The following is a 57,671-nucleotide window of genomic DNA, read 5'->3' on the forward strand; positions in this document are numbered from 1 at the left end:
CGCCGGGTATGGGCATCCAGTAGTTTGCTTTGGTGATGTTACCGGCCGGCAGCAGGTCGCCCGCCGCCTTGTTGGCATTGGCAGCTTCCACCTGCTCCAGTCTCACCAGGTCAAACCAGCGGTTCCATTCTCCGGCAAACTCCCAGGCGCGTTCATTTACCACGGCGGCGACAAAATCAGCACCTGCCATGCCGCCTGGCAGATCAGGCAAACCCGCCCGTTGCCGCACGGCATTAATAGCCGTGTAGGCATCTCCGTTAGGCGTGCCGGTGGCACGGGCCTGCGCCTCGGCATAGATCAGCAGCACATGGGCATAACGCATCATGATGACAGGGTTATTTGACATGTACACGGCTTTCTGCCCCGACTGTATCGTGAACTTTTTATAATAGGGATGTTTGGTAGTGGTTTGTTGCCACGGGACCACCGTGCCGTTGCTCAGCGTGAACTGGGTGCTGAAAGTTGCATCTTTCCGGGGGCCGGCAGGAAAGTTGTTGAAGAAATTCAGCTCCGGGAAAAAATCGCTCCACCCGCCTTCGTCTTCCGGCATGGTAGACAGCCCGTAAAATGAATTGTAGGTCACCCAGTTGCCACGCGTGAAAAGCGTGAACACGTCTTCCACAGTCCCGCCCACAAATATCTTCAGGTAGCCACCGGTATAAAGATCAAAACCATAAACTGTTTTATTGTCTATCACCTCTTTCGCCTTTGCCGCCGCCAGCGCGTATTTCGACTGGTCTTTCAGCGGCCACCCTGCTTCGGTGAGATATACGTCCGCCAACAAGGCTTTGGCAGAACCTTTGTTGGGCCGTCCGGAGCTTCGCCTGGTATTGGGTATCCATTCTTCCGCCCTTTTCAGGTCGGCTTCTATCAGTGGATAGATGTCCGCGGGTTTGCTCTTTTTCAGGTTCAGGTATTCCGGGGTATATTTTTCGGAAGGGATGACCGGCACTTCGCCCCACAGCCGTGTGAGCCAGTAGTAGGACAACGCCCGCAGATAACTGGCTTCGCCCACCATCGCGCGGATGGTGTCCTGATTGCCGTCCAGCACCTTGTTATAGTTGTTGATGATATTGGTAGTGGCCTGGATAGTTTTGTAACAGCCCAGCCAGATGGGGTTCATCCTGCTGTTCAGCGATGATACATTGAAGCGGTCAAACTCGCGGAACTCTTCCTTGTTGGAGCCGGGATGCGTGGTGAGGTCATCACTGCCCATGGTCATCGCAATCTGTGATACCGTGGTAAAACCGCTGGTCCATGGCACCAGCAGGCTGCCATAGGCCCCGGAAAGCACCGTCTCCAGGCCCGTCTGGCTGCTCATGGCGTCATCTCCGGCCACCAGCCCTTTGGGGCTTTCTGTCAGCTCCTTGCTGCATCCTGCTGCCAGCACAAGGAAAGACAACAGATATATCACGTATTTCATGTAAAATCGTCTAATCATAACAGTTAGATTTAAAAGCTCAGCGTTACTCCGCCGGTAATGGTCTTTGCGTTCGGATAAGTACCAAAGTCGATACCCTGACGGATATCTCCTGCAGAGGAGCTGCTTTCCGGATCTATACCGGAGTAGTTGGTGATCGTGAAAAGATTGGTGGCGCTCACGAAGACCTTCACGCCCAACGTATTTTTCAGTGCCGTTTTAGGTATATCATAAGCCAGGCTGACATTTTTCAGGCGCAGAAAATCTCCTTTCTCCAGGAAACGGCTGCTCTGTGTGAAGTTGCGGTTGGTGGTGCTGAAGGCCGGTATATCGGATGTTTCATTCACACCGGGAATGTAGCGGTCTTTAATTTCCTGCAGGGTAGCTTCACGGGCGTCGCCACCGTAATACATGGCCGCCGCCTTGTTGTAGTTCAGCCGGTCGAAGCCAAAGAGGCCCTGGAACAGCAGGTTCAGCGTAAAACGTTTATACGTCACCGTATTGTTCCAGCCGATGGAGGTAGTGGGTATACCAGTGCCGATCACGTGGTAATCGCTGGCATCGATGGTACCGTTGTTGTCTACATCGAGGTAACGGGAATCGCCTGCTTTGGCGCCGTATAGCGCGGCCTTGTCATCGCCGGGCTTCCAGGTGCCGAGATAAGTGAGGCCCCATATGGCGCCGAGGGACTGGCCGGGCATTACCACAAATTCTGATTGCGGCGACATGCCGCCACCGATTTTGCGGTTGTTGGGATCAAAGATGCGGGTTTTGCCTTCGCCGAGCGAGATCACTTTGTTTTTCACGAAAGAGACGTTGAACCCTGCGTTCCAGTTCACTGCTCCACTGTTGATCACATCGCCTTCCACGGCAAACTCCCAGCCTTTGTTCTGCACGGCGCCCACGTTACGGGTAATGGAATTACCGCCAAGGTACATAGGCAGGTTTTCCTGCAAGAGCAGGTCGCGCGTGTCTTTTACAAAATAATCCACGGTAACGGCTACCCGTCCTTTCAGCAGCCCGATGTCGAGGCCGATGTCCTTTTGTTCGGTGGTTTCCCACTTAAGGCCTGGATTGCCGATGTTACCCATCACAAGCCCTACCACATGCGTGCTGTTGTTGAAAGATGCCGGTATATTAGAATAGGATGAAAGGGTGCTGTAAGGGCTGATGGCCTGATTGCCCGTGAGCCCCCAGCTGCCACGCAGTTTCAGGTTGCTGATGCCCCGCGCCTGCTGCATAAATGGTTCATTGCTGACTACCCATCCTGCGGAAACAGAAGGGAAATAGCTGTATTTATTACTGCCCTGGAATTTGGAAGAGCCATCCCGCCGCAGGGCTGCGGAGAGGAGGTATTTATCGTTGTACGCGTAGTTCGCGCGGCCTACCAGCGAGAACAATGCCCATTTCGAGTAGCCGGAACCGGGAGAACCGGGAGTTCCGAGAGCGAGGTTGTTCCACTGGAAATTTTCATAAGTGAGATTGGTAGCGCCGGCGGATGAATAATTGTAGGTTGACTGCTGGTATTCCGCTACTGCAGTGATGTCCAGGCTGTGTACCTTGTTAAACACCTTTCTGTAATTCAGCATATTGGTGTTCTGCAAAACAATTTCCTTGTTGGACCTGATAGCTGCGCTGGACACGTTATTATTAGTGATCTTTCCCCCGAAGTTTTTGTCTTCGTACTGGAGATAGTTGGCGCCGTATTGCACGTTGAAGGTCAGTCCGGGCAGGATGTCGAACTTAAACCCGCCGATCATGTTGGCCAGCATCCTGTCCCTGATATTGATCCTGTTGACGGTGAGTGCTACCGGGTTATAAAACAGGGAGCCAACGGGATCGCTGACCACGAAAGTGCCGTCCGGATTGTATACCGGTGTGGTGGGCGCCCAGGTGAGCGCCTGTGCCAGCGGGCTGCTGGGACCATCGGGCGGTATGTCCGCATTCTGTGCCGTGCTATAGGAACCGGTGATGTTCAGAAATGTGGAAACGACATTGGAGAGCCGGGCGTTGATATTGGAACGCAGGGTGTACCGTTTGTAAAAAGAGTTATTGATCACACCGTCCTGGTTGAGATAGTTACCGGAGATGAAATAACCGCTCTTGTCTGTTCCTCCGGAGAGACTGAGCAGGTACTCCTGCGCCGGCGCTGTCCGGAATATTTCATTCTGCCAGTTGGTACCACCTTTAGCGCGGAAGTCCGCGATCTGCGCGTCGGTGAATTTGGGCGTGGTACCTACTGCTACCGCGTGAGCGTTGGCCGTTTCCGCAAAGTCGGCCGCATTCAGCAGGTCCAGTTTTTTGATGACGGTGGAGGAAGACAGGCGTGTTGTGAAGTTCAGCTTCAGCCCACCTTTACCGCCTTTTTTGGTGGTGATGAGGATAACGCCGTTGGCGCCACGGCTACCGTAAATGGCTGTAGCGGCGGCATCTTTCAGCACCTGGATGGACGCAATGTCGTCCGGGTTGATAGCGAAAAACTCTGCACCGACAAAGCCGTCCACCACATAGAGCGGGTCATTGCTGCCGTTGATGGAATTGGAGCCACGGATGCGGATACGCACGCCGCCACCGGGCGATCCGGCGGAATTGGTCACCTGCACGCCGGTAGCACGCCCCTGCAATACCTGGTCGAGCCGGTTCACAGGCGCATCTTTAAAATCTTTGGACGTAATGGAAGAGATGGCATTGGTCAGCGTTCCTTTCTTTTGCTCACCATAACCTACCACCACCAGCTCGTTGATATTGGAAGCGGATGGTTGCAGGGCGACAGACAGCTCTTTTTTACCGTTGACAGGTATCTCCATTTTGTTATAGCCCAGGGAAGATACCACCAGCACGGCGTTGCCGTCAGGCACCGTGATCGCATACTCGCCTTTTACGTTGGTCACCACGCCTTTGGCCGTGCCTTTCACCTGTATGGTGACACCGGGCAGCGGCACGCCTTTTTCATCGGTGATGGTCCCTCTTACCTCCTGTTCAACCGGAGCAACCATCTCAGTGGTGACGGGCTTGCGTTTGACGATGACCACCTTATCGGCGATGCTATAGGTAAAGGGTTGCCCGCTAAAACAGGCTTCCAGCGCGCTTTTCAGCGAAGCATTTTTCAATTGCAGGTCCACCCTCCGCTCCTGCAGCATTTGTTCATCGGTATACAGGAAAGTATAGCCCGTCTGTTTCCGGATCTCCTGGAAGACCTTGTCCAGTGGCACATTACGTTGGGAGAGGGTAACTGTTTGAGAATACCCGGCCGCATGTACCTGCAGCAGGGCAACGGTCATTAGCAGCACCGTTAATTTCATCATCAGTAACGTTTTTTTCGATAATCGTGGAAATTTTTTGTCCCACGCGGCAGCACGACGCCGCCTGCTTTGGGAAAAAAGCATCAATTGCATACATTTGTATGGTTAGGGTAAGTAATGAATAATTGCCGTAAGCGATTGTACATACAGGACCTGACGTGACCGGGAGCGGTACCAGCGCTTCCGGTTTTTTTATGTCCTGTATGGGTAAAGGGATTGGTGGAAAGTTAAGGACCCATAAGTGTATCAGTTTTAGTGGAATATCAGGGCGATACGATAATCTGCCTGTCTTTGACCTCAAAATGTACCTCTCCGGTCATCTCCAGTATTTTCAGCACCTGTGACACCGGTACGTTCCGGGGTATGATACCGCGGAAGTGTGCAGGCACCGGCGCGGTGAACACCACGTCCACATTGTACCAGCGGGCTATCATACGCATCACCGAAGCCGCGTCGTTGCCTTCCAGCTGGATGTAGCCGTTTTTCCAGGCCACTGCTTCTTCTGTATTGACATGTTGCTGAAGCGACAGCTGGTCATGTTGTTTATCCAGCTGTGCTCCCTGTCCCGGCGCCAGCTGTTTGCTGTTGCCGTTGCGGCTTACTTTCACTGCGCCTTCCAGGAGCGTTGTTTTTACCACTGATTCATCGGCGTAGGCCATAATATTGAACTGTGTGCCCAGTACCGCCACTTCCATGCTGTCGTTATGCTGACCGGTGCGCACCGTTACCTTAAAAGGCCTGGTGTTGCGGGCCACTTCAAAGTAGGCTTCCCCGTTCAGTTCCACCTGTCGGGCGGCGCCTTTGAAGGCCACCGGATATTTCAGGGAGCTGGCAGCGTTGAGCCATACTTTGGTGCCGTCCGGAAGAGTTACCTGGAACTGGCCGCCGCGGGGCGTGCGCAGGGTGTTGAATTGTAAGATGTCCGGTTGGCCTGACGTAGCTGCGTACAGGAGCTGTCCGCCTGCCGGCTGACTGATTTTGGTGTTGCCTTGTTGTGTGAGCGTTCCGCTGGCGGCGCTATCGAGCGGCAGTTCCGTGCCGTCTGCCAGGATGAGCATGGCTTTATTGCCTCCGGGCGCCACGTCCCGCTTCACCGGCGAAGAGGCCACTATGGCTGGTGAATGCACCTTCGGCCGCAGGAGCCAGTACAAGCCGGCTGAGAGCAGCAACAATACCGCGGCGGCGGCTGGTATCCAGCGCAGGCGGCGCTGCGGACGCAGCGGCACAACGTTGTCTGTATGTTCCGGCTTATCGGCCGCCAGGATACGGCTGGCAACATCGTCCCAGTAGTCCTTGTCATAACCGGCGATGGCGCCGTCCGGCAGTTGCTCCAACAGCAGCGCTTCCACCTGGCGTGTCAGCACGCCGCTGTCATCTTCCCTGATCAGCACGGACAGTTCCTGCAGCTCCGCCGCAGTGGCATTTTGTTGCAAAGCCTGCCCCAGCAGGTAGGTAAGGCGGTCTTGTGTAGACAAATGGCAATCGTTTTTGACAGTTTAAACGTGGTTGATTTTGGTATGTTCTTCAAACGTGAAATACCCCCTCTGATAAAACAGACGCGCGAGCGGACATTTAGGACCTATCGAAAGAAAAAAAATTTTCACACCCGTAAAAGCCAGAGGACGAGGACGGGGAAAAGCATGCCGGATTGCTCCAGATGCTTGCGGATGGCGTGTAAAGAGCGCACAAGCGAATTTTTTACGGTATTGGGCGACAAAGACAGCTGCGCGGCGATTTCCGGTATTTTCAGTCCCTGCTCGCGGCTCAACAGGTAAATACGCCTGGCCTGCGGTGGTAGTTGCTGTACCGCCACGCCCACCTGCTCTTTCATAAAAGCATAGGCGATGTCTTCTTCCGGGCTAAAGACCGGCTCATCCGGCATCATCGTGGCCATGGCCTTGTGGTGTACCGCCTTTTTCCGCAGGTAAGTGAAGCACTGGTAAAAAACGATGCGCATCAGCCAGGAACGGGGCTGTTCTATCTCTTTCAGCTTGTCACGGCTGATCCATAAACGAAGAAATGTTTCCTGGAGAATGTCTTCCGTTACCGAAGCGGTTTTGGTGATATGCTGCGCCATGGCTCGAAACTGGGGCGCATACAGGTGAAAGAGCTCCCGGAAGGCCATTTCATCGCCTTCGGAGATCAGTTGAAAAAGTTCCTTGTTATCATGTGAGTTCGCCTGCATGCGGGACTGCCTTCCTGCTAAAGTAGCAAAATAATTGAAAGTTCTGTCCCGCGGTACACACTCCCGCAATTTAAAATCTTTTTATATTTTCCCGCCCGATATAAGAAAGATAATTTTATGAAAAGATATTCCACGTTATTGTTCGGCAGTATCGCCACCGTTTTCACTGCCTGTTCCGGCAGCAAACATATCTCCCGCCATGCTGACCCTTCCGTTATTGAGGCCTTTGTCACCAGCAGTGACCAGCAATACCTGTTAAAAGAACAAACCGGCCTCCGTTTTTCCGGAGCTAACGCCAACGGCTATACTACAATAACGATAGACCCGTCACAAACGTTCCAGCCGGTGGAAGGTTTCGGTTATACCCTCACCGGTGGCAGCGCGCAGCTGATCAACGCCATGAGCACCACGGCCAGGCGACAACTGCTGCAGGAAATTTTCGGCACCGGCAGTCTTCAACTTGGCGTCAGCTACCTGCGGATCAGTATCGGCGCTTCCGACCTGAACGCGACCGTTTTTTCCTATGACGACAGGCCCGCCGGGGAGACAGACGTTCCGCTGGCGCATTTCTCCCTTGCTCCCGATATGGCCGGCGGCACCGGATTGATACCGCTGCTGAAAGAGATACTGCGCATCAACCCCAAACTGAAAATCATGGCCGCTCCCTGGAGCCCGCCTGCATGGATGAAAGACAACGGTTCCTCCAAAGGAGGTTCGCTTCTTCCTAAATATTATGAAACGTATAGCCGGTACTTCATAAAGTATATACAGGCCATGGAAGCCGCGGGCATCCGCATAGACGCAATTACGCCGCAAAATGAACCGTTGCATCCCGGTAATAATCCCAGCCTGAAAATGCTGGCGGAAGAACAACGCGATTTCATTAAGGACCATCTGGGGCCGGCATTCGCCTCCGCCAACATCCGCACCAACATCGTGGTGTATGATCATAACTGCGACCGTCCGGATTATCCGCTGACCATCCTGGCAGATACCGCAGCAGCCAGGTACGTGCATGGCAGCGCCTTCCACCTGTACGCCGGAGATATCAGCGCGCTGACGACCGTACACAACGCGGCTCCCGATAAAGCCATCTATTTCACCGAACAGTGGACCGGCTCCAAAGAAACATTCGACAACAACCTCCGCTGGCATATTAAAAACGTGATCATCGGCGCCATGCGTAACTACAGCCGCACGGCGCTGGAATGGAACCTCGCCAATGACACCGCCTACAAACCACATACGCCCGGCGGCTGCACCCAATGCAAGGGCGCACTCACCATCAACGGCGACCATGTTGCCCGCAACGTGGCTTATTATATTATCGCACATGCGTCCCGGTATGTGCCGGCCGACGCTGTCAGGATCGGCAGCAACAACGAAGGCAGTTTCCACAGCGTGGCCTTCAAAAGACCTGATGGCAAAAAAGTGCTGATCGTATTCAATGACAATAACGCCGAAGCGTCGTTTAACCTTCGTTATCAGGACCAGCAGGCAGTAGTGGTTTTACCGGCAGCCAGCGTAGGCACTTATATTTTTTAGGAAGATCATAAAATAGTGGTTACCTCCGGGTATCCACTATCTACTCAACGGTCTCTTTTAGAAACCGCCTCGTCTTAATTTTGTACTCACAAACCAAAACAAGTTTATGAGAAACAACAGACGATGGAAATTCACCCTTGGCATGGGCATATGGTTACTGGGCACTTCTTTTTATTCAATGGCCCAATCCGCCCACTATGCCGTTAAAGTAGGCGATATGTCCGTCACCGCTTTGCTGGACGGCACCATACCCATTGATGCGACAAAACTTTTTGCCGGCGCAGCACCGGAAAAGATAACGCAGCTGCTGGACAATTCATTCCTGAAAAACCCTGTAGAACTTAGCATTAATGCGTACCTGATACAAGATGGCGGGAAAAAGATTTTAATAGATGCCGGCTCGGGAGAGCTCATGGGCAAGTACGGCGGTAAACTGACAGAAAGCCTGCAACAAGCCGGTATCCAACCGGAAGAGATCACTGATATCCTCATCACCCATGTGCATGCCGATCATTCCGGCGGCCTGGTGGTGGCCGGAAAAAAAATGTTCCCGAATGCTGTCATCCATGTACACCAGACAGAAGTGGATTTTTGGCTCAATGCTAAAAACAAGGCGGCAGCAGACCCCAAACATATGGGCGCTGACCCGCAAACCTTTACCAATGCAAAAAATGTACTGACGCCTTACCTGCAAAACAACCAGGTAAAAACATTCAGCAAAGAAACGGAGGTACTGCCGCATATCGTGGCCATACCTTATCCCGGCCATACACCGGGGCATACCGTTTATGTGTTGAGCAGTAAAAATGAAAAGCTGTATTTCTGGGGCGATATGATCCATATGTCTGCGGTACAACTTCCGGCCCCTGCCCTGCCCGATCATTTTGACGTGGACGTGGCCGCACAGCAGAAAAACCGTAAAACGTTCTACAATAAGGCTGCGCAGGAAAAACACCTGATTGCTGCCGCCCACATCTCTTTCCCGGGTATCGGGCACCTTCAGAAAAACGGGGATAGTTTTCTCTGGATACCTGTTCCTTTTAGTCTCGAGGGAAGAACAAAATAACACACAACCCGCCTGATGACATCATACGGCGGGTTTGCTTTTTTTAGGGCGTTTGTGGTATTTCAGGTCCCACAACGTCAGCTGGTTGAGTATTTTCAGGAGGTCAACGCCTTTTTCCGTTAAGGTGTATTCTACGCGCACCGGTGTTTCATTAAACGCTTCACGCAACACAATGCCATCTTCCACCAGCTCTTTCAGCTGCTCCGTCAGTACTTTCTTCGATATGATTTCAATCCGCGCGAATATCTCTCCGAAGCGGAGTTTCTTTAAACCGATCGTATAGATCACGATCGGTTTCCACTTTGTACCGATGGTGGCCATGGTACGGGTCATCGGGCAATTGTGGCAGATAAATATCTCATTCTTCATGAGGCTAAAGATACGGCAAGTAACGATGGTAGCGTATAGAGCGATATTATACTGTTATCTATTTAATCTATCGAAAGCATCCATAAATCTGAAAGCGCTGGTGACCGTCTCGCCTTCGCAACGCCAGTTTTCACATCTAAAGGAAATATTGCATTTTTTCTCCGTTATAAAACTGAAATCCCGGATGCCACCTGTCAGTACTCCGATGACAGAATCTTTAGCAAACACAGGCGAACCGGAATCTCCCGTATAGACGTCCAGGTTACACAAGAAACCACCGTATGACAACAGCGAACGCACCGCCGCTCTGGAAGCCACCTTCACGGGAAGCCCCAATCCGTAGCCAATAGAATAAATAGAATCTTCCTCCGCGGGAATTCTCCTGGAAACACGCATTATCTTTTCCTTTGACAACGGCTTGTCCACTTCCACAATCGAAAAATCCAATATTGAATCCCTGCTCATCACGCGCCTGATCTTTAATACATCTTCTCCCTTTATCAATACATTGGCTTTCAGGGAATCCTGCATAGAAAAGCCAAATACTATACAATAACGTCTATAATTGCTATTGTCTACGCAATGGCCGGCTGTTATCATCACTCTTTCCCCGATGGCAAAACCGGTACAATGGCTGTCTACCACCGGCTGAAAGGCAAAGTGTTCATTATCGCAGACCGTATGCCATGATTGCAGGCTTCCGCTTTCCCGCAATGTATAATTGCCATGCGGCGCTTTTGTCAACATGTTGGTGTCAATGATAAGGCCTACCCTGCCTGCCAGTTGTTTTATATCAGCAGACATCCTATAAGGGTCCACCCGGTCATCCTCTCCATATGTTCCATAGACCTTCAGCTTTTCCCGTTGTATCTGGTCTATAGAGATGAGCAGCTGCCGCTCCGTTAACCTGCGCAGCCCTTTCCTCTTCAGCAGAAACGGCGGTAAGGTATCCAGGCCGGGAATTTCCTGTCCCCGGTTGTTTCTCCTGAGCAACAGTTCCGTATATAGCTCTTCATAGGAATACTGCTGCCGTATAAACGCAGGGGAGGTCAGCTCCAGCATGGGGCTCATATCCAAATCGCCCGGACGCATCAACGCAGTATCGTTCCCGGGCACTAAGGCGACAGAATCTACAGCAGGAGGAGTTGGAGTGGCTTCGTGATTATTACAGGAAACAAATAGCCATACAGTAAAAAATACAACGATAGTTCGTTTCATGGTATTGGGGGGTTAATTAAAAATACACTATTTTAGTTACAAAATAACCGTCGACCTATTTCTGATATTCCTACAACATAAATCACATTTATAGACACCCAAAACCACTCCGATGAAAGGTATTTTTCCCCTATGCCTTTGGATGGCTGCTATGGTCATGCCCTGTCATGTGTCCGCACAATGGCCGCCGAAGAGCACATCCCGGCTAATTAACATCGAAATCAACAGCAAGGGGGCACTTATCAGTCCACTTCCTGTTACGCTTAATCCAACGGATAAAATTCAGTTTACTGTTCTCGGTTCAGACGCGGGGGATGTGGGACATATAAATGCATACCAACAAGCTTTGGTCGAATTTAAGAAATTGCTAAATAGTACAGCTGAGTACCTTCCGGCGTACAAGGCCTGGTTCAGTGATCCCACACAAACTGACGACGTGCAGGTACAGGAAATTGATAAAACGATCGCGTACTTGAATACACCGGACGAAGTACACCTGATAGCGCTGGCATCCAACCAACTGTTGCCGGTGCCCCGCAGCGATTTCGCATTCCCCGCAAGCCGGATCACTATCAATTATCCGGGTAAAAACCCAATCAACCTTCGACTATACCCGACAGACACCGGCGTTATTTCTGCCCCCTTTGCGGTAGATACGCTGGGGTACTTTAAGGCTGGCCAAACATTTACTTTTGAGATAACGCTAGTTGACAAATATAAAGAACTGGTCCTCGATCATTTCAACAAAACGCATGGCTATTTCCAGCGGGACGGAGAAAAAAACTGGCACCAGTTAATGAAAACGCTTCTCCTCCATAGGCTCTTAATGGACAGTGTAACAGCTATCATGCAGGATCACGCCGATGGAAAAATTAATGATGCCGCCTATAAAGACAGCATACAGAAACGGTGTACCCAGATTAATCAGGTCGACAAACTGTTAACTCAACTGAAGGATTCAGACAACAACCGTTGGTTAGCCAGCTGGCTCTGGTATACCGGCGGCAGGCCGAGGTTTAATCCGTTTGACTTTTCTGATGGCCAACCGCTTAAGTCTTATGCCGCTATAAATCTTAAAGCTGACACCTCTCAATACTTTGACAGTTTTATCACTGCGGTCAACAACGCGATAGAACAGCAACGCCTGCATCCCGGGCCTGGTAGTCCGGACACCATTTTGATGCTGATTGAAAAGAAAAAACAGGGAGAGGTAAAATTAGTCGATAAGAGCGCCAGCCTTTCATTTATTGAAAAACAAAATAATAAGGCAGATGCGTTCAGCCAATCCGAAAAAGTCCTCTATAAAGGCGTCTTGTTAATCAGCACAAAAGATCAACTAAGATATACAAGGTACCATGACAGGCAGAAAGGGTATATACTCTCTCAAAAATCGCCCAGGGACTATCCAGAGGACTATGCCATGCATATTGGTTTGGTAAATATTCCGGGAAACAAAATAGTCACGCTGGAGCAGCGCCTATCCGACTTCACGGAGAAGGCAGAGTTTTCAACGCAGCTACAGGAGAGCCTTGGCGCCCTATCCACCGGAAAATCCACGGTAACTGATGCTGCTAAGGTCATTACCGCATTCCTTGCCACCGCTGAAAATACTGCCGCGTTGCACGCAGTCATTAAAAAAGCGGCAGCAATGGGAGGTGCCGCGCCTTGTATTTATGCAGCCCAGCATACCTGGGAGTTGTATCATTTTGTCAAGACTAAATACAACGGAGACTTACCCGTACCAGAAAAGCTCACTCCCCAAACAGACAGCAGCCAATACCAATACACCACCATCCTTGCCGGTCAGGACGACAAAGCCGCTCCTTTCACCAACGAATACAGCATTATAGAACGTCTCGCATCAGACACCAGCAAAAAACAGATCGCCAAAGGGTTCCGCTACAACGTAGGCAAGCTCCGTTCCTTCGCCATCGGCGCCGGACTGGCCTTCGGCTTCTCACAGGTAAGACAGGTCAACGTGGATTCCGTGGGCGCGCTCTCTACCACTACCGATGCCGCCAGGGCTAAGTTTATTGTGGGACTGAAATATTACCCTTTCAAAACTTTCCTGAGAGACAATGGCATCTGCCCCAGGTGGCCGGAGCGCCGCTTTTCCCTGTTCGGTGGCTTTGAAGTACTGGACCCGCTCAACAATCTCTATCTCGGCATAGGCTATGATATTGTTCCGGGCCTGAACGTGAACGCGGGCGCCAACTTCTACCGCCAAAACTACTACCGCATACAAAACGACAGAATCCTCGACAAGTCCGCCCGGATGCCAGCTGTCGGCTATCTGGCCGTCACACTGGATCCGGAAGTTGTAGTGGACCTCATCAAATTAATGGCAAAGTAAAACAGCAACCCGACATGAAAACAATTCTCTCCATACTTACTGTCATTGCTTTTGTTTATCTGCTGTCCAACTGCGGAAAGAAGGAATTTGACGATATCAGCGGCAACAAAAAATTGTCCGGCCGCGTATACCTCATTGATACGCTTGGAACGGTGCAGGAACCACAGCTGCTCAAAAGTAAAAAGGTCTATATCCGTTACGATGGCACCGCTGCCAGTGACTACCTGTATTCGGTCGTCAGCGGTGCAGATGGTTATTTCACCTTCACCAACCTGTCTGCCCGGTCCTATACGGTATTTACAGAAGAAGTGCGCGCAGGTATTAAATATACAGACGCCCAACCCGTTGATCCCGGGCAAAAGGACTCCATCATATTGCGGTTAAAACCTGACACCTTGCAGCAACGGCTGTTAAACCTGATCGTGACGGACAAAAACAAAGAACGGGTCTCGGGCTCCATTGTCTACATATACGGCAGCCAGCTGGTGGCCGACAATGATACCGCCATTACAGGCGCCGGTGCTATCGTTACAGACACCACCGGCATTTATGGCAACAAATTACGTATAGGCCTCGGCGATGGCAAATACTACTTTAAAGCGAAACGGGTATTGTCAGACACCATACTGCGGTCTCCTACCCTGGTGAGCATGACCATCGCCGGCAACGGTCTCCGGGACATCAGCATCCCGGTCCAATAAACCGCTGCTGCTGAACGGAGCAGGAAGCAGCTAGTTTGTCCTGTTCCGTTCATCTTCATTACCAAAATCACGCTGTTTAAACTGAATATTGCTTTTGCCGAATTTATAACTCAGCGAAACCCTGAACCCTCTGGTATCACCATAACTGCGAACGGTGTTTTTAATGCCGTTGGAATAATACGTGATGAGCGGCCGTTGGGCGTTCAACAGGTCCTCACCGGTAACGGTCAGTGATAACTTCTTGTTGGCCATCAGGAACTTCACTGATACATCCAGGATATTCATCGTGGAAATATGGAAGATCTGGTAACGGCCCGGCAGCTGCAACGCATAATTGACACTGAAGAAGAGCGTCTTCGGCTTGTTCAGGGTAAAGTCATTGTTCGTATAACAGTAACCGTTATATCCGTCTGTTGAGGCGATAAATGCCGAGCTGGATTTAACATGCTGATAGTTCACGTTAAAACCGGTGAAGCTGCTCCACCACGGCCACGGGCTCACGTTATAATAAGTGGAAAATCCCAGCTGATACGTATTGCCATAATTCACGGGCGTCTGCCGGGTGATATTGGTCACGCTGTCCACAATAGAAAGCTCCTGCCCGAAATCAGTCACCTTTGAATAGTAGACGGCACTTACCCACTGCTGGTTTCTCACATAAGACAGTTCCAGGTTATCGATATACGAAGGCTTTAAGAACGGATTCCCTTCGGAGTAGAAATAAGGACTGGTACGGACAACAAACGGGTTCAGGTAATCAAAGTCCGGCCGGCGGATTCTGCGGCTGTAGTTGAGCGAGAAAGAATTTTTCTCATCAGGCACATACGTTACATATGCGGTGGGAAACAACTGCATATACCTGTTGGTGTTAGTCTGGTCCAGGTTTTTGGAATAACCTTTGGTTTGCGTGGCTTCTGCCCGTAAACCCAGCTGTGTTTCCCATTTCACGCCCAGCTTCCTGTTGGCAGAAAAATACAACGCCTCATTATATTCCTGGTAGTTAAAAACATTGGACTGATTGGTATTGAACACCGGGCTTCCGGTGTGATGGTCATATACCACCAGGTCGTTGTTGGTATTGGTATAGGAGACTTTGCCACCAAAGCTGACGTTCGCCCAGGCGTAAGGCAGGGACACATCCAGCTTGCCGGAGTAGTTATTGATTTTGTTGGCATTGGTGTTGGTGGAAGAGAAAAATGTGCCAGGCACAATGCTTTTGTCTGCGGCCAGTTCATTGCCGCTAAAGAAACGGCCGTCTTTTTTACGATAGCTGAAAAAGTCAACGTCCACGGTAATACGTTTTCCCTGCGAATCCAGTGCGAAAGCGTGGTACCAGTTAAGGGCGTTCATATTGGGTTGGTTATTGGCGTCAGCATTTGAGGCGATGTAGCCATTCACTGCTTTTTCTGTATTTCCGAAGCGGGTGGTCAGCGGGCTGTTCTCCGATGTTTTATCGGTAAAGCTGCCGAGGTATTTAATGCCGGTGGTCCATTTGGCCGTTAATTTATAGTCGATGCCCAAACCGGCGCTGAGCACATTTGTTTTGGACCGGTTGCTGATATCCTGCTGCCATTGTTCGTGCGGGTAAAATATCTGTCCTTCGGAAGTAGTCAGCAGTTGCTGTGTGCTTTTGCTGAGAGAAGCCTGCAAGGCGATTTTCCCGTGATTGTAGTTAAACAGTCCCTGGAGGCTTGCACCACCGTAGGTTTTCTGCGTATAGGCGGCGCCGATACTGGCGTCCCATGAATTAGCCCTGGCTTTTTTCAGTTTGATGTTGATCAACCCGCTGTTGCCTTCGGCATCATATTTTGCCGGTGGGGCAGTGATCACTTCTATGCTTTTAATGTTATCTGCCGGAATGGATTTCAGGAAAACGGCCAGGTCTTCGGCAGACATGCGCTGCAGATGGTCTTCCACCATCACCAGCACTTCCCCTTTTCCCACTATAGACACATTGTCCTGCTGCACCCTTACGCCCGGTGTGGCTTTCAGCGCGTCCAGGGCGGTGCCGCCGGTAGGCATGACCGCCTTCTCCACATTGAAGACCAGCCGGTCCACCTTTTGCTCCACCAGTTTCTTCGCAGAAGTGATGGTAACGCCCTGTAACTCCGTTCCCTCGTGGATTTCAATCGTTCCCAGGTCCATATCCCTGTCCAGCACCATCTCCCTGTCGAGGCCCGTATTCCCGAACTGCCTGATGACCAACCGGTAGGCGCCCTTCGGCGCTTTGAGGGAGAAACGGCCCAAACTGTCTGCCATGGCCTGTGCCGCCGGCACCGAATCCTGCTTTAGCAACCCCGCATATACGAAACCTACGGCTTCCTTACGTTGGTTGACAACCTTGCCGCTGACAGAAAATTGCTGGCATAATGCCTGGGAACCATATAAAACCGCTACCAGTAAAAAGAGTATTTGCTTCATGTGCTGTGATTAAATGTGGCACAAAACTGCGTGGTTTAGCTGCTTTCAGCTACTTTTATCGACAAACCCCTGCCGTTTTCCGACGAACCCGGTTTTGTATCTTTTGGGAAATGGATAGCTTTGTAAAAAACAGGCTAATGCTATATCGGGGCACATTATCGGGAAAAAGGGAATTATTGGTCCATGTTGTATTCTGGATACTGACCGCTTATTTCACGTTCGTTAAAAATCCTTTCTACGCCAAAATACTCGTGCCCGATCTGTTTTACACCACCTACGTGATCGTATTTGTGCTTACTTTCTACTTCCACTACTTTATTGTGATGAAGCAGGTGTTCAAATCATTCCGGTGGACAAAGCTGCTGGCAGGCCTGTTTATCTCCTATCTGTTCTTTACCGGCGCGAGATGGTTAACAGAGCAGGTGATCACCGGGGTACTGTTTAACCAGACAAACTACACCGATCCCACGTTTCTCAATTATATGCTGGACAACCTGCACTACAGCAGCATGCCCATTATCTTCAGTTCCTTTCTCTGGCTGGGCATCTATTTCATCCGGTTGCTGGAGTATAACAATACCATCCTGGAAGAAAATAAAAACACGGAGATCAAGTTCCTGAAGGCCCAGATCAACCCTCATTTTATCTTCAATACGCTGAATAATATCTACTCCATGGTTTATTTTCAATCGGACAAGTCTCTGACGGCGATTGAAAAGCTCAGCCAGGTAATGCGGTTCACCACATACGAATCGCAAAAAGAAAAAATCCGGCTGGCAGATGAGATCAGCTACATCCAGGCATATATCGAACTGGAACAACTACGGCACCAGGAAACCGGTTTTATACATTTTACCAGCCAGGTGGAGAATGAGCGTATTGAAATCCCTCCCTATATCCTGTCACCGCTGGTGGAAAATGCGCTGAAACACGGGGCCACGTCTGGCGAAACGCCCATTGAGATAACCCTCACCGCCAATTATCAACAGCTCATTTTTAAAACGTTTAACGAGATCGGCACCCAACAAAAAGACAAGCTGGGCGGCATAGGACTTGATAATCTGAAAAAACGGTTGCAAATTCATTATCCCGGCGCGCATCAGTTACACCTGACCCGCGACAACAACCGGTTCACCGCCGAACTGCAAATTCAACTTCCATGAAGAAAAAGATAAACTGTATCATATTAGACGACGAGCCGTTTGCCGTGAAACTGATTGCGGACTACGCCTCCAAAGTACCGCAGCTGAACGTGCTGTACGCCGACAGTGACGTGTACAAGGCCATTGAAGTGCTGAACAGGGAAACGGTGGACCTGATTTTCCTGGATATCCAAATGCCACAACTGACGGGCATCGAACTCATGCAGCTGTTCAATCAAAAACATAATTTCATCATCATCTCCGCCTATGCTGAATATGCACTGGACGCATTTCAGTTTCATGTAGTGGATTTTCTGCTGAAGCCGGTCACCTTTAACCGGTTTTACCAGAGCGTGGAGAAGTACTTCCGCTGGCAGGAAACCTTCCAGCCTGCGGAGGGCACCGATAATTCCCTGTTTGTAAAAGCTGACCGCAAACATTATAAAATCGCCACTGACGATATTCTGTACATCGAAGGGCTCAAAGATTATATCCGGATACATACCACGGAGGAAAAGATCATGGTATTGGAAACGATGAAAGACATCCTTGAAAAGCTGCCACCGAAGCTGTTTGTCCGTATTCACCGCTCCTACATCATCCCGCTGAACAAAATCAGGGTCATTGAAGGAAATCAAATTCAGATGGTTGACGGCACTTTTCTGCCTATCGGAGAAACCTACCGCAAACTGGTGGGAGAATGGACCACCAGATAAGATGACGCCTTCTCCCGATTTTGATGAAGGTCAATGCTTTTGAGTATTATTTATCAGAAATTTGGCACCGTAATTCATTCACCATGATGACAGTACTTGCGGACCTGATACAGGCAAAAGCAAAGCTGGACGAAGTTCAGCTGGAAGCGGCGATGGCCTGCTTTAAGCCGGTCACTGCCAAAAAGAACGACCTGTTACTCAGCGAAAACCAGGTCGCCGATAAGTTATATTTTATTAGTAAAGGGTGTCTCCGCCTGTATTACCACAACGAAAACCACGGCCTCTCCACCCGGTTTATGGCCTTTGAGCATACCTTTCTCACCTCTATCGTCAGCTTTATTTCGGGAAAACCCGCCCCGGAGTATATCCAGGCAGTGGAGACATCGGAACTGCTGGCCATCTCCCACCATGACTTCTTCCGGCTTCGGGAAACTATTCCGGCATGGGACAAAGTCTATATCTATATTCTCGAGTATGGGTTGACGGTAGTCACCTCCAAACTCAGCAGCCTACTGACACAGAATGCCTCAGAGCGGTACCGCAGCCTGTTACAGAACAACCCGGAACTGGTGCAGCGGCTATCCAATGCCAACCTGGCCTCCTATCTGAACATATCCCCTGAAACCCTCAGCAGGCTGAAGTCACATTAGTCATCAACCTATTATTTCAAAAAATATTTATGAGAAGCGATGAAGTAAAAAAAGGTCATCAGCGAACGCCTCACCGTTCCCTGTTGCGGGCCACAGGCCTCAAAGACGAGGATTTTTCCAAACCATTTATCGGAGTGGCCAATTCTTTCATAGAAATCATTCCCGGCCATTTCTTCCTGGATAAGGTGGCAGACATCATCAAAGATGAGATCAGGGCAAACGGCTGCGTCCCATTCGAGTTCAACACCATCGGCATCGACGACGGCATCGCTATGGGACATGACGGGATGCTCTATTCCCTTCCCAGCAGGGAGCTGATCGCCAGTTCAGTGGAGAGCGTGATGAATGCACATAAGCTTGATGCCATGATTGCCATCCCCAACTGCGACAAAATAGTTCCGGGCATGATCATGGGCGCGCTGCGGGTGGACGTGCCTACCGTTTTCGTTAGCGGCGGCCCCATGGCCAAAGGCTATACGAAATCGGGCACTCCGATCGATCTGGCCACTGCATTTGAAGCAGTCGGACAACACGAGGCCGGCAAAATAACAGCCGAACAGCTGTTGGACATTGAATGCAATGCCTGTCCCGGCGCCGGCAGCTGTTCCGGCATGTTCACCGCCAATTCCATGAACACCCTGATGGAAGCGATGGGCATCGCACTGCCGGGCAACGGCACCATACCGGCGCAGACAAAAGAGCGCGAAGCCCTTTACAGGGCGGCTGCCCGGCGGATTTGCGAGATCGCGAAAGATTCCGCGGCACGCGAACAGTTCAAACTAAAAAATATCCTGAACGCAAAAGCCGTCAGAAACGCTTTTGCCGTAGACATGGCGATGGGCGGAAGCACCAACACCGTGTTGCATATGCTCGCCATCGCCCATGAAGCCGGGGTTGATTTCCAGCTGAAAGACATCAATACGATTTCCCACAACGTTTCGCATATCGCCAAAATATCTCCCAGCCTGACGACCGTCCACATGGAAGATATCAACAGGGCGGGCGGCGTAAATGCGGTAATGAAAGAAATCAGCAAACGCGGCACTGAAGTGCTGGCAGACAATCTGACCATTACCGGGGAAACACTGCTGGAAAGAATTGCCAACGCGGAGATCGCAGATGAAAACATCATTCACCCTATTCACAATCCCTACAGCGCTGTGGGCGGCCTGGCCATCCTTTATGGCAACCTGGCCACCGAGGGGGCAGTCGTTAAAACAGCCGGCATTACCGGCTCCCGTGTTTTCACCGGTAAGGCCGTATGTTTCGACGGACAGGCAGATGCGGTAGCTGGCATCATGATGGGAAAAGTTCAGGCAGGTGACGTGGTAGTGGTCCGGTATGAAGGCCCCAAAGGCGGACCGGGTATGCAGGAGATGCTGACGCCGACGAGCCTGCTAATGGGCATGGGCCTGGGAAGCACCGTAGCGCTGGTAACAGACGGGCGGTTTAGCGGCGCCACACGCGGCGCGGCCATCGGACACGTATCGCCGGAAGCTGCGGAAGGCGGTATGATAGGGCTGCTGCAGGACGGCGATGAAATACATATCGACGTGGACAAGTACATACTGTCCGTCAACCTGTCTGATGAGGAGATCACCAACAGAAAAGCTGCATTTGTGCCGGTCAGGAAACCCTTGTCGTCCAGGTGGCTGGGCCAATACCGGGCGTTGGTGACAAATGCGGCCAATGGCGCTGTTCTGCGGACGGACTTATAGTGCTGAAGTTGTAACACCATACTTCTGCCTGAACGCAAAATAAAAGTGGGACAGGTTTTCAAAGCCCAGGTCCAGGTAGAAGTCCGCCGGCCTTTGTTGTTTATGCCTGATGAGGTAATGTGCTTCCTCCAGCCGTCTTTCTTTCAGCCATATTTTAGGGGTGGTGCCGAATGTTTTCGCGAAATCACGTTTAAAGCCGGAGAGGCTTCGCCCGGTCAGTCTGGCCAGGGTGGCCACCGGAACGTTGAACATATAGTTCTGTTGCATAAACTCCTGCAGGTCTATTTTGTGCGGCTCCGAAAAATCAAACAGCAGGTTTTTGAAATCCGGATTGCTTTGCAGCAGCAGTTCTATGGCCTCTCTGATTTTCAGGTCTGCCAGTTTGGGAGTAGCTTGTTTAGTGCGGTTAACATAAGGGGACAGCGACAGAAAATAACTCTTGAAAAACTCGTCCGGTTTGAAGAACAGTTTTTGATTGTTCCTGTATCCCTTACTGACGCTGATTTTGTTTTCCGCCGCGTAGCGCCGCAATGCCTCTGTATCGAGTGTGATAGCCAGGAACTGATAGTTTCCTTCTTTGGAGGGATATTTAATGGTGCGGATGAGCTGATTTTTAGGGACAAACACCACGGTATTTTCCCGGATGATGGCCTGACCATCAGCATGGAACGCATGTGTCTCCCCTGCGAGTTGAAACCCCAAAAAATGTTCGGGTATAAACTCTTCATGTCCTCTGTACTTTTCAAAAGCGCAGGAATAGACAAACCTGTCAAATATGATTTCAGATGTTGCTTCCATAATACGAATATCGCGGAAATCCTAAAGATTTCCGCATGCCCCGGCCATGGCAATTTCTTTGTCCTGTTCCGGTGTGCCACCGGACGAGGCTATGGCGCCAATGATATTTCCTGTTTTGTCTTTTATGGTGACACCGCCTGCAATGGTCAGCAGGCCGTCATTGGCATTGATCATGCCGTATCCGTTCATACCGGCGCCGGCAATGATGGCGCCCATGACATCGGTGTCCACGCCAAACATGACCGCCGTTTTAGCTTTTTTCACAGCGAAGTCTGCCACGCCATATACGCTGTTCCAACGCCCGAAAGCCACCAGGTGGCCGCCGGCGTCCACCACGGCGATGCTTACCGGCGTGTTCAGTTCTTTTGCTTTTTCTATGGCGGCCGACAAAGCATTTACCGCACTGTCATATGTAATATTCATCTTTTGTTTTTTTATGGTGGATGATAAAAGAAATGCACAGGCAAATGCCTGTGCATTGCCCTAACTTTTTACTGACCAGGCGTCACTTTGCAGTTGTTTCACAAAATCTTCTGTTTCTTTCGGATGCACGTTTCTAAAGTTAGGGGTTTCGTCAAGCGCCACATTTACAATGACGTCTGCCATGGATTCGGGGTTTAATTGATGTGCGAGGGAGTCAGCAACTCCATCGAATGCGCTTGCCGGCGTGAAATTAACGGCCGGATCATACCAGCGGCCAATGGAATCCGCTCCCCGGTCGTTAAAGCCTGTCCCGAAAACACCGGGATTACAGGTGGCAATTTTAATATTAAACGGGGCCAGTTCTGTTTTCAGTCCCTCTGCAATAGCTTCCAGCGCGTGTTTGGAAGCACAGTATGCCGCCACGTAAGGCACGGTCCACAGACCTCCCATAGAGGACGTGAATACTATCTTTCCTTTCTTCTGTTGGATGAATTTTTTAATGAACCCCTGTGCCAGTTCCAGGGCGCCGAAAAAATTCACATCGAACATGGAGCGTACCAGTTCCAGCGGTTGTTCCGCTATAGGACCGCCTTCCATAATACCTGCGTTGCTGATTAAAATATCGATGTCATATTTTTTAAGCACATAGGCGATATCGCGGGAGTTGGTCACGTCCAGTTTGTCTACCGTGAGTTCTATGCCTTTTTCCGCCGCTTCGCGGATCAGGTCGCTCATTTGCGGATATACCTGCGTTGTGGCAATGACGTTATTTCCTTTTTCCGCCAGTTTAAACGCGGCAATTTTGCCAAACCCGCTGGCTGCACCTGTTATTAAAATGGTTTTGCTCATATACCGAGAGAATTAGTACACCACAAAGTTGAACAAACCAGTTACAAAATAGCTTGGTGAAACGTCCAAAGATATATTGCTGAGAAGACCGGGCGGGGGTGTTTTCGAAAGAATTGACTTTTTTGCCTATTTTTAGGGTTATGAGGATGACACCAACACTTTAATACTTCTTCTTTTGTACTGTAGCGCGCCTGATCACAGGTGTGATATAATTCTATTTGTTCATGCTCATCATTTTTTTATGGAAGAAGTATTCAATGCAACCCAGATAAAACAGTTTATTGAAAAAGGTTTTATTCGTATAGACGATGCCTTTAGTACCGCCCTTGCTGCTGAGGTACGGGATATTTTGTGGAACGACCTTGGCGTTGGTCCTGACCCGTCTGCCTGGAAGCAGCCCGTTATCCGGCTGGGCATGTATTCCCAGCCCCCTTTTGTACAATCAGCCAATACACCGGTATTGCATACCGCTTTTGACCAGCTGGTGGGAAAAGACAGGTGGCTGCCTTGCAGGAGCATGGGTACTTTCCCGGTTCGTTTTCCATCCGTGGAAGATCCGGGAGACACTGGCTGGCATGTAGATGCCAGCTTTGGCGATAATCAGGTGAATTATCTTGAGTGGCGGGTCAACTGGCATTCCAGGAACAGGGGGCTGCTCATGTTGTTCCTGTATTCCGATATCGGAGAGGACGATGCGCCGACAAGGCTTCGTGTGGGGTCGCACCTGGACATTGCCCGGCTGCTGCAACCGGCCGGAGAACAAGGGATGACTGTTCTAGAGATAGCGGCACAGCTTCCGTCGTTGCCGCTAAGGGAAGAAATAATCGCTGTCGGTAACGCCGGTACAGTATACCTCTGCCATCCTTTTCTGGTACACGCGGCGCAGGCACACCGGGGAAAAACGCCAAGGTTTCTGGCGCAGCCGCCGCTGCTGTTGAAAGACAGGCTGATGAAAATGGAACGGGCATGCCCCTACGCTCCTGTAGAAGAAGCTATCAGACTGGCATTGGGCAGCTAATACAGATGCGCATTTTTTCTTTAACACACAAAAGCCATGTAACTGAAGCCACTCAATCAAAAAGCCGTTCAAACTTTTGGATTCTCTTCAGGTTGCATGGCTTTTTGTATAACAATATACCTGAAAAATAAGCGTCGTTTTAACACTAGCACACTACGACCAGTCCCGTACATCGCCCATCCACAGCCATTTTGAATACTAATTGAGCAATTGCTGGTATTATTTTACCGGTAGAAGGAATTTGCTGCCGGCGATAGTATTTATTTTATAATTTTCTGTCAACGTCCCTGAAAAAAACAATCGATTGATGTATCAACCAATACGTTCCGCGTTCAGAAACTATATCTGGTTCACCGGATTGATGTTTGCCACTACCACAGCCACTGCGCAAGCGCAGACGGGCATCATGCCTGCTGCCGAAAGGACTGCCAGCATCACCGCCCGTTGGGACGACAGGGCGCAATGCAGCGGTCAGGCCGGCAAGCCCGACGGGCCTGTATTGTGGTACCGCCGTCCCGCACGCGTATGGGAAGAGGCTCTGCCGGTAGGCAACGGCCGCATGGGCGCCATGATATTCGGCGGTGTAGCGGACGAACGGATACAGCTAAACGAAAGTACATTATGGGACGGCTACCCGAGGGACGCAGACAATCCCGAGGCCTTAAAAGCATTGCCGGAAGTAAGACGGCTGCTGTTTGAAAACAAAAACAACGAAGCCGTAAAACTCGCCAGCAAAACCATGCTGGGCGTGCCCGAAAGGATAAAACCATACCAGTCGCTCGGTGAGCTGTGGCTCGATCAACCGACTACCAGCGCAGAGAACTACAGTCGCAGCCTCGATGTTTCCACCGCCGTGGCCACCGTAAAATACACTGCTGACGGCGTAACCTATACCCGGGAAAGTTTCGCCTCTTTCGTTGATAACGCCGTCGTAGTAAGATTTACCGCCAGCGCGCGTGACAAAATAAACTTCCGCTTTACGCTTAAACGGCAGCAGGACGCACAATGCGTTCCCGATCCGAAAGATGCTACCGCGCTTCTGCTGGAAGGCCGGCTACCCATTAAAGACACCACCGGAAATCCCCGTGGGATAAGGTTTGCAGCCCGCGCGAAAGTCGTGAACAATGGCGGCCGTGTTTACATCAACAACGGCATCCTGTATGTGGAAAATGCCACCGATGTCACTTTATATATAACCGGTGCCACCAATTACCCCGGGTTGAAAAACCTGGCCAAAGGTGTTACCACCGTTAGCACCGACCCGGTACAACAAAGCAGAACTTATGCTGCCGCAGCAGCTGCCAGGACATATACCGCTTTAAAATCAGCGCACATCGCAGCTTATAAAAAGTATGCCGACAGGATGACGCTGGATTTTCATACAGGCGACACCGTAGCCGCCGCGTTGCCTACCGACGAACGGCTGGAATATGCACGCCGCACGGGCAGTCCCGATGCCGGCCTCGTAGCCTTGTATTTTCAGTTTGGCCGCTACCTCCTTATCTCCAGTTCCCAACCGGGGCATATGCCTGCCAACCTGCAGGGACTCTGGGCCTGGCAGATGACGCCGCCATGGAATGCAGACTACCATACCAATATCAACGTACAGATGAACTACTGGCCGGCTGAAATCACCAACCTGAGTGAACTGCACCAGCCGCTGTTTGATCTGGAAGAAGCGCTCGTCAAACCCGGCGCACGCACCGCGCGGCAAACCTACGGCGCCAAAGGCTGGGTGGTACATCACCTGACCGACGCCTGGGGATTCACCGCACCCGCCGACGGTCCCCAGGGTATATGGCCTATGGGCGCGGCATGGCTGGCACAGCATCTTTGGGAACATTACTGTTATACCGGCGATAAAACATTCCTGTCACAACGGGGTTACCCGCTCATGAAAGGCGCAGCGGAATTTATGCTCGACTTCCTCGTGGAAGCGCCGGCAGGCACTGTATGCCCGGGCAAACTGGTCACCAACCCCTCCTACTCTCCCGAGAATGCGTTCCTGCTGCCCGATGGCACCAGCTCTGTATTTACCTATGGCGCCACCATGGACATAGAAATCATTCACGACCTGCTGAGCAACTGCATCGCTGCGTCCTCCACACTGGGCATAGATGCTGCTTTCCGGGAACAATGCGCTGCCACGTTAAAGCGGCTGGCACCGGTGCGTATCAGTCCCGCTACCGGCCGTATTATGGAATGGGCGGAAGATTACCCCGAAAAAGAGCCGCATCACCGGCATACCTCCCATCTTTTTGGCTTATATCCCGGCAACCAGATCACCATGGAGGGCACGCCTGAACTGGCCGCAGCAGCACGCAAAACACTGGAAGGCCGCGGCGATGACGGCACAGGCTGGAGCCTCGCCTGGAAAATCAATATGTGGAACCGCCTCCATGACGGCAACCACGCCTTCCGGCTGCTGTCCGGACTGCTCACCAAAAAAACACTGCCCAACCTGTTCGATAATCATCCGCCCTTTCAGATCGATGGCAACTTCGGTGCCACCGCCGCTATCGCAGAAATGCTGCTGCAAAGCCAGCACAGGAAAAGCGATGGCACCTTTGAGATCGCGCTGCTGCCCTCCCTGCCTGATGCGCTGGCATCCGGCCGTGTGACCGGCCTATGCGCACGCGGCGGATTCGTGATCGACATGGAATGGCAAAACGGAAAACTGCTGCATGCTACCGTCACCTCGAGGCTCGGCGGAAACCTGCATATTAAAACAAATGATTCGTCCGCCAGTTACATCACCCGGAAAAACGAAGTCATCAAACTCAACAGCCAATTATCTAAAGTCATGTAAAACCAAAACAATAATTTTTTCATCGTTTATGCAAACCTTTGCATAAATAAAACCAACAAACCAAACCAACATCGCCAGTATTCCAAACACGTTAGGAAAAAACTTTTAAACCTACAGAATGTACAACATGAGTAGCCTGACAGGCTATTCCGGGTATTGCTTTATCACCAGACATCTATCATTCAAAAAATCGTTTTATGGGAGGAATAGTAAAAACAACTATTGCCACAATGCTCTCCATTTGTGCTATGTTTATGCAAACGTATGCTCAACAAAACACCGGCCATGTAAGCGGAACAGTTAAAGACGCGGGCGGTTCACCACTTCCCGGCGCATCTGTGGAAGCGGTGTCCAACGGCCACCGCGTGAAAGTCGCCATCTCCGACAGCGTCGGTAAATTCACCTTCACCAACTTACCGGCAGGCAACTACACCTTCAGCTCCCGCATGATCGGCTACGACGCCAAATCATTTGCAGGATATAAAATCATCCAGGGCAAAAACCCGGAACTATCGCTGGTACTAACGTCTACCGTCAGTGAACTGACCAGCGTGGTGGTAGTGGGCTATGGCACCCGGAAAAGACAGGACGTTACCGGCGCAGTAGCCAAGGCCGACCTGCAGGTGCAGAAACAATCCCCCAACGCCAACGTGATGTCTTCTTTAAGAGGCACAGTGCCCGGTCTCACCGTCGGACAGGTGAACAGGGCCGGCAGCGACCCTACCCTGATGGTACGCGGCAGAAACTCCATCTCCGGCACTACCTCCCCGCTGATCGTAGTGGACGGCCTGATATACCGGGGATCGCTCACCTCCATCAACCCGTCAGATATCGCCAGCATCGACCTGTTGAAAGATGCCAGCGCTGCTGCCGTGTATGGCTCCCAGGCGTCCAACGGGGTGGTGCTGATCACCACCAAAAGCGGCGCCAGCGGGATAGACAAGCTCACGGTAGACTACAGCGGGTCCTACTCTATGCAGGAGATGACCAAAAAAGACATGAGACCTGCCTCCGGCGCCCAGTATATACAGAAGCTCGGCGACTGGTACCTTACCGAAAGCCGTGATCCCAACGATCCCACTAAAATGAACCCTAACTGGGACCCCACTACGAAAATGCCCGGCATAGAAGGCGACAACTATAAAAACGGTTATGAAGCCAACTGGTGGGACTTAATGACCAACTCCCGCCCCAGGATACACAACCATAACATCGGCTTGAGCGGAAGGTCAAAGAAGATCCGTTTCTATTTAGGTTATGGTTATTTTGATCAGGTGAACCTGGTTAAAAATGACGACTACCGGAGAAACAGCATCCGGCTCAACCTCGAAGCCAAACCCGCAGAATGGCTGACAGTAGGCGCACAGACAGGTTTGTCCATCAACGATTACAGCGGCGTGTCGCCCACATTCTCCGATATCATGTTCCTGAAACCGTACAACCTCCCCTTCGATCCTAAAACAGGCCAGATGCTGGAGTTCTACGCGCAAACCACTACGCCCACCGCGCTGGAAGTACTCAGGCGTTCCAGGGACCTGGACCGAAACATGAACATGATCGGTAACTTCTTCGTCAGCGTGGACATCCCGCAGGTCAAAGGACTGAACTACCGCGTGAACTTCGGTAACAACTACATCTATACGAACAGGTTCAACTACAATGCGCCTAACGTAGAAGCTACCGCCTACAAAACATACATGACCAATTATTTCCTGACGATAGACAACATCCTGACCTATAAAAGGGACTTCGGGAAACACGGTGTAGACCTCACTTTGCTGTATGGCGCGGAAAAAAACAAACATGACGGCAGCAGCACGTCCGCCGGCGGCATCACCAACGGCGTACTGTCCTACAACAGGCTGGACGTGGGCGATCCGGCACGGCTCACCGTTTCCAACGACATGGACATACTCCCCTGGCAGGAAACAGCGCTGTACCAAATGGCCAGGCTCTCATATTCGTTCGATAAAAAATATATCCTGACCGGTACGGTAAGAAGAGACGGTTTCTCCGGCTTCTCCGCCACCAACAAGTGGGCTACTTTCCCATCCCTTGCATTCGCCTGGCGCCTGAAAGAAGAAAACTTCCTGAAGTCTGCCAACGCTGTCAACGACCTGAAACTGAGACTGTCTTACGGCGCTACCGGCAACAGGACCGTCGGCCGCTACCAGACCCTTTCCCAGATGACCGTAGGATTGTCCAGCGGTTACCTCTACGGCACCTCCGGCGGCGCACAACTCGGCTCCTTCCTGAGCCAGTTGCCTAACTCCGGCCTGCGCTGGGAAACCACCAAATCGTTTAACACCGGCGTAGACTTTTCCTTCTTCGACAACCGGCTGTTTGGCTCACTGGACCTGTACTTCTCCAATTCCACCAACCTGCTGAACTCCAGGGCCACGCCTACCATCACCGGTTTCAACAGCTTCCTGATCAACATCGGTAAAATCCAGAACAGGGGACAAGAACTGAACATCACCGGCGTACCCGTGTCCAACAAAAACTTCAAATGGGAAGTGACCGCCAACTTCTTCCGGAACCGCAACAAAGTGCTGGACATCGACGGTACCAAAAATGACCTGATCAACGGCAGCGATCCGATATTAAGCTACTTTATCGGTCAGCCTTACGGCGTCGTATACGACTATAAGATCACCGGCATGTACCAGCTGGGCGAGCAAATCCCCGCCGGCCTCGCCGCACAAGGCTTTAAAGCCGGGCAATACCGCGTGGAAGATGTGAACGGCGATGGAAAGATCACCCCGGAGGACAAACAGATATTAGGCAAACTCGATCCGTCCTACAGCCTGGGCATCTCCAACAGCTTCCAGTACAAAGCATTCCAGCTGAAGTTTTTCATCAACACTATCCAGGGCGGCAAAAACGGGTACCTCGGCGCACCCGGCATTATGCTGCAAAACCCTGACAATATCCGCAACAATAACGGCTTTGTATACGACTACTGGACACCTAATAATCCGAATGCCAAATACAGAAGCATCGCAGCATATGTTGCCACGCTGGGTGAAAACTTCGGGCCTTATGTGTCCAGAAGCTTTATCCGCCTGCAAGACGTAACGCTGACCTATACCCTGCCCGAGGGCCTGCTGAGCCGCCTGAAAATACTCAAGGCAGCCAGCGTGTACGTGAACGCGCAGAACCTTCTCACCATTACCAAATGGGACGGCTGGGACCCCGAGTCCAATCCTTCATCCAGCCAGCGTTCATCGCTCGGTCTGAGAATGCCGGGTGGTATGGGCCTCGACCAAAACGGTTATCCCGTGATGAAGAACTACTCCCTTGGTGTAAACGTGACATTCTAATGCTTCAACCGTAAACTTTCAGAACATGAAACCAAAAATCTTCATATACCTCCTTTGTATCGGAGCAGCATTATCTTCCTGCAGCAAGAGTTTCCTGGATGAAGACCCGCTGTCTATCTATACACCGGACAACTCCCTGCAAACCTCCACGCAGTTCCAACAGGCCACCAACAATCTGTACAACGGCGTGCGCAACATCTACATGGGAAACATCAACCTGGATACATATTTCGGGCTGTATTACGCTACTGACTTCGCTTACAACGGCACCGACTATGACCCCGCCGCCAAGTTAAATGCCTATAAGGCCACCATGGTGCCCACCTATTTCATTCCCGGCAACATGTGGACGGCGTTCTATAAAATCATCACCAATGCCAACCTGATCATCAGCCAGGCATCTAAATCCACTAAGCTCAGCGATGCCGATAAAAACAGTTTCCTGGGCCAGGCTTTGTTTTTCAGGGCCTATTCCTACAACGTGCTGGCCAACCTGTACGGCGGCGTTCCCATTGAGCTGAACGAACTTTCCGGACCACGTTATGATTACGTGCGCGCCAGCCGCGAAGCCGTTTACCAGCAATGTAAAAAAGACCTGCAACAGGCCATCGGCATCTTGTCCGATATCAACCAGGTACCGGATGGCACCGTGAACAAACAGATCGCCAAACATGTGCTCACGGAGGTGCTGATCTCCCTGAAAGACTATGACGGCGCCATTTCCAGCGCTTCCGACGTCATTAACTTCAGCGGCGTGTCCCTGATGAACAGCCGCTTCGGCAGAAGGGCCAATTTACCCGGCGACGTGTACAGGGACCTGTTTGAATACAACAACCAGAACTACAGCACCGGCAACCACGAAGGACTGCTGGTGATACAAAGCACGCTGAACAACTCCGCCTCCGTGGGCGACCAGTCGGCCTGGGCAGTCGTTCCCAGTTTAACCGGCGTCAGGATCACAGAAGCCACCACTAAAACCAAAATGTCTATCCTGTTCAACGCCAAGTTTGTGGACAGCGTTTCGTCCAACGGTATCGGCTGGATACGCCCTACCTCCCATTTCTTCTATGAAATATGGACGCCTGGCGACATCCGTAACTCCTCCTACAATATCGTGCGGGACATCCGCATTTCCGGCGTGCCTGCCAACTCTCCGGACTATGGCAAATGGTACGTAAAAGACGGCTATAAAGCCAAAGTAGCGCCGGCGGACTTCAGGGACACCATCCGGAATTTTTATCCGGTGATCAGGAAGATGTCCCCTTCCGCAGGTGATTTTGTGTCTGTAGCCGGTCCTTCCATCCTCACCAATGTGACCAACCCCTTCGGTGGATTCTTGCTGAACGGCGCCTCCCGCCTGTTTATGCAAAAGTACATGGCCCGCGTGGCAGAAACTTATCTGCTGAGGGCAGAAGCCTATCTCGCCAAAGGAGACGCCCAAAAAGCAACGGACGATGTGAACGTGTTGCGGATCAGAGCGGGCGCCACACCAGCCACCGCGGCAGAGATGAACCTCGATTACATCCTGGATGAACGCCTGAGAGAGCTGTACATGGAAGAGTTCAGGGCAGTGACGCTTACCCGTCTGGGAAAACTCTACGACCGGGACAAAAAATACAACCCTAAGTCAGGACTGACGATTGAGCCATATCACAACCTGTGGCCAATACCTTCCACTGAAATCACACAGAACACCGGCGCAGTGCTGGAACAGAACCAGGGTTATTAATTAACCGGTAACATACAAAAGACGGGCAGGCATCAGTTGCCTGCCCGTCTTTTTTTTACAAATAATAACAATAATTAGGATGCCAAACAAAATACCATCAACTGCAGCGACATTTCCGGACCGATGAGTTATATTAGCTCAAACTGGAAATCCTATGTCCCGGCATCACTCCCCTCAAAACAACGCTACCGGCGAGCAGGCCGTCCTTTCCTTTAATGATTTGCTGGCAGCTTTCGAAGCCCAATTCAATGATCGCCTTTTTCCGAAAAACCCCGCCACATTATATGAGGCAGTTGAATATTCATTAAGCAATGGTGGCAAACGTATCCGTCCCATATTATGCCTGATGGCCAATAACCTCATGGGACCTGTTCACCTGGATGCTTTTTTAGCTGCCAACGCGGTGGAACTCTATCATAATTTCACACTGGTACATGATGACATTATGGACCACGCACCACTGCGTCGCGGGCAACCTACCGTCTATAAAAAATTCAATACCAATACCGCCATCCTCACGGGCGACACCTTACTGCTCTATGTCTTCGAATACCTGAACTGTATACAAGGCGACTACAAACAGGCTGTCACGGCAACATTCCTGGAAGCCGCACTGGCGGTAGGCGAAGGCCAGCAAACAGACCTGGACATGGAAGCCCTGCCGCTCAGCACCATTTCATATAACGACTACCTGGACATGATCACGATGAAAACAGCCGTACTCCTCGCTGCCAGTCTGCAAATAGGCGGCATGATAGGCGGCGCCGGCGAGGAAGACCAGGAACACCTGTACGCCTTCGGTAAAAATATCGGGACCGCCTTCCAGATACAGGACGACTACCTCGACTGCTTCGGGGACCAGGTAAAATTCGGGAAACAAATCTGCGGAGACATTCTGCTCAATAAAAAAACCTTCCTGCTGCTGAAGACTTTCGAATCAGCCACCCCGGCCCAACGTTCACATCTGGAAGAACTCATGGCAGACAACACTATTTATAAAATTGCACCGATGGTACAGCTGTATAAAGACTGTAAAGCGGACCAATGGGCCATCCACGAATGCCAACGGTATCAGGACATCGCGCTGCACCATTTGAAAAGCATCTCTGTACCGGAAGCGCATAAACAGGCATTATTGAGCTTAACAGACATGTTACTGAACAGGGCGCATTAAACCGATGCGCCCCTAGCCGTCCAATGCATTTTTTGCCGTTTGCGCGTCCGGGAATCCGGTCAGCGAATTATACCTGTCCAGCCCCGAAGAGATAGAGCGCCATCCGTTCAGCGTCATGCTGAAGTAATGCACCCTGTTGACCACTGCATCCTGCCAAGGCCCGAAATCGGGCAGAAAACGTTGCAGGTACTGAAACTCGTTCAGGTATTCGTTGTGGATATGGAGGATCTGCCGCACGGCCTCTTCAAAGGAAAGGTTTCCTTGATGCTGTATTACCTTCAACACGTTGTAATAAATAGCGTCTGTGGCTTCGTCTTTTGAAAACGACTGCACTTCGTTGAAACACACCATCATGCGGACCGTCAGCGCCTTGAGGCGTTTTATGACCGGATGCTGATGTACCTCTTCCGGAAGTATCAACCCTGTTTCCAGGTCCAGTAATTCCAGGAAAGGATACAGGCACAAGGAATCTTCCCGGATAGCCAGGTTTTCTTCCACCGTGGGAAATATTTTCAGTGATTTGTAATGCTGTTCCTGCTTTAGGCCATTGAAATACCTTTGCAGGCCCTCCGTAAACCGCGTCATGGATTCCTGCGGCACGAACTGTACCAGTTCCTCCCGCAGCGTGGCGAGCAAGCCACCCAGCGGGATACCGGCGTCGTCGCCGCTGAGCGTGCCTTTCAGCACCGCAAGACTTTGCTGTTCAATAAAACTGATTTCTTCGGGGCTGTATTCTTCATACTTGTCATCATTGTAAAGTGTCCACAACATCAGGCGGCAGGCAGGCCGCAATCGCTCCAGGCTGGCCGTAGGGAACCAGTGGGAGGCAATATGCGCCGTTTTGGTCTTCTTATACTTTTTTCTCGTGAGAGGGTCATCTTTGTACAAAGGCAAATACGTACCATCAATCCATTCGTTGTCAGTAATTTCCTGCATGACTGCTGCATAAGGGTTCTTAAGCATAGGAAAAGGATAGTGAAACTGCGAAACGGCCAGAACATTAGTCGTATTCATAAGAAAAGGGTTTGGATGATGGACAACGGGATAGTAGGACTGCCAATTAAATTTAAAACAATGCAGAGCAGCCCCATTTCAGTACCAGTAGTTTCTTACATGAAAATTCCCCCGGGAAAAATCCCGGGGGACACATATTCTTGCTTTATTCTGTATTTGTTGGGAGGCGTAAACTATTATCTGACCACGGCACCTTCCGGCGTAACCCTTACTGTCACTGTCTGACCGGCGTTTACCACCACGTGCGGCCATTTTACAAATGCGGTACGCGGCAGCGGCACCGCAGCCTCACGGTTGTTCTCCGACAACAGTGACACTGATGCATCATACGCTGTCGGATTGGTGACTGCTATCACCATGACATCTTTTTCTGTTGATACCACCCGGGCCGTCACATGATCAAAGACGTATACTTCTTTTTTGTCTGTGTTGACATAGATACCCGGTATTTCCAGTGCCATGAGCATGCCGGCCGTTTCCGTCCACGAGTTGCGCGTGTTGATAAAATTGCCGGTGCTCTCTTTGCCTTCCGCATCGCTGGGCTGTATACGTTCCATAGACGAACCCATGAGGTTGTTGGTGGTGATATGGCCGGGCATGTTCACCGCTTCTGCATGCGCATGCTGGATATCCCGCAGGAGATCAGCATACAGCGGATCGCCGGTAGCGCGGAACAGTCTGAACAACGCATCACCGGAAGAAGTGCAGACACCTGGCGCAGCGTGTTTATTCTGGATACTGGCCCATACCGCGCCGGCCATATGGCTTTTTAACTTGTCAATAGCGCTTCCGGACGGAAAAACAGGGTCATAGGAAAGTGCCCATGTAGCACAGAGGGCGGCCTGTGTTGCTGCCTTTTGCAGCCAGTGCCGTTCCCCTGAATACTCATACATGGACACCAGCGACTCCAGCAGACCGAATGCCGATTCTGAATTGGCATCGTGAGAAATATCCCCGCAGTCGCCGCCTGTAAGACCCTGTTTTTCTACATCACGGAGGTAATAAAAGGCGGACGCCTGTTTAGCTATCCTCGTCCATGCCCTAACGTGAAAATAACGGGAGGCCAGCATCATGCCCGCAGGCACGATGGCCCCCGCGGTGGAATTATAAACCGCTATCTCTCCGGTACGCGGAGCAATATATTGTCCGAACTCGCCATGTTTCTCCCAGGTGGCCGCAAAGGCCGTTGCCAGCCGTTTGGCCGCCAGCTCCCATTCCGGCCTGATCATCCGGCCGTAACCCTGCGCTTTGAGCAGCATCAGGTGTTTCATCAGCCAAAACAAAACGTCGCCGTTTTTCCTTACCATGGCCTGTAATTCAGGGAAATCCGGATGCATCTTTTCAGGTCGTAACCTGCCATCGGCAGTGATGCCACCGTAGAAATAGCCGCTTTCGCCCTGCAGTTTTCCGGTGACAAAATCCAGCTCCCTTGCCACGCGTTCCCTTTCTTTTTCGTCATTCAAAGCCAGCATGGGGTAGGTATTGATCATACCGCTCACCCATCCCAACTGGAAATCGTTATTATTTTCCGGCCTGTAATAGGCGCCTGTCTTTACTTCTATAAAATTACCCCGGCAGATGTCAGTCGCACATTGCAGCAGTTTGCTCATGGGCAGTATGTCGCGAGGCTGATTAGGCCCGCTCAGCGCTTTGCGTACCGTCATAAAACGGCGTAGCAAGGCAGGGATATCTTCCGCATCAAAAACATATACACGGTAATGCAGCGTCACTTCATCGCCGGCCTGCCAATCGGGCGCATGGTCGCCGCTGAGGTGAAAGTCTCCAAATCCCGGCGCCAGCCGGCGTACGGCCGGTGCTGATATAGACAGCACACAACTGTCTTTTGCGCTGTTTTCCGCGATGGTAAGGCCGCTGTTTCCCAGGCTGGTCTGCTGCGTGGTGAGCACAATACACCCCTTCTTTTCCTCCGGGGAGAAAAAACAGATCGCCGGTGTGGCCGCGTTGGTGGTTTGCAGCGTTATTACTGACGGTTTCCCTTTTTCATCCGACAAACGCGGGTTATTGGCAATCGTCAGCGGCACATGAGGATTGTAATACATGTCGCGGGGATATTCAGGGTTGTAGCCATTACCAATAGACCGGTAACGGTTGCCATTGTACACCGAAGCCGGAACCAGCACATAATGTTGCGCGCTCCAATGGCTAAAATCCAGCGATACCGTTACCGCGCTTTGCGCCGCACGGCCCTGCGCCAGCCGGCATACCACCTGTACGTCGGCGGCGCCATCGGGCAACATCGTGGTACGCGTTTGCAATTGCCAGTCGCCGCCGCCGGTCTGCAACCGCCCATGCTGAAAAGTTTGTTCGGAAAGTAATGTTGTGCCATCGTACCGGCCAATGCTGTACCGCAGCGAGCCGTGTAACCGGCCGAGCAGCGCCTCAGCTGTCAGCTGCTGTGCGTGCAGCGCGCCTGTAGCCCCAAGCAGCAGGCTTATCGCAAAAAGAAAGTACTTTATCTGTTTGTTGCTATCGTTGTTCATGCAGTATTTCACTACACAAAAATCCGTTATGCGAGGTCATTATACCACCCCTTATTTGACGATTACCTATACTTTTTTTGCTTCCATAAAATCAGCTGTTAAAATGCCAACCTGACTTAAAATTTACTAATTTGGCACCAGGAGTATGCCACACTATGCAGTACATTTATGAGAACTTCACATTTCCTCCCGACCAGTCATTTACCATCCGGTCAGAATTACTGGAGATCAGGAGATATACGGCTTTGAAGTCACACGTGAATTTTGAGATCGCGCTGATTGAAAACTGCAGCGGCAAGCGTTTCATCGGCGATCATATCCGGGACTTTGAAGGCACCGAGCTGGTATTGCTCGGCAGTTATCTGCCGCATTGCTGGCAATACTATCAACCGGTAGATCCTTTGCAGCCGCCGGCGGCGACAGTTATTCATTTCTTCCCTGACTTCCTGGGCCGGCAACTGCTGGAGAAACCGGAAGCCCGGCAGCTCAATGCGCTTTTCGAAAAAGCCTCCAGGGGACTGCTTTTCACCGGCCCTACCATCACCACCGCCAGGAACCTCATGCAGGAAATGCTGGTCCAGTCAGGGCTTACCCGGGCCGTGCTGATGCTGCAACTGCTGGACGTGCTGGCACAGTCGGAGTATGCGGAAATACTTTCTTCCCCGTATTTCAACGCGGTGGACAACTCCGGGGAAGCCAACAAGATCAACAAGGTATTTGATTATATCTTCAGCAACTTCAGAGAGGATATAGCGTTGCAGGACGTGGCGGACCTTATACCTATGTCTGCCGCGGCATTTTGCCGTTTCTTCAAAAGGAAAACCAACCGCACGTTAATAGATTTTGTAAAGGAAGTACGGATCGGCCATGCCGCCAAACTATTACTGGAAGGGCATCATAACGTAGCAGAAGCCTGCTATGAGAGCGGGTATAACAATATCTCCAATTTCAACAAACACTTCAAGGATATTAAAGGCGTATCGCCCCGTGATTTCATCAAAAGGTATAACGAGCATACCCTCGCTATTCCTTCCTGAATTCATAGAAAGGCTTAGCCTCCACCCAGGTCTCGCCCTGTGCTGTGCCTGGCACGCCTGCCTGGTACCCGGACATCAGGCGGTTCCACTCGGCACAGCGCGGGCTGTAGCCTTCGGCCGTTTTGCCCATCTGTTGCAGGTCCGCACCCACCGGCACTACGATCTTCATCACCACTAAATACCGGTACCTGTAAAGCGTGATTTTCTGATACCCGGCTTTCCGGAAGCCGGCCTCCACTTCTGGCCATACCTGCTGATGGTAACGAAGATATTCCTCCAGCTTCGTTTGTTCCGGCACAATATTCACCACAAAAATCTTCTCTTCTGTTTTCATGTTTTTACAGCTGCCGCATGCCATGGCGCATACGATCAAAAACACACCTGTTATTCTGTTTATCATCATTTTAATAAAAGATAAATTATCAACATAACAACCGCCAATACCGCCCATCCAGCCCAAACCCTGCGTGACAGCCGGGTTCCCGCTGCAGAGACAAACACCGGTTTATCATCCGTGACAGGCGACGGCGCTGTCAGCAACGACACCACCACGATCAGCAACGCCAGTCCCAAAAAAAGATATACCGATAATAACAGGAAATGAGGCCAGAAGCCCTTATAGGGATAGTTCAGCAAGTAACACACGCCCACCAGCAGGCACACAGACCCGCCGCCATACAATACCGTCACTACTGCCGGGGTGTTGGTCCGCTTCCAGAAAATGGACGCCAGAAATACCACCGACAATGGCGGCGCCAGGATAGACACCATGCCTTGCGTAATTTCAAACAGCCCTTTGCCGGAAAACAGGAACAGCGCTGCAATGCCTATGGCCAGCAATGCGGCCAGCACGGTCACCCACCGGCCCGTACGCAACCGGCCGGCATCGTCCGTTGTTCGGAACTGTGCCACCACGTCCAGCGTAAACACCGTGCTGAATGAATTGAGGCCCGACGACACGGTATCAATCAATGCGGCGATCAATGCCGCCAGGCAAAGGCCCCGGAAACCATCCGGCATCAGTTGCTGCACCAGCGTGATATACGCATTGTCAGCCGTGGTGATGTCCCGGTATAAAATAAAACAAATAATGCCCGGCAGCAGGAAAATAAGCGGGGTGATCATCTTCAGCGCGGCAATGAACAACGCGCCATACTGCCCTTCCCGCAGGTCTTTTGCTCCCAGCAGCTTCTGCACGATGGTCTGGTCTGCGCACCAGTAATAAATTGCCACTACCGGGTATCCTGCCAGAATAGCTACCCACGAGTATTCCCGGTCATCGGCGCCATGCAGCAGTTTCCAGAAATTCCGCGGCACCTCGTGATGAACGGCACCGGTTTTCATCATGCTGTTGAAAGCCAGCACGGTCAGTATCAGCGAAGAAACGATGATGATGACCGACTGGAAAATACCGGTGCGCACCACTGCCCTGAATCCACCCACCGAGGTATAGCTGGTAGCGATCAGCGCTATCAGCGCCACGGCGTACATCAGCGGACAGCCCAGCACCTGCGAGATCACCAGTCCGCCGGCGTACAACGCGCTGCCCAACCATACCACCAGTATAGACACCAGGCTGTATATCACGAGAAAATTATAGGCGCTCTTGCCATAGCGGTGCAGCAGGTACTGCGGAATGGTGCTGATACCGGCCGACAGGTACCGCGGCAGGAAAAACATGGCCAGCAGCAACAGGAATATCCATGCCAGCCACTCAAAGTTAGCGCCCACCACGCCCTGGGAGAAGCCCAGGCTGGACATGCCGATCAGCATCATAGGACCTGCATTGGCGCTGAACATGGAGAACCCGATCTGCCACCATCGCAGCGAACGGCCGCCCAGGAAGATGTCCTGCTCCCTGTTTCTGCCCAGGAAAAAACCTAACGCAAAAAGGGCGATGATATACAGCACCAGCACTACGCCATCCACACCGGTAAGCGACATGTTCACAGGCAAGTATTAAAGATCATAGTGATACAATAGGTGAATATTTCCTGACGTTCTGATCATTCCAGTAATATTGTTTTACAATTTTATCTGCGCTCCGGCAGTAGTCCCAGTCCACCCGTACCGGCAGACCGGCAATGTCCGGCAACACAAAGCAGCCGTTCTTCCATTCGGGACAAACGCTGAAATAACGCTCCAGTCCTGACATGATAGAGTACAGGTACTCCACTTCGCATGCTTCGTCAGCAGTGGCCATCAGCGAGGCGGTAAACAACGAATATCCGCCGGAGGAAAAATCAACGCCGCTCTTTGCCGCCAGGTCCCTGACTTCTTTCCATTCGTTCACTCCGCCCAGGTGCGTAGGCACCGGTTGCAGGTGGCGCACGCCCATGTTCACCAAGGTAGGGAATAAACGGGAAGTTCTTTCCGATTCACCGAAAGAAACCCGCAATGGTGTCTGGCTGCATAGTACACCTATCTGTTCAAATGCCGCAGAGTGGATCGGTTCTTCAAACCAGGCCACATCAGCCACAGCGATCATATCAGCAAAGCGCAACGCCTGCTCACCGCTCCATATCTGGTTGGCGTCCACCGCCAGGCGAACATCTTTTCCCAGCAGGCTGCGGACAAACTTCACACGGGCGGCATCCTCCCCCATCATGGTGCCAAATGCCTTCCCTACCTTCATCTTGTAACAGTCCACTCCCGCTTCCATAAAACGGTCCACCTCCTGTTCCAGTTCCTGCAGCGTATAGTTGGTACCGCCGCCACTGCCATACATTTTTACCGTGTCCCTCTCCGCATGCAGGAAGCGGTGCAACGGCACGCCTTCGCGGCGGGCCGCGAGGTCATGCAGCGCCAGGTCTATCTGCCCTACCAACGCCGATGCCGGCCCCCTGAAACCTTCGTTCCGGATAGACCAGTACAACTGGTGATACAATTTGTGATAGGGCACATGATGGCTGTGCAGCAGAATGGGCAGCAGGCAGTTTTCCAGGATATTGATATAACTGCTGTACACCGGTGCTTCACCGATAAAGCCGTTTTCGTCTTCCAGAGTGATCAGCGCAAGGCCGAAGGATGGGAAAGGGCCCATGGTGGCATCCTGGATGGGCGTTACCGCCATGGCCGGTTCCAGCTCCCGCAATTGCACGCTGGTGATGTTAAAGATTTGATGATCGATGGTATACAATGGTAGCTGTTTACTTATTACAATCCAGTATTTCCTGGTATATCGTTTCCGGCAGCGGGCCTTGCCGGAAAGCAGACAGACTTTCTTCCAGCTCCGTCACGCAGGAAGCGCCTATCACGATACTGAACGCACGTGGGACCGTCAGCAGAAAACGATGGGCCAATACCGGTAACGGAAGATGGTGTTTTGCTGCGATCAGCTGTAGACGCTGTGCAGTGGCAATACTGCCGGCAGGCAGCCATTGCGGCGGTTGCTGTTGCCAGGCCTGGAAATTCCGGCCCAGCAGTCCCATATAAAGCGGACTGGCGGCATAATACGCCATTCCCCTGGTGTTGCAGAAAGGCAGCCGGTCCTTAAGCGCCGCTGTACTACAGGCGTTCAGCCTGTTGAATTCCATGATCACATCAAAAACACCTGTTTTAATATAGGCTTCCATCCACAACGGGATGTTGCCGCCCAGGCCGATTTTTTTCACGAGTCCCTGCTGCTTAAGGTGCAACATGACCGCCACCACCTGATCGCCTTCTTGCTCGGGCACCGCTTCCGGATCATGCAGGAATAATATGTCCAATACCGGCACACCCAATGTTTTCAGCGAACGGTATACGCTGTTCATAATGCCGGCAGCGGAATAATCGTAATACGCTTCATCTGCGGCGTATGACCGCAGCCTGCCGGCTTTGGTGCTGATAACGGGCACCGGGCCTTTCCATTGTTTCAACGCATCGCTCACGATCTCTTCTGCATCGCCATATGCCGGCGCGGTATCTATGGCAGCGATGCCGTTTTCCAGCGCTGTCAGTAAAGTGCGGACAGCTGCAGACCGATCCACTTTGCCCCATACGCCGCCAAGACCAGCTGTCCCTAACACTATACTTTTTGCATTCATTCAAAAAAATCTAATCACTTACAGATATAAATGTAGCGCCGTCAACATAGCGTTACAACATATAAATTGACTTTAACCAATGCTATTTTTGCCCGGCTTTCAGGAGATACACTGCACAGTCATGTGCGCCCAGTTGCCCTTTCAATGTCTTTACGGGCTTGCCGCTCCAGACGTCTGTTACCTGGAAAGGCTGCCAGAGAGCGAGGTCTTTTTTCAGGTCTATGTCAAAAGACTGCCCATTGGCGGCACGGTTGAATACACACACCGCCATATCCCCGTGCTGCAATGGTTTCAGCAGCACCTGGAGATCATTCCGTTTCAAAACGGTGGTCGCCTGTTTGCCCAGCGCGTCCTGGTTGATGGCAATCAGTTGTGGGTTGGTGATCAGCTGCAACACGTCCGGCGTGATATGCTTCAGGTCCATATTCACCATGAGTGGAGCGGCCAGCATACACCACAGCGCAAAATGCGTGCGGTACTCTGTAGCGGTGCAGCCTTTAAAGCGGCCGTCTACAGAAGAAGAGGCGCCTTTGCCGTAAAGACCTACCATCAGCAGGTCCGGATCATTCCAGCCGCCAGGGCCGGCATAGGAAGCCAGGTGTTCCTGCTGGTGGAATATCTCCATAATACCGGTGAGATTGTTGTCATGCGATTCCCATACGTCGCGGCTGTCCCAGGTGGTACGCCACAGATGGCCGCCAGCCGCCCTGGCCCACAGCCAGGGTTTGCGCTGTCCCCATTCACAGATAGAATAGACTATAGGGCGGCCACACTTTTTCAGGGCATCGCCCATGCGGGCATACCGGCTGAACGCAGTGGCCACATCTTCCGGCGCATTGCAATAGTCGTACTTCAGGAAATCGATGCCCCAGGCCGCGAAAGTACGGGCGTCCTGTTCCTCGAAATTGTAACTCCCGGTAACACCGCCACAGGTCAGCATGGCGGCATCTGAGTAAATACCCAGCTTCAGCCCTTTTCCGTGTACATAATCCGCCAGGTATTTCATGCCATGCGGAAACCGTTCCGGGTCAGGAAAAAGATTGTTGTGTTTATCACGGCCGGCCACCCAGTGGTCATCTATCACCAGATAACGGTAGCCGGCGTCTTTCATACCGTTGGCGGCCATGGCATCGGCCATGTCCATGATCACCTGCTCGCTGACCCTGGCTTCAAAGAAGTTCCAGCTGTTCCATCCCATGGGTGGCGTCATGGCCAGTGAATCCCAGGCATTGTAACGGGTTTGTGCAATAACAGGCAGACTGCAGACGATGACTGCCAACAGGAAAATAATTTTTTTCATTGTTCGTGGAAGGTATGTTCACGGTAAATATCTGCAAAAAACATCAGAATTTAATGGGCGCTCCTATAACGGGCACCACCAGTTCAAACCGTACTTTGTCGTCCTGTACAGGGTGAATGGCTGCTACAGTGATATTACCTGGGCCTTTGCCTATATGTAAACCACCTTTCGCAGGAAGCTGTTCCAATAACCGGCGGCCATTGTCTGCCAGCCAGAGTTGTCCGTTTTTGTAGATAATATACTGGCCTGCACCGATACGTTTATCAATGGTCAGTTCTGTATTGTCTGTGAGCCGGACCTTCAGGCCCTGTACTGCTGCGTCTTTGGGGCCGGTGACTTTGATTGAAAACACCAGCGGCTGTTCTTTAAATTCATTCTGTAACGGTAACGTTGCACCAGCGAAGGCCTGTTCAGAAAACCTGTTTTCCTTTACGGGATATAACCGGAAAACGTTGGCGCTGGCTTTCTCCAGGTGGAATTTATAGTCGAGGTCTTTTAGTTTCTCTTTCAGCGCAGTTGTGAATTTATTGGCGGCACGCGCTTCTTCCCAGAGACGGAAGGCGTTGAATATCGCGGCTTTTTCGCCGCTGGCCTCTACTGTCTGCTGGCTCAAACCCAGCATGTACGTGGCATTCCAGCCGATGGATTTTGCTTCGAGGTTTTCCGCATCATACAGGCCCCAGTCTGCCTGATAGTTTTGAATACCGAAGGTGGCGGGGAAATAGCTGCTTTCAAACACGTACCGCATATCTTTTCCTTCTATGCCCCATTTATTTTTCACAGGGCTGAACATATGATCGCCGCCGCCTACGTTGCAGACGCTCATATAATGCCAGTTGCCTTCCTGTACGGCGCTGCCCATGACCCGCAGGTACTTGCCGCCGTGGCGGTAATAACTGTCGAAAAGCCCGCGGAAGAAACGTTTGAACGAATACTGCCCGTGGCCCTGGTACATACAGCTTTCCAGTCCGTCGAAATCGATATAGTCCATACCGCCTTCTGTGAGCCATTTCCCGTAATAGTCCGCATATACGTCCTGCAGGCGCATGTCCGGCGCAAAGCCGCGGTAGCAATTAGGCTGCAGTTTCACGATGGTGGTACCGGCCTTGTAGCTTCCACGCGCGGTATGGTGAAACCCTCTTTTAACATGGAGGAAAGTATACGGCGGCGTACGGGTGATGCCGTCGTATTCGATCAGCTCCTTCCCTATTTTCAATACGTTGGTATGATTGCCTTCCCATCCGCCAAATTCATGGAAGTACGCAGTGTCCGCCACGGTGATGATGGTATCGTTCGGCGACAGGTCCTTTGTGATGACGGTGCGCTGCATGATAGCCAGGCTGTCGCTGGGCACCGGGGCCACGTCGCTGTTGTCATCGGGTTGCAGGAACTCGCAGAGCGTATGCAAACCATAGCGGATGCCTTGTTGTTTCATCAGTGCGCCAAAAGCGGGGATGCTCATGGCAGGTTGGCCCACAAAGCTGATCTGCCGTGTTTTCCAGCGGTTGGCCGGATTGGGATAGTATTCTCCCCAGCCTTCATCCTGTACGCCCTGTATTTTCAGTTGCCCGGAATAGGCCGCCAGGCTGTCGTGCGGACCGTACCAGGCAATATCAGGGCGATAGGCGGCCGGGTCTTTGATCCATTTGCCCTCAATAGTGGGATGTGGTAATCCTTCGGCCAATACTATTTTTTCGATGGTGTTGAGTCCCAGCGAATCAGGACAGGCGTACAACGCTACTGCAGAACCGATATAGTCCGCATCGGTTGCGGTGACCAGCTGGTACCGGGCTGAATTGGCTTTCCCTTCCACGCCTTCCGGGTAGTCAGGGAAACGGACCATCTGCTCTTTGCGCCTGTTGCGCGCATGCATACAGATCGTGGCGCCATAGGCCGGCTCCAGCTTTGCGCCGTTGCCGTAGTTCATCCGGAAGTATTCTTCCGGCTGCGAATAAAAAGCCACATCGTTTACACCATCACCACCGATACTAAAGGTCTGCCCTTCTTTCAAATGCGCGGGCAACGGGTATTTCACCGGATCAGGGGAATGGATGAAATAATACATAAAAGAGAGGTCGCCCTCTGTAGGAGGGCCACTGGTGGTATTATCATCCAGCCCCAACAGGCCGAAGGCAAACTCCTTGTTCCGGACCACGCCGATCACGTCTCCGATGAGCGTGGAAATAGTAGTTTTATACGGTCCCCAGACGATATTGTCCACGCCTTCCCTTTTCGTCAGCGACAGCAGTTGCAGCTTCAGGTATTCCGGCCGCTGGTCAATTTTTATTCTGGCTTCAGATCCATTGGGGTACCGCAGCAGCATTTCACGTTGTTGCGGCGTATATATGGCCTGTTCCGGCAAGAGGTATTGTTTACCGGTACAGAGGCTCATCAGTGCCGATGTAAGTCCCTTCGGGTGATATTCCCGGCCGTTCTTCTTGTTCCTGACAGAAGATATATATCCTTTGTTATCGATGGTGACAACAGCGTACTTTGTTTGCAGCGTGGTGGACTGCGCGCAAAGGCCGCTGGTATGGAAAAGTAGTGACAACAGTACAGTCATTCGCCTAAGGCCGCCTGCATTCATGAAAAAAGAATTTAAATAGAATAAACCCCAAATTACCGTTAACATCATCACAATAATCAACAATAAATTATCAAATACCGATGATTTATTTGCCCTAAAACAAAAACCGGCAGCTATTGACAGCCGCCGGTCTTATGAATACGAAACATATTATTGCAGCGGATCGAAAGAGCCGCCCCACTCTTTGTTTTGCAGCAGCACGTTCTGTGACTGCGAGATCTGGTCAGGTTTCAGCGCGAAGAACCAGTGGTTCAGGTCGAGGCCGAACTTCACGCCGGCATCGCCGTCGAGGTTATCGATGTAGCGGGCGGTGAATTTAGCCCTGGTAGGAGCGTCCATGATATTGTCTGCCGGTGTCACCATTTGTCCGTCTTTCAGGGTGATGTAGAGTCCATGGCGTCCGCCCTGGCTGTTGAGGATATCGTACCGTTTCCAACGGCGCAGGTCATCGAAGCGTTTGCCTTCAAAAGCAAATTCCACCTGTCTTTCGCGGATATAGGCGTCCCGTATAGCGGCGGTGGTGGCCGCTGTAATGCCGTAGGTATTACCTGCTCCCGGCGTGATGCCCGCACGCTGACGGATGCTGTACAACACCTGCAGCGCTTCTCCTGACTTGCCCAGCTCATTGGCACATTCGCCGTAGTTCATCAGCACTTCGGCAAACCGGATCTCCGGCCAGTCGGTGCCGGACTGGTACACCAGCGCGCTGGTCACGGTCGTATCCAGTCCTTTGCGGTCGAAGAAACCGGTGATGCCCGGGTTTCCGGGCATACCGGGATGAATGACAATGGAAGCATTGGTGTAGCGGTTGTTGGCAGCGTCGTACTGCCATACGTTCCAGTAGCTGTTGCCGCTCACATAAGACGGCGGGATCTGGTCCGGCGTAGGATATGGAATACCGCCATAGAATACGGTCGCATAAAACCGGTCATCCCTGTTGGTATAAAAATCATTCATAAAAGCGGTATTGTAATCCGGGTCGTTCAGCTTGTTGACATCAAACTGCATGGGCGTGCCATCCCGTTTGGGGAATGCGAGCAACAACGACAGCAGCGGCTGATTGTTGTTGGAAGCGTCCCTGGTGAAAGGCTCCGCCCGGACACCGTTAAAGGAATTGGCATGGATAGGGTACCAGAACTGGTTGACCATGATCACCTCTTTGTTACGTTCCTGGTACCAGATATTACGGAAGCTGGGATGCAAAGCATGTCCGGCGCTTATTGCGGCGTCCATTGCTGCTTTGCAGGCATCGTAGGCCGATTGCCAGCGGGCGGCGTCACCGTTAGGATTAAACAACGGGCTGGCGTAAGTGAGCAGCACGCGGCCTTTAAAAGCCATGGCCGCCACTTTGGTAATGCGGCCGTAGTCTTGTCCTGCGTTGGGGTATACCGCGGGCAGCGACTGTATGGCATCGTCGAGGTCTTTTACAATTTGCGCCACACATTCGGATGTTTTGTTGCGCGGCACAAACAACGAAGGTTTGTTGAGATAGTCCTGGGTGTGCAGTATCAACGGTATGCCGCCGGTCTGTCGTACCATTCCCCAGTAGCTCCATGCGCGCCAGAATTTTGCTTCGCCGGCAAAGCGGCTGTTGCGTTCCGCCGAAATAACGGTGGCAGGCGCCTTTTCCAGGTTATCGAGGAAATAGTTGATTTTTTCGATGTATTGATAATCCAGTTTGGTATTGGTGTTGCTTACGCTGATAATACCACGCCGGTAATCGTCGAGACTTCTCGGCGTGGAAATGCCTTCGTCGGCATCACTGCCGTTGAAAGGCCATCCAGGCATCAGGCCTCCGTATATATCGGATAAATAAGCCTGGATCATAGTGGAGTCTTTCCATACATTTTCAGGGGACATGGCGCTCACATTGTCATAGTCGAGGCCCTTCTTGCAGGAGCACAGCTGAACGGCGGCCAGGGTGGCCAGCGCGATGCTGAGGGTATGTATACGTTTCATCTTTTTCTGTTTTAAAAATCCCGGAATCGTTTACAGGGTCAGGTTTACACCGAAGTTGAAATTTTTCATCACCGGGTAATTGGTATGGCTACCCATTTCAGGATCATAGTAGTCGCTGTTGAATTTACTGATCACGAAGAGGTTGGAGCCGCTGAAATACACTTTTAAACCGCTGACGCCCCATCTGTTGATCAGTTTCGACGGCAGGCTGTAACCGATGTTGAGCAGGCGCAGTCGCAGGAAATCGGAACGGGTAAGCCAGAAGGTGCTTTCATCTGCCGTTACGCGGTTATTGCCATCGTTGGCGGAATAGCGCCGTGGCAGGTAAGCGTTGGGGTTGTCAGGGGTCCAGCTGTTGCTGTACCATTCCCTCCAGTTACGGTTCCATTCCACGTTTTTAGCCAGGTCGTTGACATATTTGTATTGTTTCAGGTTACCATTGAAGGTAGCATCCACAGAAATGCCTTTCCATTCAAATCCCAGGTTGATGCCCAGCAGGATGGGATTATTGTTGTGCTTCACCTCTATCTTGTCCCAGTCGTCGATGATGCCGTCCGGCTTACCATCCGGCCCGTTGATGTCCTGGTACACCATCTGGCCCAGTTGCGGCGCAATGCCATAGTATTTGTAGTTGGGATGGGCTGTGTTCCAATTGTCCAGGTCGGCCTGTGTTCTAAGAATATGATCAGCTACAGCAGTGATGATGCGGCTGGTAGAATGGCCGATTTCATTCTGATAGGGATAGGTGACGTTCTGGTCTTTGGTGATGTATTTCGCACCGCCATAGGAAGCGTTGGCATTCACATAATACTTTACATTTCCGGCGTTGTTGTTATACCCTACCGACAGTTCCACGCCATTGGCATGTATTTCCCCATAGTTCTCCGCAGGCATTTCCCGGGGGAAGGTGGGAGAAATAGTTTGTATTCTTTTGGCGAGGATATCGTAGGTGTTGATGAAATAATATTCGGCCGTAGCATTGAAGTGGCGCAGGAAGTTCACGTCCACGGCCACGTTGTAGGATTTTGTTTTTTCCCAGGTCACTACCGGGTTCGTGATACCACCGTATTGTATACCTGTGCTGGTAATGGGTGATGTGCCAAAGTAACCGTTCTTACCAGTCTGGTACACCTGCATCCACTGATAGGCGTCAATATTATCCGAGCTGGTGACGCCTGCGGAAGCACGCAGTTTCAGGAAGTCTATGCCCCGAACGCCGCGGAAAAAATTCTCTTTGGAGATCACCCAGCCAACGGAAGCAGACGGGAAAAAGCCCCAGCGGGAATCAACCGGGAATTTATAGGACCCATCGTACCGGTAAGAAAAAGTGGCGAGGTATTTTCCGTCGTAGTCATAAAAGAACTGGCCTACCCAGGATTTACGACCATTTTTTACATTGGTGATACTATCGTCTACAAACATATCGTTGGGTTGCTTACTGGCAGCCCACCATTGATCAGTAGTATACACCGGGAAATTCTGGCGGCGGGCATCTACACCGCCTACTTCTGTCTGCGCCTGTTCCATCAGCACCCATGCGCCTACGTGGTGCAGTTTATGGAAAGTACGGTCGTAGCTGAGTTGCAGGTTCAGCTGACTGTAGTCGGACCAGCGGTAGTCTTCTTCGAGGTAGTCGTTGCTGACCTGGTTTGTTTTTTTTAGGCCTACCAGGTCTTTTTCATCCAGGGAGAGTATCCTGTTGCTGGTGCGCTTCATCACCCATACATCATATTTCTTTTCAAAGTATTTGAACCGGGTGTTTGACCAGTTACGGTTGTATTGCGCGCTGGCGGTAAGCCCGTCGATACCGGGTATCTTGTAACTTAACTTCAGGTTGATAAGAGGGTTTACCACGGTGTTCTTTTTGTATCCGCCATCCCCGCGCACCTGTGCGCCCATATTCATGATCCAGCCATAGTCCACCGGATGGCCGCCATTGGTCCACACCGGCTGCTCCGGTTGCCATATCCGCAGTTTTCCATACCAGTCGTTAAAATCATCGCCCGTAGGGGGAGAATAGCGGTTGGTGGTATTGAGCGCGAGGCCGGCAAACAATTGCAGGCGGTCGGTAATGTCTGCGGTAACGTTGGAGCGGAGGTTGTATTTTTTGTAATCAAGGTTTTCCACAAAGCTTTTTTGGGTGATCATAGAGCCCCCCATATAGTAGCGGACCTTGTCTCCCCCACCGGAAACGCTCAGGTTATGGGAGCTGGTGGAAGGATCGCGCCACACGGCGGCCAGCTGGTCATAGCCCCAGCCACTGTTCACTGTTTTGAAATAGTCCAGTTCTTGTTGCGTCCATGCATCGGTGGCGTTGGGATTAATGCGGTTATAGAGCTGTCCCATTTCCACAGCGCTTGTCAGCGGAGCGTTTTTGGTGCGTTTGTCGACACCGGTGTTAAAGGAATAACTGATCACCGGCCGGGCGGACTTTGCGCCTTTTCTCGTGGTCACCACAATAACGCCGCCGGCGGCCCTTGCGCCATAAGCGGCTGCGGCGGCCGCATCACGCAGAACAGAAATATTATCGATATCGTTAGGGCTCAGGTTATTGAAATCATCCGAATTGGCGGTCACCATGCCGTCAATTACAAACAGCACCGGTTGGGCCGCGCCTTTTTTAGGGTCTTTGTCGAAGGTGGTCACCTGCCTGATCTGGAAGGACGGTTGGGCGCCCGGCACGCCGGCCGGTGTGTTCACCTTAAGGCCCGCCACCTGGCCCTGTAAGAGGTTGCCCGCGGAGATAGTAGGCACCACCCGCTTCACATCGTCCATTTTAAGCACACCTACTGAACCGGAAACGGTTGACTTTTTCTGTACGCCGTAACCTATTACTACTACCGCGTCCAGGTTGCTGGAAGATGTTGCCAATTTCACCAGTATGCCGGTATCGGCCTTTACCTGGGCATACTCATAACTTAATGCCGAAACTTTCAGTGTGCTTCCTTCGGGCACCTTCATCTCAAAAAAACCGTTATTGTTGGCAATCGCTACTTCTTTGCCTCCTGACCGGACAATGGTGGCCCCTGGCAAGGGCGACAGGTCTTTGGCATCAACAACCTTACCGGTTGCCTTGATGATGCGTTGCGCTTCGGCAGCCTGCACGGAGAGCAATACAAATGACATCCCCCAGGCAGCGCTGACGAACGCTTTACTTTTTACTTTCATGGTGACTGTAATTAGATTTTGATTGATTGATTTTTTCGTTGGAAAGCCGAATTAAAACCTGTTGTAAATCTCTCTTTTTATACAGCCGTAAACCACCATGAATTTGCTGTAAACCGATGTTTTATTTGCACATACAAAACACACCAAACACAATACAGTAAAGGATCTTACAGAAATAAAAAAAGAAGGGCCAGCCCTCCCTGACGGAAGAGCGCCACTTCTTTAAATATATTTACGGTTAAATAATCGCTACGATATTTTTTTCATTGTCAACGTGAAATATGGCCCGACTACTTTATTACATGGAATTTATTCATTGCATCATTTCGGAAAGTAATTAATAAGTAGCTACCATTTACAAAGGGGCAAATAAAACACAGATAATTGATCAATAAACATAAGCCCGGAGCTGAAGCTCCGGGCCGGGATGTAAGTTATTTTTAATGGTTGGTCTGATTCATCACTTAGTGAGCACTTTTTTCAAAGTCTCTTCCAGTGCGGCGCCGCGCAGATATTTGGCGACGATTTTACCGTTAGGATCAATCAGGAAATTCATAGGTATAGCATTTACTTCATATAGTTTGGCGGCTTCATTCTCCCAGGCTTTCAGGTCGGACACCTGTGTCCAGGTGAGACCGTCTTTTTCGATGGCCTGCAGCCATTTGTCTTTATCTGCCGGCTTGTCGAGCGATACGCCCAGTACTGTGAATCCTTTGTCTTTATAAGTGTTGTATGCTTTTACGACATTGGGGTTTTCCCTTCTGCACGGGCCGCACCAGGAGGCCCAGAAGTCCAGCAGCACGTATTTTCCACGGAAATCCGAAAGTTTCACCGGCTTTCCGTTAACGTCCGTCTGGGTGAAATCCGGCGCTGGTTCTCCCTCCTGTGTTTTCTTCACTTTGGCGATCCGGGCCGCCAGTTCCAGCCCGAGATCGGATTTGCGGATGGCCGGGGTCAGTTCATTGAAGTCCTTCTCAGCGGCCACGGCATCAAACGCTGGTGGCAGCGTGGAATTCAGCGCCATCAGGGCCATATACTTGTCCGGGTTGGCTTTTACGTACTTTCTTTTTACGCTGATGATTTCCGCCTGTATATCATTGGCTCTGCTATCGAGCGTAGCGACGTAAGCTTTGTCTTTTTGTTTTTCGACCGGCTGCGCATTGAACTCTTTATTCAACAGGTCGTACTTGTCGTAATAAGGTTTCAGCATAGCGTTCACCTTTACATTGTCATCATTGGTGGGACTGCCCGAGATCACGGCATTTTTGATGGAGTCTTTAGCCACTATAGTGATAGCCCGGTCTTCTATGAAGAAAGGCAGGATGTCCTGTACCGGGCGGGTGGTCGGGTCCTGCTGCTGATTGCCGCGGTCCAGCACCAGATGCGCTTCTTTGGGAGCGCCTACTGATCCCTTAAAAATAAATTTGCCGTGCTTCATGACGACGGAATCGATTTTACGCTCACCGTTGACTTTATATGTCAGAAATACTTTGGCCGGTGTTTTTATATTGCTGACGCTACCCTTGATGGTGTACGACTGTTGTGCCACACTGTATACGGGTATCCCTAATGCCACTGCTATCCATATTTTAGCCACTTTCATGTTTGTCTGATTTTAATTAGTGAGATTTTCCGGTTTTCTTTTTTTCAGCCGGCTGCTTTGCAGCTCCGTTCAACAGGTCATCATAGGCCGCTGGTTTTTCCAGCACGCGCAAAGCTTCCTGTAAACTGGCGTTGTCCGTATTGATCACCTGCAGGTAATAATCGTTGCCGGCAAACAGCTGGCTGGCCAGTCTGCCTTTCAGCTCCAGCGACAACAGGCTGATGATCCTGTCCCTGCTGCCTGGATACAACGGCATTCCTTCTTTTTCCGCAGCACCCACTACCTGCTGTACGAGGTAGTCCGGTACCGTGTACTGCCTGTTAAAGGTTTTAAAATCGTTATAACTAGCCAGCAGGCTGGCGCGGTTGCTGTCGAGATAATCAAAGGTGGCCCTGCCGGTCAGGTCATGTGCGGCAACGTTTTGCAGCCAACCGTTATGTTCCACCGTATCCAGGGGAATGAATTTGTCGGGCATGATGCCGCCGCCGCCAAATACCGTGCGTTTTTTAATCAGGGTGGAGTATTTCAGCGAGTCAGGGAAATGCACTACGTCGGCGTGCAACAGTTCACCGCTGGCGAGCCGCGTTTGTGCGTTATCGTTATAGGTATCGCCATGGTAAGGTTTCTGGATAGACCTGCCTGAAGGCGTATAATAGCGGGCGCCTGTCAGCTCCAGCACAGAACCGTCGAACACAGGAACGGGGCGTTGCATCAGGCCTTTGCCAAAGCTTCTCCTGCCTATGATCACCGCCCTGTCCCAGTCCTGCAGGGCGCCGGTTAGTATTTCCGCCGCTGAAGCCGTATACTGATCGATCAGCACCAGCAACTTCCCTTCCATAAAGCTGCCAAAACCACCGGTATAGTAGTAGTCTTTGCCTTTGTTTTTTCCCACGCTGTAAAACACGAGCTTGTCTTTCGGCAGGAACTCGTCCGCCACGCCGATGGCCGCCTGCACATAGCCGCCACCGTTACCCTGCAAATCGAGGATGAGGTTTTTCATGCCCTGCGCTTTCAGGGAAGCCAATGCCTGGTCCATCTCATTGCGGGTGGTTTCGTTGAAAATGCGCAATGAGATATAACCGGTCTGGTCATTGACCATATACGCTGAGCGGACAGACCTGTCGGGCACCGTGCCACGCACAATGTCACGGATAAACTGCTCCCCGCCCGATTTCCGGTGTATCTCCAGTGACACGGAAGTACCTTTCTCTCCCCGTATTTTTTTCATGATGGCAAAATTGGTTTCGCCCTTCACCGGCACCTTATTGATAGCGGTGATCCTGTCGCCGGCCTGTAAGCCGGCCTTTTCGGCTGGGCCGCCAGGTACGATCTGCGTGATGTACAACGTATCGTTCTGCATCATATACTGGATACCGATGCCGGCAAAATTGCCTTTCATGGCTTCCTGCATCTGCGCTGCCTCTTCGCCGGAAAAATAACGGGAATGCGGGTCCAGCTGCCGCATCATGCCCGCAATCGCGGCGTTGACCAATGTTTCATCACTCAGTGAATCAACATAATTGCCCTGAATGGCTTTTAACGTTTGCCACAGCTTCTCCTTCGGATTTACCTGCGCTTTTAACGGGAGTGATAATCCCGCCAAACCGAGGGACACCAGGACATATTTCCTCAATATCATAATCTATTTTTCAGCTTTTAATAATTCAATGGCATAGCTCAGTTCATCTGCCAGCTTACTGGGGCTGCCGGAATATCCTTCGGCCGTATAACGCATCACCCCATCTTTTAAAATCACTTTTCTCGGAATAGCGGAAGACTGGAAGAAAGGCACAAACGTTTTAAATACAGCATCCTGTTCACCTGTCTTCTTATTAACGGCATCGTGCAACAAATGAAACCGGAAGCCTTCTTTTTTAACATAGCCTACGGACTTCGCCTTGTAATCGCCGGTTTGCATGGTACCCACCATATACACAGCAACCTGCGGATCGGCCGCATATTTGTCTACCAGCATCTGCATACCCGGAAACGCGCTGATACAGGGTTTGCACCAGGTGGCCCAGAAATCCAGTACTACAATTTTATCGCCCCATTCGCTGGACCTGACGGTGTTGCCATCAGCATCTTCCAGCGCAAAAGGCACATATTCCTGATGGGTCATATGTGACTTTACGGTAGCTTCCAGTTCATCCTTGTCTTTACCGGATTTCAGAGAAGCCAGGTAGCTGTCAAAAGCGCCCGGCGTTTTATTGTTCGCCGTAAAGAGGGTTTTAAGGGTGTCCATCATACCGGCCGTCATGGCATTGGCTTTGGTGCAGTTTTCCAGGAAAGGCAGCATGGCCTGCTGATCGCCTGTTTGCTGCAGAATGCTGAGATGAACGCTGTTCAGGTTTGCATTGGTATAGGCGCCTTTGGCAGACAGGTACCTGAAATACTCCTTTGCCGCTGCATATTGTTTAAGTGCATATAGCAGCGAGATATGAGTGCCCAACTGATTATCGAGCTGCTCGCTGGCATTGGCCGCGGCCTGTTCCCGGTTAAAAACGCCGGCCTCTTCATAAGACCGGTCACCCGCCTTTTTAATCAGTTCGTTGACGAGCGACGTCGAGATCCTGCTTAGTGTATCGTATCCCACTGTTTTGAAAACAAACGCCCGCATAATGTTCCAGCGGTATATTTCATTTTCCGTTTTGAAATTCAGCGGCGTACAGAACGCCACCAGCTTATCAAACTGACGGGTATCCATATACGCAGTACCCAGGCCCCTGTGAACATTATAATAGATAAACTCCTGTCTGTTGGGAGCTTTTTTCCATTCTTCATAAGGGAAGGCCTGCAAAAAGCCTTCTGAAGCTAAAGTCATGTCCGCCAGGTTTTTGGTGGCAGTCACTTTATGATAAGCGGCCAGCCGCGCTGTTTCGCCTTTGGGATACTTTTGCAACAGCAGCTGCTGCAACTCCGCTCCTTTTTTTATGTCCTTCAGGCTGAACTGGTAGTACCGCTGAATATCTGACAACTGTTGTTCCGTAAGGTCTGTTCTTTTGATCAGTTCTTTCGGATCAGCTTCCCGGTACTGTTCATTATTTTGTGCCATCACCGCCGCACCGCACAAAAGCAGGCTGGCTCCTAACAGGCCGATTTTTCTTCTCATATCTTTCTTTCTCATGTTTAACGTTGATTTTGGGTCAGCTCAGGGTTCAACTCAATATTTTTTGGCGGGATTGGGTATACATAGCGGTCGCCGGGTTGCAGCGTGTAAGTAACGCCGGCGAATACACGCGTTTCCGTTTCGGCCATGCCTGCTTCCACGCTCAGCCGCCGCTGGTCAAACCAGCGAAGCCCGGTGCCAAACAGTTCCCGCCTTCTTTCGTCAAGGACTATACGCAATGCGTCGGCAGCGGAAGATGCGGTCAGCGCCACGAAAGCTGCGGGTGCAAAACGTTTCATCCTGAGATTGTTGACCAGCGCCATAGCGTCGCTTGTCTTGCCGCCACGCGCCAGCCCTTCAGCGGCTGTCAGCATCATTTCCGGCACAGACAGTCCGGACAATATCCCATCGTTGGCAAAAAGCTGGTCGCGGTAGGAACCACGGCCGGCAAAGGCTGGCTGAAAGGTGCTGCCGTTCCTGGTAAACAGGGAATAACGCAGGTCGTCTGGGGTGAACTTATTTAACAGCTCCGTGCTTAACGGTAAATTGATATTCCCGGCTTTGATTGATTTTTTGTTCAGGACCACTTCGGGATTGTCCAGCCGGCGGGGATATTTTTTTCCGCCGGTGGCGTAGTCGTTCAGGTCCAGCAGGGTGCTTTGCAGGCCAAGCGCTTTGGCGGCATTGTCGGCCGCTTCGTTGTACCGTTGCATATACAGATAAGTTCTGGCCAGCAGCCCGTAACCGGCAGCTTTGCCCGGATGCAGGTTATTGGACGGCACGTCCGGCAATAACGGCAACGCCTGTGTGATATCCTGGATGATCTGGTCGTACACCTGTTTAACAGAAGCCCTGTTCAGCGGCACAAACAGATCCGGTTTTAGCAGCAGCGGCAAACCCGGATCGGTGGCAGCCGTGGAGGCGTTATACACCCTCGCGTACAGGTTGACCAGCGAGAGGTACGCAGCGGCCCGTTGTACCTGTGCTTCGGCGTAGGCGCTGCGTTTCTGCACGTCGGGGCCATCGCTTGTCATGACATTGGCAGTGATCTGGTTGCAGACATAAATCTGGTTATACAGCTGGTCCCAGCCGGCATCGCTCTGGTCTGAGGTATAATAGTCTGCCGCCCAGGTATAAATATTTTTCAGCTCATTGGTCAGCAATCTTTCCAGGCTGGCATTGGTGCCCAAGTCGATATCATCGGCAGACAACGTTGGCAGGCTGACAGACGTTTCAAACAGGCCTACGTTGTTCAGCAGCCGCTGATAGTCGGCCACGTAGATGAACTCCCGCTGGTTAGGTTGTTTCACTTCCACGTACTTACGGCAGGAAGTTGTTCCCATCGTTAATGCCAGTAGTGGAATGCATATATGTTTCATGTTCATGTCAATCAATTTTTCCGGTATTAGAAAGATGCGTTCAGGCTGATGAAATAGCTGCGTGCAGGCGGCAGGTTGGTATAGTTGGTGCTCATGGCGTAGCTGGGATCTACACCGGACTTGTTATTTTTCCAGATAAGCCCCAGGTTACGTACAGAGAAGTTCACCCCCACTGACTTTACCGCCATACGCGTCAACAAAGCGGAGGGCACCTGGTATCCCAGCGATATTTGTTGCAGGCGGACGTGGCTGGCGCTTTCCACCAGCAGGTCCGACATTTTATAACGGTTGCTGCTGTTGGTGGACACGTTCACCAGGCCCGGAACATTGGTGAACTGCTCATCGCCGGGTTTGCGCCAGCGAAGCGCCAGGTCCTGCTGTGTGCCAATCAGTCCGATGTAATTATTGGTTTGATAGTCGGGATAGTTTTGAATAGACAGCCTGCGGAACACATGGCCCATTTCATAGGTAATGCGAACGCCGAACGTAAACGATTTGTACCTGAAATCGTTGAACAGCCCGCCAAAATAAGGCGGCGTGGTACGGCCCATGTACACGAGGTCTTTAGCGGAGATAGCATTATTGGGCATATCTGCGTTCACGATTTTTCCGTCGGCGGTATATACCTGCGAACGACCTTTGTCATCCAGTCCTGCCCAGCGATAGGCATACAGGAAGTCGCGCGGCATTCCTTCAATAGGCGTGCTGCTGCCAACGGCCATGCTGCTGGTAGGTGGTGTGAAGCGGGCATCCGTGACCACGTTGGTATTGTAGGAGAAATTGAAAGTACTGCTCCAGCCAAAGTCACGGCCTTTGAAGATATCGCCTCTTACGCCGATATCATAACCATGCCCTTTCATGCTGGCGGCATTATAATACAGGCTGGTCCAGCCGTAGGTACTGTTGATGGGGAACTGCCATAAAATATCGCTGGTCTTTTTCGTATAGGCGTCAGCGCTAAGATGCAGCCGGTTGTTCAACAAATCGAGGTCCACGCCAAAGTTCCACGTCTTTGTGAGCTCCCAGCCTATTTTGTTATTAGCGGGGGCCTGCACGC

The 57,671-nt window shown here is 51.4% G+C and carries 39 protein-coding genes (2 of these 39 running past the window's edge); 14 read left to right on the plus strand and 25 right to left on the minus strand.

The window, feature by feature from the left end; genetic code table 11:
• The 4 genes from ACTJJS_RS29570 to ACTJJS_RS29585 form a co-directional block, all read right to left on the minus strand.
• Positions 1-1,441, minus strand: the 5' portion of a protein-coding gene (locus tag ACTJJS_RS29570) for a RagB/SusD family nutrient uptake outer membrane protein (protein ID WP_440667245.1). 29 nt of this gene lie to the left of the window's left edge; the window shows 1,441 of its 1,470 coding nt (coding positions 1-1,441); the start codon lies at positions 1,439-1,441; its stop codon lies beyond the left edge, outside the window.
• 11 nt (positions 1,442-1,452) lie between these two features.
• The gene (locus ACTJJS_RS29575; protein ID WP_440667247.1) at positions 1,453-4,725 is read right to left on the minus strand and encodes a TonB-dependent receptor; all 3,273 of its coding nucleotides are present in this window, start codon (positions 4,723-4,725) and stop codon (positions 1,453-1,455) included.
• A 260-nt stretch (positions 4,726-4,985) separates the two neighbouring features.
• Positions 4,986-6,197 carry a FecR family protein gene (locus ACTJJS_RS29580; protein ID WP_440667249.1) on the minus strand — a complete coding sequence of 404 codons (1,212 nt, stop codon included), beginning with the start codon at positions 6,195-6,197 and terminating at the stop codon, positions 4,986-4,988.
• Positions 6,198-6,322: 125 nt separating this feature from the next.
• Positions 6,323-6,907 carry an RNA polymerase sigma factor gene (locus ACTJJS_RS29585; RefSeq protein WP_440667251.1) on the minus strand — a complete coding sequence of 195 codons (585 nt, stop codon included), beginning with the start codon at positions 6,905-6,907 and terminating at the stop codon, positions 6,323-6,325.
• Between the two features lie 117 nt (positions 6,908-7,024).
• Here ACTJJS_RS29585 and ACTJJS_RS29590 point away from each other — a divergent pair, with 117 nt between their 5' ends.
• Together ACTJJS_RS29590 and ACTJJS_RS29595 are read left to right on the plus strand one after the other, a co-directional pair.
• A complete protein-coding gene (locus ACTJJS_RS29590) occupies positions 7,025-8,452 on the plus strand; it encodes a glycoside hydrolase family 30 protein (RefSeq protein WP_440667253.1) in 1,428 nt (475 codons plus the stop codon).
• Positions 8,453-8,558: 106 nt separating this feature from the next.
• Positions 8,559-9,518: an MBL fold metallo-hydrolase gene (locus tag ACTJJS_RS29595; protein WP_440667255.1), complete on the plus strand. Its 960-nt coding sequence runs from the start codon at positions 8,559-8,561 to the stop codon at positions 9,516-9,518.
• Between the two features lie 21 nt (positions 9,519-9,539).
• Here ACTJJS_RS29595 and ACTJJS_RS29600 read toward each other — a convergent pair whose 3' ends face one another.
• Together ACTJJS_RS29600 and ACTJJS_RS29605 are read right to left on the minus strand one after the other, a co-directional pair.
• Positions 9,540-9,887: a winged helix-turn-helix transcriptional regulator gene (locus ACTJJS_RS29600; RefSeq protein ID WP_211092744.1), complete on the minus strand. Its 348-nt coding sequence runs from the start codon at positions 9,885-9,887 to the stop codon at positions 9,540-9,542.
• A gap of 54 nt (positions 9,888-9,941) precedes the next feature.
• Positions 9,942-11,105 carry a trypsin-like serine peptidase gene (locus tag ACTJJS_RS29605; protein ID WP_440667257.1) on the minus strand — a complete coding sequence of 388 codons (1,164 nt, stop codon included), beginning with the start codon at positions 11,103-11,105 and terminating at the stop codon, positions 9,942-9,944.
• A gap of 364 nt (positions 11,106-11,469) precedes the next feature.
• On the opposite strand from ACTJJS_RS29605, the gene ACTJJS_RS29610 reads away from it, so the two are divergent.
• The gene (locus ACTJJS_RS29610; protein WP_440667259.1) at positions 11,470-13,458 is read left to right on the plus strand and encodes a hypothetical protein; all 1,989 of its coding nucleotides are present in this window, start codon (positions 11,470-11,472) and stop codon (positions 13,456-13,458) included.
• A gap of 14 nt (positions 13,459-13,472) precedes the next feature.
• The gene (locus ACTJJS_RS29615) at positions 13,473-14,159 is read left to right on the plus strand and encodes a hypothetical protein (protein WP_440667261.1); all 687 of its coding nucleotides are present in this window, start codon (positions 13,473-13,475) and stop codon (positions 14,157-14,159) included.
• A gap of 30 nt (positions 14,160-14,189) precedes the next feature.
• Here the strand turns inward: ACTJJS_RS29615 and ACTJJS_RS29620 are convergent, their stop codons facing one another.
• Positions 14,190-16,580, minus strand: a complete 2,391-nt coding sequence (locus ACTJJS_RS29620) for a TonB-dependent receptor domain-containing protein (protein WP_440667263.1) — start codon at positions 16,578-16,580, stop codon at positions 14,190-14,192.
• Positions 16,581-16,756: 176 nt separating this feature from the next.
• Here ACTJJS_RS29620 and ACTJJS_RS29625 point away from each other — a divergent pair, with 176 nt between their 5' ends.
• From ACTJJS_RS29625 to ilvD, 4 genes are all read left to right on the plus strand, one after another.
• Positions 16,757-17,743: a sensor histidine kinase gene (locus tag ACTJJS_RS29625; protein ID WP_440667265.1), complete on the plus strand. Its 987-nt coding sequence runs from the start codon at positions 16,757-16,759 to the stop codon at positions 17,741-17,743.
• Positions 17,740-18,438, plus strand: a complete 699-nt coding sequence (locus tag ACTJJS_RS29630) for a LytR/AlgR family response regulator transcription factor (RefSeq protein ID WP_440667267.1) — start codon at positions 17,740-17,742, stop codon at positions 18,436-18,438. The genes ACTJJS_RS29625 and ACTJJS_RS29630 overlap by 4 nt, the downstream gene beginning before the upstream one ends.
• Before the next feature lie 83 nt (positions 18,439-18,521).
• Positions 18,522-19,088, plus strand: a complete 567-nt coding sequence (locus ACTJJS_RS29635; RefSeq protein WP_440667268.1) for a Crp/Fnr family transcriptional regulator — start codon at positions 18,522-18,524, stop codon at positions 19,086-19,088.
• Positions 19,089-19,117: 29 nt separating this feature from the next.
• Complete coding sequence (ilvD, locus tag ACTJJS_RS29640) at positions 19,118-20,806, plus strand: dihydroxy-acid dehydratase (protein ID WP_440667270.1); 1,689 nt, start codon at positions 19,118-19,120, stop codon at positions 20,804-20,806.
• Here the strand turns inward: ilvD and ACTJJS_RS29645 are convergent.
• The 3 genes from ACTJJS_RS29645 to ACTJJS_RS29655 are packed head-to-tail and all read right to left on the minus strand — an operon-like array spanning position 20,801 to position 22,876.
• Positions 20,801-21,604 (minus strand): helix-turn-helix domain-containing protein, encoded by an 804-nt coding sequence (locus ACTJJS_RS29645; protein ID WP_440667272.1) that lies wholly within the window; start codon positions 21,602-21,604, stop codon positions 20,801-20,803. The two genes, ilvD and ACTJJS_RS29645, sit on opposite strands and share 6 nt — an antisense overlap.
• Before the next feature lie 21 nt (positions 21,605-21,625).
• On the minus strand, positions 21,626-22,027 hold the full coding sequence (locus ACTJJS_RS29650) for a GlcG/HbpS family heme-binding protein (RefSeq protein WP_440667273.1): 402 nt from the start codon (positions 22,025-22,027) through the stop codon (positions 21,626-21,628).
• A 60-nt stretch (positions 22,028-22,087) separates the two neighbouring features.
• Positions 22,088-22,876 carry an SDR family oxidoreductase gene (locus tag ACTJJS_RS29655; RefSeq protein ID WP_440667275.1) on the minus strand — a complete coding sequence of 263 codons (789 nt, stop codon included), beginning with the start codon at positions 22,874-22,876 and terminating at the stop codon, positions 22,088-22,090.
• 241 nt (positions 22,877-23,117) lie between these two features.
• On the opposite strand from ACTJJS_RS29655, the gene ACTJJS_RS29660 reads away from it, so the two are divergent.
• From ACTJJS_RS29660 to ACTJJS_RS29680, 5 genes are all read left to right on the plus strand, one after another.
• Positions 23,118-23,894, plus strand: coding sequence for a phytanoyl-CoA dioxygenase family protein (locus ACTJJS_RS29660; protein ID WP_440667277.1), 777 nt, complete (start codon positions 23,118-23,120; stop codon positions 23,892-23,894).
• 307 nt (positions 23,895-24,201) lie between these two features.
• Positions 24,202-26,703 (plus strand): glycoside hydrolase family 95 protein, encoded by a 2,502-nt coding sequence (locus tag ACTJJS_RS29665; protein WP_440667279.1) that lies wholly within the window; start codon positions 24,202-24,204, stop codon positions 26,701-26,703.
• A 197-nt stretch (positions 26,704-26,900) separates the two neighbouring features.
• Entirely contained in the window at positions 26,901-30,026 is a 3,126-nt protein-coding gene (locus ACTJJS_RS29670) for a SusC/RagA family TonB-linked outer membrane protein (protein WP_440667280.1), read from the plus strand.
• Between the two features lie 25 nt (positions 30,027-30,051).
• Positions 30,052-31,755: a RagB/SusD family nutrient uptake outer membrane protein gene (locus ACTJJS_RS29675; protein ID WP_440667282.1), complete on the plus strand. Its 1,704-nt coding sequence runs from the start codon at positions 30,052-30,054 to the stop codon at positions 31,753-31,755.
• 154 nt (positions 31,756-31,909) lie between these two features.
• Positions 31,910-32,929, plus strand: coding sequence for a polyprenyl synthetase family protein (locus tag ACTJJS_RS29680; RefSeq protein ID WP_440667284.1), 1,020 nt, complete (start codon positions 31,910-31,912; stop codon positions 32,927-32,929).
• A gap of 12 nt (positions 32,930-32,941) precedes the next feature.
• On the opposite strand, the gene ACTJJS_RS29685 is transcribed toward ACTJJS_RS29680, so the two are convergent.
• Together ACTJJS_RS29685 and ACTJJS_RS29690 are read right to left on the minus strand one after the other, a co-directional pair.
• Complete coding sequence (locus tag ACTJJS_RS29685) at positions 32,942-33,943, minus strand: terpene synthase family protein (protein WP_440667286.1); 1,002 nt, start codon at positions 33,941-33,943, stop codon at positions 32,942-32,944.
• A 176-nt stretch (positions 33,944-34,119) separates the two neighbouring features.
• A complete protein-coding gene (locus ACTJJS_RS29690; protein ID WP_440667288.1) occupies positions 34,120-36,444 on the minus strand; it encodes a hypothetical protein in 2,325 nt (774 codons plus the stop codon).
• 131 nt (positions 36,445-36,575) lie between these two features.
• Here ACTJJS_RS29690 and ACTJJS_RS29695 point away from each other — a divergent pair, with 131 nt between their 5' ends.
• Positions 36,576-37,481: an AraC family transcriptional regulator gene (locus ACTJJS_RS29695; protein ID WP_440667290.1), complete on the plus strand. Its 906-nt coding sequence runs from the start codon at positions 36,576-36,578 to the stop codon at positions 37,479-37,481.
• Here the strand turns inward: ACTJJS_RS29695 and ACTJJS_RS29700 are convergent.
• From ACTJJS_RS29700 to ACTJJS_RS29760, 13 genes are all read right to left on the minus strand, one after another.
• Positions 37,468-37,815 carry an L-rhamnose mutarotase gene (locus ACTJJS_RS29700; RefSeq protein ID WP_440667292.1) on the minus strand — a complete coding sequence of 116 codons (348 nt, stop codon included), beginning with the start codon at positions 37,813-37,815 and terminating at the stop codon, positions 37,468-37,470. The two genes, ACTJJS_RS29695 and ACTJJS_RS29700, sit on opposite strands and share 14 nt — an antisense overlap.
• A 65-nt stretch (positions 37,816-37,880) precedes the next feature.
• Complete coding sequence (locus tag ACTJJS_RS29705) at positions 37,881-39,425, minus strand: SLC5 family protein (protein ID WP_440667447.1); 1,545 nt, start codon at positions 39,423-39,425, stop codon at positions 37,881-37,883.
• Between the two features lie 22 nt (positions 39,426-39,447).
• Positions 39,448-40,620, minus strand: coding sequence for a mandelate racemase/muconate lactonizing enzyme family protein (locus tag ACTJJS_RS29710; RefSeq protein WP_440667293.1), 1,173 nt, complete (start codon positions 40,618-40,620; stop codon positions 39,448-39,450).
• A 10-nt stretch (positions 40,621-40,630) separates the two neighbouring features.
• Entirely contained in the window at positions 40,631-41,509 is an 879-nt protein-coding gene (locus ACTJJS_RS29715; protein WP_440667294.1) for an aldo/keto reductase, read from the minus strand.
• A gap of 82 nt (positions 41,510-41,591) precedes the next feature.
• A complete protein-coding gene (locus ACTJJS_RS29720) occupies positions 41,592-42,809 on the minus strand; it encodes a glycoside hydrolase family 27 protein (protein WP_440667295.1) in 1,218 nt (405 codons plus the stop codon).
• Positions 42,810-42,852: 43 nt separating this feature from the next.
• Positions 42,853-45,396 carry a hypothetical protein gene (locus ACTJJS_RS29725; RefSeq protein WP_440667296.1) on the minus strand — a complete coding sequence of 848 codons (2,544 nt, stop codon included), beginning with the start codon at positions 45,394-45,396 and terminating at the stop codon, positions 42,853-42,855.
• 150 nt (positions 45,397-45,546) lie between these two features.
• Complete coding sequence (locus ACTJJS_RS29730) at positions 45,547-47,355, minus strand: RagB/SusD family nutrient uptake outer membrane protein (protein WP_440667297.1); 1,809 nt, start codon at positions 47,353-47,355, stop codon at positions 45,547-45,549.
• A gap of 30 nt (positions 47,356-47,385) precedes the next feature.
• Positions 47,386-50,523, minus strand: coding sequence for a SusC/RagA family TonB-linked outer membrane protein (locus tag ACTJJS_RS29735; protein ID WP_440667299.1), 3,138 nt, complete (start codon positions 50,521-50,523; stop codon positions 47,386-47,388).
• A 460-nt stretch (positions 50,524-50,983) separates the two neighbouring features.
• Positions 50,984-52,126, minus strand: coding sequence for a redoxin domain-containing protein (locus ACTJJS_RS29740; RefSeq protein ID WP_440667301.1), 1,143 nt, complete (start codon positions 52,124-52,126; stop codon positions 50,984-50,986).
• A 16-nt stretch (positions 52,127-52,142) separates the two neighbouring features.
• Positions 52,143-53,765 (minus strand): S41 family peptidase, encoded by a 1,623-nt coding sequence (locus tag ACTJJS_RS29745; protein WP_440667303.1) that lies wholly within the window; start codon positions 53,763-53,765, stop codon positions 52,143-52,145.
• A gap of 3 nt (positions 53,766-53,768) precedes the next feature.
• Entirely contained in the window at positions 53,769-55,253 is a 1,485-nt protein-coding gene (locus ACTJJS_RS29750; RefSeq protein ID WP_440667305.1) for a TlpA disulfide reductase family protein, read from the minus strand.
• Positions 55,254-55,255: 2 nt separating this feature from the next.
• Positions 55,256-56,620 carry a RagB/SusD family nutrient uptake outer membrane protein gene (locus tag ACTJJS_RS29755; protein WP_440667307.1) on the minus strand — a complete coding sequence of 455 codons (1,365 nt, stop codon included), beginning with the start codon at positions 56,618-56,620 and terminating at the stop codon, positions 55,256-55,258.
• Positions 56,621-56,640: 20 nt separating this feature from the next.
• Positions 56,641-57,671 carry the 3' portion of a SusC/RagA family TonB-linked outer membrane protein gene (locus ACTJJS_RS29760; RefSeq protein WP_440667309.1) on the minus strand. Its footprint extends 2,551 nt past the window's final position, so the window shows 1,031 of its 3,582 coding nt (coding positions 2,552-3,582); its start codon lies off the right edge, out of view; it ends in the stop codon at positions 56,641-56,643.

Source organism: Chitinophaga sp. 22308 (assembly GCF_052045305.1).
GTDB classification, from domain to species: Bacteria; Bacteroidota; Bacteroidia; order Chitinophagales; family Chitinophagaceae; genus Chitinophaga; species Chitinophaga varians_A.

Bases quoted from the DNA above. Each gene is read 5' to 3' on its own strand.
- ACTJJS_RS29745 (WP_440667303.1), bottom strand. From the start codon at position 53,765: ATGATATTGAGGAAATATGTCCTGGTGTCCCTCGGTTTGGCGGGATTA.
- ACTJJS_RS29585 (WP_440667251.1), bottom strand. From the start codon at position 6,907: ATGCAGGCGAACTCACATGATAACAAGGAACTTTTTCAACTGATCTCC.
- ACTJJS_RS29630 (WP_440667267.1), top strand. From the start codon at position 17,740: ATGAAGAAAAAGATAAACTGTATCATATTAGACGACGAGCCGTTTGCC.
- ACTJJS_RS29600 (WP_211092744.1), bottom strand. From the start codon at position 9,887: ATGAAGAATGAGATATTTATCTGCCACAATTGCCCGATGACCCGTACC.
- ACTJJS_RS29665 (WP_440667279.1), top strand. From the start codon at position 24,202: ATGTATCAACCAATACGTTCCGCGTTCAGAAACTATATCTGGTTCACC.
- ACTJJS_RS29725 (WP_440667296.1), bottom strand. From the start codon at position 45,396: ATGAATGCAGGCGGCCTTAGGCGAATGACTGTACTGTTGTCACTACTT.
- ACTJJS_RS29700 (WP_440667292.1), bottom strand. From the start codon at position 37,815: ATGAAAACAGAAGAGAAGATTTTTGTGGTGAATATTGTGCCGGAACAA.
- ACTJJS_RS29575 (WP_440667247.1), bottom strand. From the start codon at position 4,725: ATGATGAAATTAACGGTGCTGCTAATGACCGTTGCCCTGCTGCAGGTA.
- ACTJJS_RS29750 (WP_440667305.1), bottom strand. From the start codon at position 55,253: ATGAGAAAGAAAGATATGAGAAGAAAAATCGGCCTGTTAGGAGCCAGC.
- ACTJJS_RS29645 (WP_440667272.1), bottom strand. From the start codon at position 21,604: ATGGAAGCAACATCTGAAATCATATTTGACAGGTTTGTCTATTCCTGC.
- ACTJJS_RS29655 (WP_440667275.1), bottom strand. From the start codon at position 22,876: ATGAGCAAAACCATTTTAATAACAGGTGCAGCCAGCGGGTTTGGCAAA.
- ACTJJS_RS29720 (WP_440667295.1), bottom strand. From the start codon at position 42,809: ATGAAAAAAATTATTTTCCTGTTGGCAGTCATCGTCTGCAGTCTGCCT.
- ACTJJS_RS29705 (WP_440667447.1), bottom strand. From the start codon at position 39,425: ATGTCGCTTACCGGTGTGGATGGCGTAGTGCTGGTGCTGTATATCATC.
- ACTJJS_RS29685 (WP_440667286.1), bottom strand. From the start codon at position 33,943: ATGAATACGACTAATGTTCTGGCCGTTTCGCAGTTTCACTATCCTTTT.
- ACTJJS_RS29650 (WP_440667273.1), bottom strand. From the start codon at position 22,027: ATGAATATTACATATGACAGTGCGGTAAATGCTTTGTCGGCCGCCATA.
- ACTJJS_RS29635 (WP_440667268.1), top strand. From the start codon at position 18,522: ATGATGACAGTACTTGCGGACCTGATACAGGCAAAAGCAAAGCTGGAC.
- ACTJJS_RS29690 (WP_440667288.1), bottom strand. From the start codon at position 36,444: ATGAACAACGATAGCAACAAACAGATAAAGTACTTTCTTTTTGCGATA.
- ACTJJS_RS29620 (WP_440667263.1), bottom strand. From the start codon at position 16,580: ATGAAGCAAATACTCTTTTTACTGGTAGCGGTTTTATATGGTTCCCAG.
- ACTJJS_RS29680 (WP_440667284.1), top strand. From the start codon at position 31,910: ATGTCCCGGCATCACTCCCCTCAAAACAACGCTACCGGCGAGCAGGCC.
- ACTJJS_RS29730 (WP_440667297.1), bottom strand. From the start codon at position 47,355: ATGAAACGTATACATACCCTCAGCATCGCGCTGGCCACCCTGGCCGCC.
- ACTJJS_RS29715 (WP_440667294.1), bottom strand. From the start codon at position 41,509: ATGAATGCAAAAAGTATAGTGTTAGGGACAGCTGGTCTTGGCGGCGTA.
- ACTJJS_RS29755 (WP_440667307.1), bottom strand. From the start codon at position 56,620: ATGAACATGAAACATATATGCATTCCACTACTGGCATTAACGATGGGA.
- ACTJJS_RS29595 (WP_440667255.1), top strand. From the start codon at position 8,559: ATGAGAAACAACAGACGATGGAAATTCACCCTTGGCATGGGCATATGG.
- ACTJJS_RS29735 (WP_440667299.1), bottom strand. From the start codon at position 50,523: ATGAAAGTAAAAAGTAAAGCGTTCGTCAGCGCTGCCTGGGGGATGTCA.
- ACTJJS_RS29740 (WP_440667301.1), bottom strand. From the start codon at position 52,126: ATGAAAGTGGCTAAAATATGGATAGCAGTGGCATTAGGGATACCCGTA.
- ACTJJS_RS29675 (WP_440667282.1), top strand. From the start codon at position 30,052: ATGAAACCAAAAATCTTCATATACCTCCTTTGTATCGGAGCAGCATTA.
- ACTJJS_RS29590 (WP_440667253.1), top strand. From the start codon at position 7,025: ATGAAAAGATATTCCACGTTATTGTTCGGCAGTATCGCCACCGTTTTC.
- ACTJJS_RS29660 (WP_440667277.1), top strand. From the start codon at position 23,118: ATGGAAGAAGTATTCAATGCAACCCAGATAAAACAGTTTATTGAAAAA.
- ACTJJS_RS29670 (WP_440667280.1), top strand. From the start codon at position 26,901: ATGGGAGGAATAGTAAAAACAACTATTGCCACAATGCTCTCCATTTGT.
- ilvD (WP_440667270.1), top strand. From the start codon at position 19,118: ATGAGAAGCGATGAAGTAAAAAAAGGTCATCAGCGAACGCCTCACCGT.
- ACTJJS_RS29605 (WP_440667257.1), bottom strand. From the start codon at position 11,105: ATGAAACGAACTATCGTTGTATTTTTTACTGTATGGCTATTTGTTTCC.
- ACTJJS_RS29615 (WP_440667261.1), top strand. From the start codon at position 13,473: ATGAAAACAATTCTCTCCATACTTACTGTCATTGCTTTTGTTTATCTG.